General features: G+C 40.9%; 43 protein-coding genes (2 of these 43 only partly in view). 13 read left to right on the forward strand and 30 right to left on the reverse strand.

Features of this window, described 5'->3' with window-relative positions; genetic code table 11:
- On the forward strand, positions 1-466 hold the end of the coding sequence (locus B9Y81_RS14835) for a UDP-glucose dehydrogenase family protein (RefSeq protein ID WP_085537672.1). 875 nt of this gene lie to the left of the window's left edge; only the last 466 of its 1,341 coding nucleotides appear in the window; its start codon lies beyond the left edge, outside the window; the stop codon is at positions 464-466.
- A gap of 180 nt (positions 467-646) precedes the next feature.
- Here B9Y81_RS14835 and B9Y81_RS14840 read toward each other — a convergent pair whose 3' ends face one another.
- From B9Y81_RS14840 to B9Y81_RS14900, 13 genes are all read right to left on the reverse strand, one after another.
- Positions 647-826, reverse strand: a complete 180-nt coding sequence (locus tag B9Y81_RS14840) for a hypothetical protein (RefSeq protein ID WP_085537673.1) — start codon at positions 824-826, stop codon at positions 647-649.
- A gap of 63 nt (positions 827-889) precedes the next feature.
- The gene (gene feoB / locus B9Y81_RS14845; protein ID WP_085537674.1) at positions 890-3,382 is read right to left on the reverse strand and encodes a ferrous iron transport protein B; all 2,493 of its coding nucleotides are present in this window, start codon (positions 3,380-3,382) and stop codon (positions 890-892) included.
- A gap of 186 nt (positions 3,383-3,568) precedes the next feature.
- Complete coding sequence (locus B9Y81_RS14850) at positions 3,569-4,015, reverse strand: HyaD/HybD family hydrogenase maturation endopeptidase (protein WP_085537675.1); 447 nt, start codon at positions 4,013-4,015, stop codon at positions 3,569-3,571.
- Positions 4,003-4,770, reverse strand: a complete 768-nt coding sequence (gene cybH, locus B9Y81_RS14855) for a Ni/Fe-hydrogenase, b-type cytochrome subunit (RefSeq protein ID WP_085537676.1) — start codon at positions 4,768-4,770, stop codon at positions 4,003-4,005. The genes B9Y81_RS14850 and cybH overlap by 13 nt, the downstream gene beginning before the upstream one ends.
- 11 nt (positions 4,771-4,781) lie before the next feature.
- The gene (locus B9Y81_RS14860; protein WP_085537677.1) at positions 4,782-6,500 is read right to left on the reverse strand and encodes a nickel-dependent hydrogenase large subunit; all 1,719 of its coding nucleotides are present in this window, start codon (positions 6,498-6,500) and stop codon (positions 4,782-4,784) included.
- 17 nt (positions 6,501-6,517) lie between these two features.
- Positions 6,518-7,618, reverse strand: coding sequence for a hydrogenase small subunit (locus B9Y81_RS14865; protein WP_085537678.1), 1,101 nt, complete (start codon positions 7,616-7,618; stop codon positions 6,518-6,520).
- 42 nt (positions 7,619-7,660) lie between these two features.
- Entirely contained in the window at positions 7,661-8,698 is a 1,038-nt protein-coding gene (hypE, locus tag B9Y81_RS14870; RefSeq protein ID WP_085537679.1) for a hydrogenase expression/formation protein HypE, read from the reverse strand.
- Entirely contained in the window at positions 8,689-9,804 is a 1,116-nt protein-coding gene (gene hypD, locus B9Y81_RS14875; RefSeq protein ID WP_085537680.1) for a hydrogenase formation protein HypD, read from the reverse strand. The genes hypE and hypD overlap by 10 nt, the downstream gene beginning before the upstream one ends.
- Before the next feature lie 19 nt (positions 9,805-9,823).
- A complete protein-coding gene (locus B9Y81_RS14880; RefSeq protein ID WP_085537681.1) occupies positions 9,824-10,054 on the reverse strand; it encodes a HypC/HybG/HupF family hydrogenase formation chaperone in 231 nt (76 codons plus the stop codon).
- A gap of 159 nt (positions 10,055-10,213) precedes the next feature.
- A complete protein-coding gene (locus tag B9Y81_RS14885; protein WP_317043274.1) occupies positions 10,214-11,620 on the reverse strand; it encodes an efflux transporter outer membrane subunit in 1,407 nt (468 codons plus the stop codon).
- Entirely contained in the window at positions 11,617-14,793 is a 3,177-nt protein-coding gene (locus tag B9Y81_RS14890) for an efflux RND transporter permease subunit (protein ID WP_085537683.1), read from the reverse strand. Before B9Y81_RS14890 ends, B9Y81_RS14885 begins: the two co-directional genes overlap by 4 nt.
- Before the next feature lie 27 nt (positions 14,794-14,820).
- Entirely contained in the window at positions 14,821-15,918 is a 1,098-nt protein-coding gene (locus B9Y81_RS14895) for an efflux RND transporter periplasmic adaptor subunit (protein ID WP_085537684.1), read from the reverse strand.
- 354 nt (positions 15,919-16,272) lie between these two features.
- On the reverse strand, positions 16,273-16,899 hold the full coding sequence (locus tag B9Y81_RS14900; protein ID WP_085537685.1) for an HU family DNA-binding protein: 627 nt from the start codon (positions 16,897-16,899) through the stop codon (positions 16,273-16,275).
- A gap of 419 nt (positions 16,900-17,318) precedes the next feature.
- Between B9Y81_RS14900 and B9Y81_RS14905 the strand changes: the two genes are divergently transcribed.
- From B9Y81_RS14905 to B9Y81_RS14950, 10 genes are all read left to right on the forward strand, one after another.
- Positions 17,319-17,804 (forward strand): hypothetical protein, encoded by a 486-nt coding sequence (locus tag B9Y81_RS14905; RefSeq protein WP_085537686.1) that lies wholly within the window; start codon positions 17,319-17,321, stop codon positions 17,802-17,804.
- 11 nt (positions 17,805-17,815) lie between these two features.
- Positions 17,816-20,101 carry a TonB-dependent receptor plug domain-containing protein gene (locus tag B9Y81_RS14910; protein WP_085537687.1) on the forward strand — a complete coding sequence of 762 codons (2,286 nt, stop codon included), beginning with the start codon at positions 17,816-17,818 and terminating at the stop codon, positions 20,099-20,101.
- 104 nt (positions 20,102-20,205) lie between these two features.
- Positions 20,206-21,174, forward strand: a complete 969-nt coding sequence (locus B9Y81_RS14915; RefSeq protein WP_085537688.1) for a DUF4249 domain-containing protein — start codon at positions 20,206-20,208, stop codon at positions 21,172-21,174.
- Between the two features lie 258 nt (positions 21,175-21,432).
- Positions 21,433-23,682, forward strand: a complete 2,250-nt coding sequence (gene hypF, locus B9Y81_RS14920) for a carbamoyltransferase HypF (RefSeq protein WP_085537689.1) — start codon at positions 21,433-21,435, stop codon at positions 23,680-23,682.
- 5 nt (positions 23,683-23,687) lie between these two features.
- The gene (hypA, locus tag B9Y81_RS14925; RefSeq protein ID WP_085537690.1) at positions 23,688-24,029 is read left to right on the forward strand and encodes a hydrogenase maturation nickel metallochaperone HypA; all 342 of its coding nucleotides are present in this window, start codon (positions 23,688-23,690) and stop codon (positions 24,027-24,029) included.
- Positions 24,030-24,040: 11 nt separating this feature from the next.
- Positions 24,041-24,787, forward strand: coding sequence for a hydrogenase nickel incorporation protein HypB (hypB, locus tag B9Y81_RS14930; protein WP_085537691.1), 747 nt, complete (start codon positions 24,041-24,043; stop codon positions 24,785-24,787).
- A gap of 10 nt (positions 24,788-24,797) precedes the next feature.
- Positions 24,798-25,304, forward strand: coding sequence for an ECF transporter S component (locus B9Y81_RS14935; RefSeq protein ID WP_085537692.1), 507 nt, complete (start codon positions 24,798-24,800; stop codon positions 25,302-25,304).
- Positions 25,276-25,830 carry a formylmethanofuran dehydrogenase subunit E family protein gene (locus B9Y81_RS14940; protein WP_085537693.1) on the forward strand — a complete coding sequence of 185 codons (555 nt, stop codon included), beginning with the start codon at positions 25,276-25,278 and terminating at the stop codon, positions 25,828-25,830. Before B9Y81_RS14935 ends, B9Y81_RS14940 begins: the two co-directional genes overlap by 29 nt.
- An 8-nt stretch (positions 25,831-25,838) precedes the next feature.
- Positions 25,839-27,029 (forward strand): THUMP-like domain-containing protein, encoded by a 1,191-nt coding sequence (locus B9Y81_RS14945; protein ID WP_085537694.1) that lies wholly within the window; start codon positions 25,839-25,841, stop codon positions 27,027-27,029.
- A 67-nt stretch (positions 27,030-27,096) separates the two neighbouring features.
- On the forward strand, positions 27,097-28,452 hold the full coding sequence (locus B9Y81_RS14950; protein ID WP_245832461.1) for a Gfo/Idh/MocA family oxidoreductase: 1,356 nt from the start codon (positions 27,097-27,099) through the stop codon (positions 28,450-28,452).
- A gap of 25 nt (positions 28,453-28,477) precedes the next feature.
- Here B9Y81_RS14950 and B9Y81_RS14955 read toward each other — a convergent pair whose 3' ends face one another.
- The 14 genes from B9Y81_RS14955 to B9Y81_RS15020 form a co-directional block, all read right to left on the reverse strand.
- Complete coding sequence (locus B9Y81_RS14955) at positions 28,478-29,527, reverse strand: lactonase family protein (RefSeq protein WP_085537695.1); 1,050 nt, start codon at positions 29,525-29,527, stop codon at positions 28,478-28,480.
- A 244-nt stretch (positions 29,528-29,771) separates the two neighbouring features.
- A complete protein-coding gene (locus B9Y81_RS14960; protein ID WP_085537696.1) occupies positions 29,772-30,515 on the reverse strand; it encodes an RraA family protein in 744 nt (247 codons plus the stop codon).
- A gap of 11 nt (positions 30,516-30,526) precedes the next feature.
- A complete protein-coding gene (locus tag B9Y81_RS14965; RefSeq protein WP_085537697.1) occupies positions 30,527-31,300 on the reverse strand; it encodes an SDR family NAD(P)-dependent oxidoreductase in 774 nt (257 codons plus the stop codon).
- A gap of 22 nt (positions 31,301-31,322) precedes the next feature.
- Entirely contained in the window at positions 31,323-32,075 is a 753-nt protein-coding gene (locus tag B9Y81_RS14970; protein ID WP_085537698.1) for an IclR family transcriptional regulator, read from the reverse strand.
- A gap of 55 nt (positions 32,076-32,130) precedes the next feature.
- Positions 32,131-33,321: an enolase C-terminal domain-like protein gene (locus B9Y81_RS14975; protein WP_085537699.1), complete on the reverse strand. Its 1,191-nt coding sequence runs from the start codon at positions 33,319-33,321 to the stop codon at positions 32,131-32,133.
- 6 nt (positions 33,322-33,327) lie between these two features.
- Positions 33,328-34,878, reverse strand: a complete 1,551-nt coding sequence (locus tag B9Y81_RS14980) for an endo-1,4-beta-xylanase (RefSeq protein WP_085537700.1) — start codon at positions 34,876-34,878, stop codon at positions 33,328-33,330.
- Between the two features lie 4 nt (positions 34,879-34,882).
- The gene (locus tag B9Y81_RS14985) at positions 34,883-36,286 is read right to left on the reverse strand and encodes an endo-1,4-beta-xylanase (protein WP_085537701.1); all 1,404 of its coding nucleotides are present in this window, start codon (positions 36,284-36,286) and stop codon (positions 34,883-34,885) included.
- Between the two features lie 19 nt (positions 36,287-36,305).
- Positions 36,306-37,550, reverse strand: a complete 1,245-nt coding sequence (locus B9Y81_RS14990; RefSeq protein WP_085537702.1) for an MFS transporter — start codon at positions 37,548-37,550, stop codon at positions 36,306-36,308.
- Positions 37,537-40,362: a glycoside hydrolase family 2 protein gene (locus tag B9Y81_RS14995; RefSeq protein ID WP_085537703.1), complete on the reverse strand. Its 2,826-nt coding sequence runs from the start codon at positions 40,360-40,362 to the stop codon at positions 37,537-37,539. The genes B9Y81_RS14990 and B9Y81_RS14995 overlap by 14 nt, the downstream gene beginning before the upstream one ends.
- 35 nt (positions 40,363-40,397) lie before the next feature.
- Positions 40,398-41,828, reverse strand: a complete 1,431-nt coding sequence (locus tag B9Y81_RS15000) for a glycoside hydrolase 5 family protein (protein WP_085537704.1) — start codon at positions 41,826-41,828, stop codon at positions 40,398-40,400.
- Positions 41,829-41,894: 66 nt separating this feature from the next.
- Positions 41,895-43,364: a RagB/SusD family nutrient uptake outer membrane protein gene (locus B9Y81_RS15005; RefSeq protein WP_085537705.1), complete on the reverse strand. Its 1,470-nt coding sequence runs from the start codon at positions 43,362-43,364 to the stop codon at positions 41,895-41,897.
- Positions 43,365-43,437: 73 nt separating this feature from the next.
- Positions 43,438-46,386: a SusC/RagA family TonB-linked outer membrane protein gene (locus B9Y81_RS15010; RefSeq protein WP_217809500.1), complete on the reverse strand. Its 2,949-nt coding sequence runs from the start codon at positions 46,384-46,386 to the stop codon at positions 43,438-43,440.
- Positions 46,387-46,775: 389 nt separating this feature from the next.
- Complete coding sequence (locus tag B9Y81_RS15015; protein ID WP_085537706.1) at positions 46,776-49,766, reverse strand: AAA family ATPase; 2,991 nt, start codon at positions 49,764-49,766, stop codon at positions 46,776-46,778.
- Positions 49,763-51,007: an exonuclease SbcCD subunit D gene (locus B9Y81_RS15020; protein ID WP_085537809.1), complete on the reverse strand. Its 1,245-nt coding sequence runs from the start codon at positions 51,005-51,007 to the stop codon at positions 49,763-49,765. The genes B9Y81_RS15015 and B9Y81_RS15020 overlap by 4 nt, the downstream gene beginning before the upstream one ends.
- A 406-nt stretch (positions 51,008-51,413) precedes the next feature.
- Here B9Y81_RS15020 and B9Y81_RS15025 point away from each other — a divergent pair, with 406 nt between their 5' ends.
- Positions 51,414-52,847, forward strand: coding sequence for a purple acid phosphatase family protein (locus tag B9Y81_RS15025; RefSeq protein ID WP_085537707.1), 1,434 nt, complete (start codon positions 51,414-51,416; stop codon positions 52,845-52,847).
- 31 nt (positions 52,848-52,878) lie between these two features.
- Positions 52,879-54,819, forward strand: coding sequence for an LTA synthase family protein (locus tag B9Y81_RS15030; RefSeq protein WP_085537708.1), 1,941 nt, complete (start codon positions 52,879-52,881; stop codon positions 54,817-54,819).
- A 1-nt stretch (position 54,820) separates the two neighbouring features.
- Here B9Y81_RS15030 and dinB read toward each other — a convergent pair whose 3' ends face one another.
- The 3 genes from dinB to B9Y81_RS15045 all read right to left on the reverse strand — a co-directional run.
- Positions 54,821-55,891, reverse strand: coding sequence for a DNA polymerase IV (gene dinB / locus B9Y81_RS15035; RefSeq protein WP_095996290.1), 1,071 nt, complete (start codon positions 55,889-55,891; stop codon positions 54,821-54,823).
- Between the two features lie 15 nt (positions 55,892-55,906).
- Positions 55,907-57,565, reverse strand: a complete 1,659-nt coding sequence (locus B9Y81_RS15040) for an AMP-binding protein (RefSeq protein WP_085537710.1) — start codon at positions 57,563-57,565, stop codon at positions 55,907-55,909.
- Between the two features lie 72 nt (positions 57,566-57,637).
- Positions 57,638-57,671 carry the end of a glycoside hydrolase family 43 protein gene (locus B9Y81_RS15045; RefSeq protein ID WP_139822933.1) on the reverse strand. It continues 1,022 nt past the right edge of the window, so the window shows 34 of its 1,056 coding nt (coding positions 1,023-1,056); its start codon lies beyond the right edge, outside the window; it ends in the stop codon at positions 57,638-57,640.

Here is a 57,671-nt window from a genome sequence, read left to right on the forward strand (position 1 = left end):
AGATGTGAACGACCGTCAGAAAACCGTTTTGTTCCGAAAGTTGAACGATTTTTACGGTGGTGAGCTGAAGGGTAAGTGCATTGCCCTATGGGGGTTGTCGTTTAAACCTGAAACGGATGATATACGCGAAGCTCCTTCGTTGGTCTTGATCGATTTGTTGTTGAAGGCCGGTTGCCGTGTTAAGGCGTATGATCCGGTGTCGATAGATGAGGCTCGCCGAAGATTGGGCGATGCTGTTGAACTCTGTAAAGATATTTATGAAACCGTGTTGGATTCGGACGCATTACTTGTTGTAACCGAATGGAAAGAATTTCGTTTGCCCTCCTGGGATACCATCAAAAAACTGATGCTAACGCCCTTGATTTTAGATGGGCGAAATATCTATGATATTGAGGAGTTGGAACAGAAAGGATTTACTTATTCTTGTATCGGTCGAAAAATAGCTGAAAAAGAACATCCTTTATAAATAAAAACATATCCTTTATTTTTCGAAAAATAAAGGATATATTTTGAAAAATAACCTTTATGTTTTTTGCCTTTCTAAGGCCTTGATTATCAGCGCCTACGGAAGGCATGTTTTTTGCTCAAATTCCGGGATTCGGCATGTTGAGGCTTGTTGTGCTGTAAGTCCTTAAAACACAACAAGTCAACTGCCGCAACAGCTTTTCTTTTGCTTTTTCAGCTCGTGATGCAATGAACAACCTGTACATCCACCGCAAGGGCTGGATGCTGTGCTTTTGGGGGCAACGATAAAGCTGTAAACTTTCCAACCCACATAAAGTAAGGTGGTGATTCCGGTGCATGCGACTGCTATTTCTTGCCACATAATTTCTTTTTTTGTTTAAGCATTCCGGTGATTGAAACCGGGCTTGTGAATGTTTTAATTGTGTTAACCTCCAATTATTCCGTTAATTACAGCACCTGTCTGGTAAACGATAAACGAAATAAGCCAGGCTAACGAACAGGAGTATAGTATGAGAAATCCTCCCCATTTCCACGAACCGGATTCGCGGATAACCGCGGCAACGGTAGCGATACAGGGAAAGTAGATCAGTACAAATAGCATGAGAGAAAAAGCGACTAAGGGGCTGAAAACTAATTCGCCATTCTCGTCGCGGTCTTGTTTGAGTCTTTCCGGCAATGCCTGACTTTCTTCCGATTCTCCGGTGTAGAGCACACTCAGGGTGCTGACAACCACTTCTTTGGCAGCCATACCGGTTAAAATACTTACGCTTATTTTCCAGTCGAACCCAAGGGGTGCAAGTACGGGTTGTACGGCTTGACCGAGTGTTCCTATATAAGAGTTTCGCTGTAAGTCCATTGCTTTCAGGTGTTCTAATTCCAGTATCTGCTCGCTTTTTTCATCTTCATCAAGCAGGGTGTTTTCCACCTGAGCTATTTGTTGGTCGATCATATCCGAACCGACAGAATGGCGAGGGTAATAACTCAGAAACCAGATTATGATAGACGCGACTAAGATAATCCCGCCCATTTTGCGGAGATATTGATGGGCTTTCTCCCACATGTGTATGATGATAGACTTTGCCGTCGGCATACGGTAGGGGGGTAGTTCCATTACAAACGGAATATCTTCGTCGCTGAAGAGGTATTTCTTAAAAATTCGTGCCATGACCACTGCCAGCAATATGCCTACCGAGTAGATGATGAGCATCATCAAACTGGCATTTTCGGGAAAGAATGCGCCAATCAGCAATACATATACCGGCAAGCGCGCGCTGCAACTCATCAACGGATTGATGAGCATGGTTATCATTCTGCTGCTGCGGCTTTCGATGGTACGTGTGGCCATGATTGCGGGAACTGTGCAGCCGAAACCCATCACTAACGGTATGAACGACTTGCCGTGCAGTCCCATTTTGTGCATGATCTTGTCCATGATGAAGGCTGCTCGGGCCATATAACCGGAGTCTTCCATGAAGGAGATAAACAGGTAAAGGATCAATATGTTGGGCAGGAAAACAATAACACCACCTACTCCGGCAATGATTCCATCCACCAATAAATCTTTAAACGGACCGTCTGCCATGTATCCGCTGATTAAATCTCCCAGAAAAGCAACACCACTCTCAATCCATCCCATCGGATAATCTCCCAGACGGAAGGTGGTTTCAAACATCACCCACATGAATGCGATAAATATAGGAAAGCCCCAAACTTTATGTGTTACCAGTAAGTCTATAAATTGAGTAGGCGAGGCGTTCTTCAGCTTGCTTGGCTCGAAAGTTTCCTGCAAGGCTCCGGCAATAAAGCCGTAGCGGGCGTTGGTAAACGAGGTTTCACTATCTTCCAGAAGCAGGTTTTTGATATGTGCCGTGTTTTTATCTCGTTCGGCTAATATTTTTGCGTGATTGCCACTGGGAAGTGCGCGGATAAGGTCTTCCACCTCCTTATCGCCTTCGAGCAGCTTTATAGACAGAAAGCGTTTGGATACCCCCCGGGAGATGTATTCATTCCCCTTTAACTGGTTGCGCACGTTGAGGATGGCTTTTTCCAGCGTTTCTCCGTAGTTGATGTGGATATGACGCAAAACGGGATCTTTTTCTTCGTATACCTGAATAACCCGTTTGAACAGTTGTTCTATTCCCTCGCCGGTTTTGCTAACAGTTGGTACTATCGGTATACCGGTCATACGGGAGAGGGCTTCGTAGTCGAACTTGTCTCCGCTCTTTATCAGCTCATCATACATGTTCAAAGCCATCACGGAGCGTACGTCCATATCGATCAATTGACTTGTTAGATACAGGTTTCGCTCTAAGTTGTTGGCGTCTACAACGTTGACAACTACGTCGGGATGTTCTTCGTTCAGGTGTTTTCTTACATAGAGTTCTTCCGGCGAATAACACGAAAGCGAATAAGTGCCCGGCAGGTCGGTAATTCGGAATGTGTAGCCGTCTTGTCGAAACACGGCCTCTTTGGCATCCACCGTAACGCCGCTGTAGTTCCCTACACGTTCGTGCGCGCCGGACGCGAAATTAAAAAGTGATGTTTTTCCGCAATTCGGATTGCCAACAAGTGCGACGTTGATTGTTTTCCCTTTTTTAATAGCCAGTTCGTACAGAAAGTTTTCCTGACTTTCCGAGATGATGGGTTCGCTTTCATTGTTGGCGGCTTCCTGAAGCAGGGATTCTTGATATGTAGCTTCGCTGACTACTTCGATGAGCGCGGCTTCGCTTCTTCGTAATGAAACGTTATATCCCATTACTTTGTAGTGAATAGGATCTTTCAGAGGTGCGTTTTTGATAACTTCAACCGACTTACCCCGGATAAAGCCCATCTCAATAATGCGTTTTCTAAAAGCACCCTTCCCTAATACCTTTACAATTACGCCATTCTCACCTGTCTGTAATTCCGATAGTCTCATGCCTGCTTAAATATGAACTAACAAAATTACCCTGAAAAGCGCGCTTACCCAATACCTACTAATAGGTATTTACGGGGTGGAATACCTATGTTTGCAGGCTTATAGGCTGATTTTGTTGCGCTAATATATTTTTGTGCGGAAAGTAGGAGTCTTCTTGTGCGATTTCTTTTTGTTTTGAACCGGTATTTAGCAGACTGTATTTTTTACAAGTTCCACAACCTGGGGTATCACCGCCTCTACCTGCGGTGAAAGTTTCATTCCAACAGAACTGATGTCGACTACCGAAATGACGATTAACAGAATCTCCGGCAGTTTGCCGGCAGTGAGTTGCATAACCTCAACCATGTCTTTCAGTCCTATTTCGTGTGCGCTCATCAGTGGCGGAAAATCAGACGCGTATTGCGGCTTGATCATTCGTATGGTGCCCGGAGTATTCGCATCCAGCGTGGCGTCTATCATAATAATCCGGTCGTATTTTTCCAGCCAGCTTATCAAGTGAAACCCACCTGTCCCACCATCCATAAGATGGACGTGAGACGGTAGTGTTTCTTTCTCTAATGCTTGTATAACGTGGATTCCCACTCCTTCATCCCGTAAGAGTAGATTGCCGACACCAAGGATCAAGGTCTCCATATTTTTCTTCTTTTTTCTCTTCTTCTCCTGGCTCTTTTCTGCTTTTCCATTTCTTCGTCTTTCAGTTCCAGTTGCTCTACAATATCTTCTTTTACAAACTTCCATCCGCCGATCATGGCCGATGTTTCTCCGCGCCGCTCGATATAATCATGATACAAAACAAGGTACACGTGTACCAACATGAAGAGAATAAAGACCCAGGTGATGCAATGATGTATGTCTCGGACAATGAATTCTCCCCCCAACAGCGGGATAATCCAGGTGAAGAGTTGTGGAAAGGCAGCCTGGCTCATTTTCGCATATAAGGCAAAGCCAGTTATAACTTGAAGACCGGAAATCAGGAACAGCACAAAGTAAGTAGTAGCAGCCACCGCATTGTGACCAATACTTTCTACCGGCTTGGTTTTGAGCATTAAGATATCTACCTTAATAACCTCGAACAGTTCCTGCCATTGTTCCTTTTTGAGCAAAACGAAATTGTTCCATTTGGCAAAACGATTGCCTGCAAAGCTCCAGTAAAGGCGAAAGATCAGGTTCACGAAGAACACAAATCCGGCAATGAAATGAATCAGGCGGATGTATCCGAATCCAAAACTATGCGTAGCCTCCGTAGCATCAATAATTGCTAACGGATCTGCTATCATAAATCCGGTAGAAATAAGCACAACGATGCACAGTGCGTTAAGCCAATGGAATATACGTACAGGTATTTCCCATACGTACACTTCTTTCAGATTTTCTTTACGTACTCTCATACTCCTAACAGTTAGAATGTATCTAATGCATGAACGTATTTTCCGCTTTCGTCATACAGGTGTACGGCACAAGCCAGACAAGGATCGAATGAATGTATCGTGCGTAATATCTCCAACGGAATGTTCGCGTCGTGAACAGGTGTGCCTATCAATGCCGATTCGTAAGCAGACAGTACGCCTTTTTCATCACGCGGCGAGGCGTTCCATGTTGTAGGTACTACCATTTGGTAATTTTTGATTCTGCTTTTTTCAATAACTGCAAAATGAGCCAAAGCACCGCGAGGAGCTTCTGTTAAACCAACTCCCTGACATTTGTCCGGCCATTGGGTTTCTTTCCACTTTTCCGGTTCGAACATACGGGAGTCTCCTTGCAGATTGTCCATTAGTCTGTCGAAGAACTCCAATGCCCAATCCGCGCATAGTTTAGATTCCAATCCGCGGGCCGCAGTTCTTCCTAAGGTGGAAAACAAGGCGTCTGCCGGCAAATTGAGCTCTTTCAATACGCTGTCAATTAAATCTTTCTGAGGTTGTTTTCCTGCCGCGTATGCAACAAGCATTCGGGCCAGTGGTCCTACTTCCATAGGCTGCTCTTTCCAGCGTGGGGTCTTGATCCAACTGTACTTGTCATTGATATCTAAAAAGTCATACGGAGGTTTCGGACCGGTGTAGTTCAGTTCCGTTTCTCCCTCAAAAGGATGGAGGCCTTCGCTGTTTCCTTTGCTGTACTTGTACCAGGAGTGATAGATATACTCTTTTATTTCTTCCGGAGAATTAGCGTCAACAGGATGTACTTTCGATAAATCCCTGTCAAGAATAATGCCCCGTGGCATTTTATACGTTTCCGTTTCACCATAGTTTCCTATAGGAAAATCTCCGAAAGCAAGGTAATTGCTTACCCCTCCGCCTATCTTCGCCCAATCGTCTTTGTATACGTCTGCTATCATTAGCAGATCGGGAACATAAACCTGATCGATGAATGTCTTGGCTTCAATCAGTTTCTTTTTTACGAAAGCGAGTCTTTCCGCATTGATGGCGTTCGGCTCTTCAAGGTTGATACTGCAAGGCATACCACCCACCACATAGTTGGGATGCGGGTTTTTACCACCGAAAACGGCATGCACTTTCACGATTTCTTTCTGCCATTCTAACGCTTCCAGATAATGCGCTACGGCGATGAGGTTTTGCTCAGGAGTTAGCTTGTAAGCCGGATGTCCCCAATAGCCATTCGCAAATATGCCGAGTTGTCCGCTGTCAACAAACTTTCCCACCCTGTCTTGTATCGCTTTAAAATAGCCGGTCGAACTTTTAGGCCAGTCTGATAGTTTAGCCGCCGCAACAGACGCTGCTGCCGGATCTGCTTTAAGAGCCGATACAACATCTACCCAGTCGAAAGCATGAAGATGGTAGAAGTGAACAACGTGGTCATGCATAAATAATACATTGGCCATGATGTTTCTTACCATTTCTGCATTGGGAGGAACGACGGTATCTATGGCATCCTCTACCGCCCGGACCGAACAAAGGGAATGCGTAGAGGTGCAAACTCCGCAAATACGGCCCACAAAGGCCCATACATCCCGGGGATCACGGTCACGAACGATTGTTTCTATTCCTCTGACCATTGTTCCGGAGCTGAACGCATCTTTAATAATGCCGTTTTCAATTTCCGCTTCAATTCTTAAATGCCCTTCAATACGTGTGATCGGGTCAACTACAATTCTTTTTGTCATGGTTTAGATTTTTAGCATTAATGATCCGTTCCTTCCTCTTCGGAACTTTCGTTATTTATTAATCTTCTCTTTCGGATATTCGTTGCCACGGCATGAGCCGCCAAAGCACCGGTGGTTGCTACTCCTAAAGCCAATCCGATTTCATCGGCAGTTGCTTCCACACCGAAGGCATTAATGGTTGCTTGTCGTTTGTAGAAAGGAGTTCTGTCCCAGAATCCGTCTTCGCTGCAACCAATGCATGGGTGTCCGCTTTGAATGGGAAAGCTGGTGCCTTCATTCCATTTGATAATACCACAGGCGTTGTATGTGCTGGGACCTTTACAGCCCATTTTGTATAAGCAATAACCACGTTTCGCATTCTCGTCATCGAAGCTTTCCACAAAAAGTCCTGCGTCGAAATTAGCGCGGCGATAGCAGGTGTCATGTACCCGCCGGGAGTAAAATACCTTCGGCCGTCCCAAACGATCCAATTGAGGTATTCTGTTAAAGGTAAGCAGGTGGACAATAATCCCGGCCATCACTTCGGCAATCGGCGGACAGCCTTGTACGTTCATTACCGTTTTTCCCTTGATCACCCGATGCACTGGTGTGGCCTTTGTCGGGTTCGGATAAGCCGCCTGTACGCAACCCGATGAAGCGCAATTACCCCATGCGACAATGGCTTTAGCTCCTTCTGCAGCTTCCTCCAGTATTTGTTTGGCACTACGCCCACCAATACAACAATAAGCCTCATTTTCCAACGGAATGGAACCTTCTATCATCAGGATATACTCCCCTTTGTATTGCTGCATGGTGTCGTGCATACTTTTTTCTGCCTGAAAACCGGCCGGAGCCATCAGTGTTTCCGTATAATCTAATGAGATCTGGTCAAAAATCAAGTCCGCCAGAATAGGGTGTGAGGTGCGAATAAATGATTCGCTGCAACAGGTACATTCTTGTAGATGAAGCCAGATGATAGGCAAACGGGACTTCTTCTCTAAAGCCTTCACCACTTGTGCTACTCCCGACGCTTCTAATCCTAACAAAGCTCCCATTGTGGTGCAGAATTTAAGGAAATCACGTCTTGAGACACCTTTGCTGATACAGTCGTCATAAACTGTTTTTTTCTTTGTCCCCATATTTTATACTTTTAAGTAAATAATAGTATTAACTATTTTATTCTAACAAATCCTCGGTAGCTGATCCCCGTTTAGCATGGTAACGATCCGCCGTCCTCCGAAAAGCGTTTTCAGTTTAACAGAAGCTCTTTCCGACGACTTAACCGTGCCAATAATTACAGCTTGTTTCCCCTCCGGAAAACTACGCATGATTTTTAAAGCCTCTTCCGATACTTCGGAAGGTAAGATCACTAAAACGACTCCTTCGTTGGCGATGTAAAGCGGATCAAGCCCCAGCAGTTCCGATGCCGAACGTACCACTTCAGGCACGGGCAGTAATGCTTCTTCTATCTCAATCTCTACATGCGAAGTTTGCGCTATTTCGTTTAATGTACTGCTTACTCCGCCTCTTGTCGGATCTCGAAGCACATGGATGTCTTTTATTTGCCCGCAAAGTTCGTTAAGCATTCCGTTCAATGCAGCCGTGTCGCTTTGCAATGAGGTTTCGAAGCCCAAACTCTCGCGTGTAGATAGAATGGTAATCCCGTGTACACCAATCGGACCACTACAGATAACCACATCGCCGGCACAAGCCTTTGCGGGTGAAATATTAATATCATCATCCAAAACACCGACACCGCTGGTGTTGATAAATATTTTATCACATTTACCCCGTTCTACAACTTTCGTATCGCCGGTAACGATAAATACACCGGCTTTATCAGCAGCTTTTCGCATTGAATTCACAATCACTTTTAAGTCGGCGATCGCAAATCCTTCTTCCAGAATAAATCCGACTGTTAAATATAATGGTTTTGCACCGCAACAAGCCAGATCATTTACCGTTCCGTTTATTGCCAGATCGCCGATGTTTCCGCCCGGGAAGAAAACCGGATCGACAACATACGAATCGGTTGTGATAGCCATACGTTTTTTATCAACAGCAAATACCCCACCGTCATGATCCTGCTCTAAAATCGGATTTCGGAATGCCGGATAAAAGACTTCATCAATCAATTTCCGGGTAAGTCTGCCTCCACTTCCATGCCCCAATAAGATGTATTCTGCCTCAGTTACAGGTAGCGGACAATTTAACTCCATGCTTGTTCTTTAAAATTAGTATAACTATAATAAGCAGCGCAAACGCCTTCTGTCGACACCATTGGTGCTCCGATGGGATATTCCGGAGTGCACTTTACACCAAAGAACGGACAATCCGCCACTTGTTTATTCCCTCTCATGATATCACCCGCTATACAACGGGTTTGTGTTATTGTTTCTATATCTTGCGTATGGATAGAAGCACCAAACTTTTCCAACGCGTCAAAATCTTTAAAGGCATCAGCTAATTTCAGACCGCTTTTATCAATCTTACCAATGCCTCTCCACGCTTGGTCAGCAGGTACGAGCATCTCTTTCATCAGCTCCTGCATTTTTAAATTGCCGGCTTCAGTGACAATACGTTGGTAAGCGTTCTCTACTTTTCCTGTTTTATTTTCCAATTGCACTATACATTGGTAAATACCATACAACAAATCTACCGGCTCAAAACCTGTAACCACAATAGGCTTTCTGAATTTTTCCGCCAGCGGATGGTATTCGTGGTATCCCATTACCGCGCAAACATGTCCGGCAGCCAGAAACCCATCTACTTTGCAATCTTTTTCCGCCAGAATGGCATCTATTGCGGCAGGAACGGTGAAAAGAGATGTGATGACGGAAAAATTAGTCAGTTTCCTTCTTTTCGCTTCTTTTATGGCGGTGAGATGAAGCGGTACGGTAGTTTCAAACCCTACAGCTAAAAAAACAACTTCCCGTTCCGGGTTTTTCTCCGCCAGATCAATCGCGTCTAAAGTAGAGTAAAGCACCCTTACATCGGCTCCTTTGGCTTTTGCATGCAACAAATCGAATTGACTTCCCGGAACCCGCATCATATCCCCGAACGAGGTCATGATTACATAGGGTTTAAGGGCTATCTCAATCGCCTTGTCAATTACGGTTATAGGCGTTACACAGACCGGACACCCCGGACCATGTAGCAATGTAATCTTGTCAGGAAGCATTTCATCAATACCATACCGGACTATGGAATGGGTTTGTCCGCCACATATTTCCATAATATTCCAAGGGTTAAGCACAACTTTGTCAATAGCTTGTATTAACCGCTTAACCTGTTCACTGTTCCGATATTCGTATAGATGCTTCATCCTTGAAGAAATTAAACGATTAGTTAAACTTGGCCAATTTCTCAAAATCAGCCAGTGTTTCTTTTGCGTATTCTTCGTTTACTATCGATATGGCCATACCGGCATGAGCCAGGATATAATCCCCTATATTGGCATCAATCCACTGTATGCACACATCTTTTATCATTCCTCCGAAATCTACCTTTGCCATCTTCAGGTCGGGAACAGAGTTGTCTATACGTAAGATTTTCCCTGGTATAGCTAAGCACATAATTTTTTTGTTTTTGTAATTAGTAGATCAGCATGAACCGCCCCAAATGTATTGTTTTTTATAAAACCATAGCCCATTTTGCCCTAAAATAAAAAAAGAAAGTGCTTAAAATCACTATAAATGATTTTAAGCACTTCCAAATACAGACGTTATTCTGTCTTATTCTCCGCCGCCGCCTAATGCCCGGTAGAGATTTACACTATATTGAAGTTGTTCCAGTTTATCGTTTACCTGACTTAGTTGAGCTGATAAAAGACTTTGTTCAGCATTTAATACCTCTATGTAGTTTGCTTCAGCTGCTTTAAGTAATTCTTTTGTATAGTCGACCGAGTTTTGAGAAGCTTCAACTTGTTTAGCCCTGATTTCATTCTTTTTTAGTGATGATTCAAGGGAAAACAAAATGTCTGACACTTCTTTACCGGCAGAAAGAACCGTCTTTTCAAATGTCAACAGCGCTTCTTTTTGTTGCGCTTTAGCAATCTGGTAATTGGCGATTAACTGCTTTCTGGCAAAAAGAGGTTGAGCTAAACCGCCCACTATACTGGCAAAGATATTTTCCGGTTTGAAAAAGTTAGACAGTGTAGCCGCGTTATATCCAATCATCGACGAGTTTAACGTAATAGACGGATAGAAGCTGGCCTGAGCGGCATTTGTCAATTCAAACGCAGATCGAAATGAAAGCTCAGCTTGCTGCACATCGGGGCGTTTGGCCAACATTTGCACAGGCAAACCATACTGCAAACCGGAAATTACTTCCTGCTGCTGAATAGGAGAACGTAGCACAACGCCGGACTTTCTTCCAATCAGAAAACAGATGGTGTTTTCTAATTCTCTAATCTGGCTTTCCAGATTAGGAACAGTAACTTGCGTGCTGTATAAAAAAGCCTTGCTTTGTTCTATCGCAGCCCCATTCTGCATGCCGGCTTCTTTTAAAGCCTCGATTGTTTCTACACTTTCTTTCAGCAGTTCGATCGTTTCATTCGTTACCTTCAATTGCTCATCTAAAGCAAGTAGCGTATAATAAGATGTCGCAATATTAGCGATTAATGAAGTTTGAACCAGATTCTTGTACGCATGGCTGCTCAGGAACTGAGCGTATTTAGCCCTGTGTTGCCGGTTTATTTTACCCCAGATATCTGCTTCCCACGAAACAGCCACACCTAATCTGTAGTCAGTCGCATCATAACCTAACACATCCTTGCCGTTAACACCGTTGCTGAATCTGTTGTGAGAAACTTGACCGACAAGTGCCAGATCAGGGAAATAAGCCGCTCTGGCCATTCCTAAGCTAGCTTCGGCTTGTTTTATGCGCGAATGCGCTATCTGCAAATCGAAATTATGTTTAAGCCCCTCGTCGATTAACGCAATCAATAGTTGATCATTGAAAAACGCCCTCCACGGATAGTTGGCAATGGTGGTGGTATCAGTCGAATTATTATCCCGGTAAAGATGCTCAAGGTCTATCTCCGGACTTTTATATTTATTCAAAACCTGACAGGAGGATAACCCGATTGAAAGGAAAACACTCAACAGTACTACACCTTTTATATATTTATACTTCATCATTTATTTTTATCGTGTTGATGTTTAATAAATTCATCATTAGTGTTGATTAATCCCGAATCACTGAATTTATCTTGTATCGTTTGGAAGATGATATAAAGTGAAGGGATCACCAATATCCCGATCAGTGTTCCGATCAACATACCTCCGATGGCACTGATACCGATAGACCTATTGCCTACTGCTCCCGCTCCTGAAGCTAACGCCAAAGGAAGAAGTCCGAAAATGAAAGCAAACGAAGTCATCAGGATAGGACGCAAACGAGCCACTGCCCCGTTTACCGCAGCCTCAATAACACTCATGCCTTGCTGTCGTCGCTGAATTGCGTATTCCACAATCAAAATGGCATTCTTGGCGAGCAGCCCGATCAACATGATTAAGGATATCTGCACATAGATGTTGTTCGTTATACCTTGTGACGAACCAAATATATAGAGGAAGATAAACACACCGGCCAACCCGATAGGAAGCGAAAATATAACGGATAGGGGGAGTATATAACTTTCGTACAGCGCGGCCAGCAAGAGGTACACAAAGATAAGACAAAGCGCAAAGATCAAAAGCGTCTGACTACCACTTGTTACTTCTTCTCTCGTCATACCGGAATATTCATAACCGTAGCCGGAGGGAAGGGTCTGGGTCAATTCTTCCTCAATAATCTTAATAACGTCTCCTGTGCTATATCCGGCTGTCGTGTTCGGAATAATAGTCAAACTCATTGACGAATACATATTGAAACGAGCCAAGCTCTGAGGTCCCATCACATCGCTAATCGTGATAAACTCGGTTACAGGAGCCATTTCGCCGGAAGAAGTACGGATATACAGACCCTCTAAATCGTCCATCATCTTTCTGTACTCCGGAGATGCCTGTACCATCACCCTGAATTGTTTTCCGTAAATATTGAAGTTGGAAATATACATACTTCCTATATACGCTTGCAATGTCGACATAACCTCTCCTAAAGTAAGTCCGGATTCCTTTATTTTTGCAATATCCGCTTCGATTAATTTCTGCGGAAATTTGGGGTCGAACGTCGTCATAGCCATCAACACTTCTTCCCTGCTGTTTAATTCACGGATAAAGTTCTGCGCCACACCATAAAATTGATTAATGTCTCCTCCCATTTTATCCTGCAACTGTAGTTCCACACCACTACTAACACCAAAACCCTGAAGCGTGGGAGCACCCATGAACAGGAATGTGGCGTCGGTAATCGACCTTGTTCTTTGCGTCATCATGCCGGCAATCTGGTCCGAAGTGATGCTGCGTTCGCTCCAAGGCTCCATTTTCATCATTACCGTTGCGTACGAACTACCCACACCGCTCATGAAGTTAACACCGGTGATATTCAGTACGTGAGCCACATTTGGCATCTCGTTTGCTATATCGATCACCTCTTTCACAAGAGAGTCCGTACGTTCAAGAGAGGCGCCCGGAGCTAACGTGATCATTCCTATTACACCGCCGCTATCCTCTTGAGGAACAAATCCGGAAGGTGTGGTTTTCATCAATAACGCAAAGATGAAAACCGCCAGAGCTATCATGGCTGTCGTTATCCACCTGTGTTTTTTCTTACCTAAAAAGAGAAGCGATTTCCTGTATTTTTGCGTGCCCAGATCAAACCAGAGGTTGAATGTAAAGTAGAAACGCTGAAGGAAGTTCTTCTTTTTGTGTTCTTCATCGTGCGATTTCAGGAAGAGCGCGCAAAGAGCCGGACTAAGTGTTAACGCATTAACCGCCGAAAGCAGGATGGAGATAGCCAATGTCAAACCGAATTGTCTGTAAAACACGCCGCTGGTTCCTCCGATAAAACTTACCGGAATAAAAACGGCTGCCATTACGAGTGTGATCGACACGATAGCCGGAGCAATCTCCTTCAAGGCGTTAATTGTTGCCTCCTTGGCATCTTTTACCCCATTGTCCATTTGGGCATGAACGGCCTCGACGACGACTATGGCATCATCCACCACAATCCCAATTGCTAATACCAAGGCGAAAAGAGTCAGCAGGTTAATGGAGAAACCCATTAGTTGAAGGAAGAAGAATGTACCCACAATAGCTACGGGCACGGCAATTCCGGGAATAATCGTTGACCGCCAATCCTGCAGGAAGACGAATACAACTAAAAACACCAGAATAAATGCTTCAATCAATGTTGTTACCACCTTACTGATTGACGCATTTAAAAACTCACTGGAGTCTGAAACATATGTGTATTTTAGTCCGGGAGGAAAATCGGCAGAAGCATCAGTCATTACTTTCTTCACATTCTCGATTACTTCCTGTGCATTTGAACCGGCGGTCTGGCTAATAGCCATAGCAACCGATTCGTTTCCATCCAGCCCTGAAACCACCGTGTAGTTTAGAGCACCTAATTCAACATCCGCTACATCTTTAACGCGCAGAATCTGTCCGTTTTCCGATCTGATGATAACGTTTTCAAACTCTTCCGCGCTTTTCAGGCGCCCCGTATATTTTAAGGTGTATTGAAAAGACTGCTCACTGTTTTGTCCCAATTCACCGGGAGCAGCTTCAATGTTCTGGTCTTTCAATGCCGCGATTACTTCAGTCGGATTGATTTTGTAAGAGGCCATTACAGCAGGCTTGAACCAAATACGCATAGAGTAGTCTCTTGCCCCGTAAACCATGGCTTCACCCACCCCGTAAACACGTTTTATCTGGGGAAGAATATTAATATTCGCATAGTTCTGTATAAAAGAGCCGTCATAATCCGGGTTTTCCGAAGAGAGCGAAACCATCAGGATCGTACTACTCTGTTGTTTTTTTACCGTTACGCCGGATTGTACCACCTCCGAAGGCAGCAAAGGTTGAGCGCGGGCAGCCATATTCTGTACATTCACCGCCGCGATATCCGGGTCTGTTCCCTGTTGAAAGAACACCCTGATCTGTGCCATACCGTTGTTGCTGGCAGATGAGGTCATGTAAGTCATACCCTCAACGCCGTTTATTTGTTCTTCCAGTGGAATAACAACGCTATTCAGTACCACATCCGCGTTTGCACCCGGGTACATGGCTGATACCTGAACCGTAGGCGGAGCTATGTCCGGATATTGTTCTACCGGCAATGTTGCCAAACCAATTATCCCCAGTACTACAATGATAATCGATATGACTGTGGATAATACCGGTCTTTCTATAAATGTTTTTAACATCGTTGTTTGCTTAAATAAATTAGACGCTTACTTTATTTTCTTACCATTAAATAAGGTGGCTACACCACTTTCTATAATCACATCCCCTTCTGTCAGCCCATTGGTTACAGCATAACTCTTTCCGTCGTTAAGCGTCAAAACGGATACAACTTTCTGTACAACAGAATCTCCTTGTACTATAAATGTCAAAATCTTATCTTGTTGTGCGAATGTAGCAGCCTGAGGAATCACGAACACATCTTCCAATATTCTCGGTATTTCTATTTTGCCGCTTGTTCCGCTCTTTAAAAACGCTTGTTGGTTAGGAAAAACAGCTCTGAAATTGGCCGAACCGGTTGTAACATTTACAACTCCGGAAATGGTTTCTAATTTTCCCTTTTCAGCATAAATGCTTCCATCGGCCAACTGAAGTGTCAGTTCCGGAGCATTTTTAATCTTCTCCGCTTGTGATTCACCTTCCAGAGAACTTAGAAATTCAAGGAGAGCTTTCTCGTTCATGGAGAAATACGCGTATATACTGCTGGTGTTGGCCACGGTTGTAAGTGTGCTTGCGCTATTAACTAAACTACCCAACCGATAAGGAATTGTACCCACGATACCATCAACCGGACTGGTTACGGTAGCCCAGCTTCTGGTTGCCTCCGCATTTGCCAATGTAGCCTTAGCCTGTTCCAATGTAGCTACAGCTGATTGGTAGGTATTTTCATACATTTGCAGTTGCACATTACTCAAAATCCCTTTTTCCGCCAAAGGGCGAATACGCTCAACATCTAATTTGCTGGTATTTAACTGAGCCTGGGCACTGTTTAACGCCGCCTTAGCCGATAAATACATCTGCTCGGAAGAAGGAGAGTTTATTTTGAAAAGAACCTGACCTTTTTTTACCGTAGTTCCCTCGTCAATGTAAACAGCATCAATAAAGCCATCCACACGAGGTTTAATATCAATATCCTCTTTCCCTCTTAGGGTAACAGGATAAGTCGTGTTTAACGTCGCGGTCTGTTTTGAAAGAGTCAATTCAGGATAACTTTGCATCGCGAATCCTTTATGTTCCGCACCTTTTTTACCACATGCGGAAAGGAGGAGCAGCACAAATATTCCGTAATAAAAAAAACCAATCTTCATTGTCTATAATTTATATGTATGTACAAAAACTAATAAAACCACTATTAAGCCTTAATTCTTCTAGATAATTAAAAAACAACAAAATCAGACATCTTGTTCTATCTTCATTTAATCTGTTTAGTTAAGAAAAAAATGCAACAAACATCTGTGTTCTGTTTTTCAGCGTTCTGGCATATTTTACGATTAATTATTTTCTTATTGTAATAATAAGACCGTTTAACCTATTGATAAGGATGAGTTTTGGATAAACAATGTAAAATTACGTATTTTTTGCGTGCTAATACATCTGTTTATTTGTGAAAAACACTTAAAAAGACAGGGGTGGGTTTTCTTTGCTAAGTTTTGCGCACTTTTTTATGGTTCTGTTTTTATTGCTTCCGCTGATAAAACCTCTGCTTTAATGTAAACCCGGTTGCAAGTACTGCCTACAGCTTTTAACGTACGGGTAGTTATTAAATGATGTAAATCCGTATTGGCAATATACCGGGTTACTTTGTTTAACTCCTGGCAGGCTGTTCGTGTTGTATAACCATACTTTTCCACATTTTTTAAAATACGTTTTAACCGTTCTTCCTGCGTATATTGATTTTCAGTTTTTCTGGATTTGTGTGTCAGCTGAAATCCCCTAATCTGTTCTTTCAGTTTAACAGAAGGCCTGAAATGGATGCCGTTAACCTTAACCGATAATAAATTTCCGGCTGTTTCACCTTGTTCCTTCCGGCTTTTCAGTCCTAAAGAAAATATTCCAAGATCGTCTAACTCAATATTATATCCCTGAGCCAGATAATAATTAAAGCAAAAATTGAGCGAATCCAGTGTCGCTTTCACATCTGCGGCAGAAATAGAACTTCGAGCAGAGATCAGCGTACACAATTCTTCTGTTTTAATAGTTCCCGAAGAATTAATCCTTGCCTGATGCGTTTCTTCGTTATTTTCACTTTGCAGGTTAGGCACTTTATGAATACTGTAAGAAATTTTCATAGTTAATTTGGTTTATATATTATTCGTGATAAAAAGAATGCAATATCCGATCAAAACTAATTTTGAAGCGCTTCGGCAAACATTTCAAAGCCCTTCAACAAATATTTCAAAGCGCTTCAGCAAACACTGTCAAGCTCTTCAAATTACTTTTCATTCGCTTACAAATATACTATCACCAATATACCTTATGCAAGTTGTTAGCGTGTTTTTTTTTGAATAAAATTATTCATTGGTTGTTTGTTCCGAACAAAAGAACTCTTAAATATTAGTAAGTAATTTGTATTGAATATAATGAAAAAAAACTATATTTGTCCGTAATTTATTGAAATGCACATAATTTGTCATATTATCCCATATTGCGTGAGAGCAATTTTCATGATATGATTAACGCAACCAGAACACAACTAACTAAAAATTCTATGAAAGAAGTCAAAAAAAACTTGAAAATCTTTTATTCTATTATTTTAATCTCAACCTGTTTGTTTGGGTTTATGTCTTGTAGTGACGATGACGACAATGGTAATACTACTTCCTCTCCAAGTTATCGGGATCGTATTTATTCGGGAGATAATCTTTCCGTTTATATCGGAAACGAAGTGATTAAGGGTGTTACGGCTAATGTGGAATCGGAACAGAAAGATGGTGGTGATTCGGGTATAAAAACGGATGAAAATGGAAATACCGTGTATCATTCCGATTCAATTTACGATATGACTATTACCCTGACCAACTTTCCAACAAATTCCGAGAAAACAACTCTAACAACAATTTTGTTGGAGCATCGTGATTTTTCCGGAACAGTAAAGCTTAATGAAAAAACGTATAAATATGTAGGTGAGTTCACCAATACTCCGTTGGATCCACCGGAAGAGCAGGGGTGCATTATTCGTTTCACTGCTGAATAGATTCTAAATTAATGACTTATTTGATAGCCAAGGTAGAGTGGTTAAGAAGAATCCATTTGTCTTTTATGGTAATTGTATTCTTCTTTTCCGCTGTATTGATCAACGCGCAAACACAGAAAGATACCACAACTATTAAGTTGCAGGAAGTGGTTGTATATGGAGACGAAGCGGGAAAGAATCTGACTGATCCGCTAATGGGACGCGTTTCAATAAAGGATAAGTTGATATTGAACCTTCCGGTTATGTTCGGCGAACCGGATATTGTCAAAACGCTTCAGACTTTGCCGGGAGTATCTCCGGGAGTTGAAGGGTTTACCGGACTCTATGTACATGGAGGAGACAACGATCAGAATCTTTTTCTGTATCAGGGTTTGCCGCTTTATCATGTAAGTCATTTGGGTGGTATTTTCTCCTCTTTTAATGTGTTTACAGTGAGAAGTCTTGATTTTTTTAAATCTTCTTTTCCTGCCCGTTACGGAGGGCGTATCTCAAGTATTACAGACATAGGGATGAACCAACCTGATTTTGAGAAATTTACCGGAAAATTCTCGTTGGGCTTATTAGGCGGAAATGCGTACATCTCTGCTCCTTTAGTGAAAGAAAAGACAGCGTTTTCTGTAGGATTACGCCGATCATGGATTGATGCCATTTCAATCCCTACGTTGGCTATAATGAATCAGGTACAAAAGAAGAAGGGAGAAAAACATATTGCCCAATATGCATTTGTCGACTTTAATATGCGTATTGATCATCACTTCAACCAGAAATCAAAAATGTATTTAGTAGGTTATTACGGATACGATAATCTAAAAATCGGAGAAAGATTATTCGAAAGCAGGGAAGACAAAAATGCAGTGATGAATTCGGGAGATAGTGACGAACCAAGCCGTTTTTTTGATGAGGATATAAACAGACTATCCTGGGGGAACTGGGGCGTTTTAGGAGCTTTTGATTATCGCTTGAATAATGGATTATTACATGCTTCTATTTATCATTCAAACTATTCCTCCTCTTATAAACAAGAAAAAGAATACCAGGCGAACCTTAGTGATCCGTCAACTTACGGCTATAACCGCAGTCATACAAAAAACAAAATTAAGGATGTTGGATTTAAGGTGTCTTACATGGGTGAATTTGGTGAATTCTACCTCTTTGAAAGTGGAGCAGGTTTCATTCATCACGCGTATCTTCCTGAAGGCCTTTTGAATGAATCAAGAGAGGGAGAAGAGTTATTCTCCGATGATAACAATAGTCCGGATGTTTCTGCTAATGAAGGTTATTTCTACATGGACAATACATTTAATATAACTGACCGGGTGGCATTTCAGGCCGGACTTCGCGGGGTTACTTATCATATTCAATCTCATAGCCATAACCGATTAGAACCACGTGCTTCTTTACGGATTAATTTGTCGCCTGATTACAGTATAAAAGCCGGTTATGCCCGCATGTATCAATTTGTGCAGCAGATATCGAGTAATTATATTAATCTTCCGACTGATTTGTGGCAACCCATAACGGCTGAATTAAAACCACTGCAAAGTGATCAGTATTCTCTGGGCCTTTATGGAAATTTACCTCATTCCATGTATTTCTCTGTGGAAGGATGGTATAAAGATATGCAACATCTGTTAGAGTATAGAGAGGGTATTTCTTCTCTTAACCCCAATTTAAACTGGGAGGAAAAATTAACGGCTGGAAAAGGATGGTCGTATGGTATAGACCTAAGTGTTTCTAAAACTGCAGGGAAATTTTCGGGCTCTGTGGGCTATGGATTAATGTGGAACCGGCGGAAGTTTGATGAATTGAATCAAGGCGAGACCTTCCCTGCTAAATTTGATAACCGGCACAAGCTAAATATCAACGCAAATTATAGTTTGAATGAGAAGATTGAATTTAATGCCGGATGGACGTATATGACGGGAAATCGCTTAACCCTTTCGCTGTATAACTACGACATACCGGGAGATCAGTTTCCCGATGCCCCCTCGGTAGGCGCTCCGAATCTTGATGAAATTACCGGAGTAGATTATTACTCGAAAAGAAATAATATCCGGATGCCTGCCTATCATCGCCTTGATCTTGGAATGAGTATTCATAGGCTGTTAAAGAATGGGAAAAAGGGTATTTGGAACGTTAGCCTATATAATGCTTATTGCAGAATGAATCCTATCACAATCAAAAAAGATGATGTGAATAAAATTTGGGAGGCAAAAGGAAATCAATGGAACCGTGTGTTCAAAACGTTTAGTTTTATTCCGGTTATCCCATCCGTATCGTATACTTATATCTTTTAATCTGATAAATATATGAAACGAACAGGTAAAACAATTGTTTACTCCAAAGTGAATAATCCGGTTAATTCCACACCACCTGAACGTATAAAATAAATTATAATCGCATGAAATATGTATACTTCATAATCATAGCTTTACTGCTTAATTCGTGCTATCGCGACATAGACCTGAATAAACATCGTGAAATGGAAGGGGAAAACCTGTTAACGATAAATTCTATTATTAATCCGGATTCAACGGTAGCTGTTGCTGCAACACGGATGTTCTTTTTTTCAGATGTTCACAATGAGCGCGTAGTTGTTTCGGATCTTGATATTGAACTTCATATCAACTCCGAATTTATAGAAAAGATGCGTTTCAATGCTCAGCGTAAACTATATGAATCTGTAAGCCGACCGGCAATAGGAGATGTGGTTTCTCTGCAAACTACATTTAACAATACAAAAGTGCAAACTGCCGATATCATTCCTGAAAGTGTTGCGATAGAATCGATTAACGCTGAACGACAAGGGCCAATGCATATTTATTCCGGCAATGATTACTTACTCACTTACCGAATTACTTTTTCTGATAATCCGGATGAAGAAAACTTTTACTTTCTGCAATATGATGTCGTAGATAAGCGATATGACGTTGATATGGGGGAACGGGATTTTACTTCTGAATTTGTGTTTCAACAACTTGCAAAGCAGGTAAATGGAACATTGCCGGGCTGGGAACCTTACTCGTTTTACGGACTCCCATTCTCTGACCGGGGGATTAACGGAAAGACACACACACTGGTAGTAAAAGAAAAAATTCAGGGAGAGTTTTCAAACTTGACAGCCCAAAAACAAATGAACCGTGAGTTCAAACTATACGCGATCTCTAAATCTTACTATAATTATCTTGTCAGTTTACTTTGTAATCGTTCCGATGATGGAGGTATTCACGGAGGTATGATCGATATAGGAGTTGCAGACCCAATTAAAGTGTATAGCAATATTGATGGAGGTATTGGCATTTTGGGTAGTTATGCGGTTGAACCTAAAGTAATCGACATATTCTCCTTTACCGGTAAGTTTCCCCAATAATTAACATGGAATTCATGTTATAAAAGTCAGCATTAAGCTTTCGTGTTTTTCGTGAATCGTCCTTGTCTAATTCAGTTTTAATTAAATAAATAATTACATTTGTTTCTTATCTTAACTGTTATACAATTTATATAACAGTCATCTTGGCTTAATAGATTTGATTCAGCTGTTTCAAGTTGAAAGGCGTTAACTATATCGCATTTGTGATGATTTTTTTGAAGACGTTTTTTTTAATAAAAAGGTCAAGGTGAATAACAAATGATCGTAGAAATTAGTATACAAGGATTGGTGCAGGGTGTTGGCTTCAGACCATTTATTTTTACATTGGCTAAAAATATGGGTGTGAAGGGGGAGGTGCTGAATTGTGTCAATGGGGTTGTTATACGGGCTGAACTTACGGAACCGCTGCTTGAGCTGTTTATACAAAGAATTCGCCTGGAATGTCCGCCTGTGGCTTTTATTCATCGTGTTGAGGTGAATAAGGGAATAAGCCGGACGGGAGTTTTTACTGATTTCGAAATTGCTAAAAGTATAGCCAACGAAACGCATATTACGCAGGTTGCTCCTGATATCGCCATCTGTGATGCTTGTTTGAACGATCGTAAAACTCAGCCTTTTCGCATGGGGTATCCATTTATTAACTGCACAAATTGTGGTCCTCGCTTTTCTATCGTAAAAAGTCTGCCTTATGACAGAGAACAGACAACCATGTCGGTTTTTACTATGTGTACGACCTGTCGTGAGGAATATATGGACATTGCAAACCGCCGGTTTCATGCGCAGCCTGTAGCTTGCACTCATTGTGGTCCGGTGTATTACGCTACGTATAAAGGAAAATATATCGCTGATTACGAACAGTTACTTGCCGAAACGGTGCATCTGATTGATGCTGGTGAAGTTGTGGCGGTAAAAGGGATAGGGGGGTATCATCTGGTATGTGATGCCTTAAATGAAGATGCAGTCAGGAAGCTTCGTGCCATTAAGCACCGGGACAGCAAACCGTTTGCCGTTATGTTCAACGGTATGCAAACGTTGCGCGAGTTTGTTTGTTGTAATGAAAAAGAAGAAGAGGAACTGACTTCATACAGAAAGCCTATCGTGCTACTTAAGCAGCGCAAGAAATTAGCGGAAGATATAAATCCGGGAATGCATACAATTGGTTCCTTTTTGCCTTATATGGCTGTTCATTACGATTGGTTTGAGCGTGTATCAACGCCTGCTTTGGTTATGACGAGTGGAAATCTGAGCGACTGTCCGATCGCCATATCTCCGGAAGAGGCCAATGAACAATTCGGTGGAAAGGTTGCGCTTATACTTCATCATAACCGAGCGATTTATAATCGGGTGGATGATTCGATCGTACAGGTTATCGGTTCGGATGCCTGTATGATTCGACGATCGCGAGGGTATGTGCCTGAACCACTCTTCGTGGATGAGGATATGGAAGGGATTCTTGCCTTTGGTGCAGAGAAGACAAACGCATTTGCTTTAGGTAAAGACCATACCTGCATCCTGAGTCAATACATTGGCGATCTGAAAAATTGGGAGACTTACTCTTTTTATCAGGAATCCATGTCGCGTTTTCAGTTTTTATTCCGTTTTGAACCGAAAGTCCTGGTTTGCGACCTGCATCCGGATTATTTATCTTCGGGCTATGCCGAAACAATTCATCAGGAAAAGGGAATACCGTTAATGCGGGTGCAACATCATCATGCGCATGCGGTGGCCTGTATGTTGGAGTATAATCTGCATGAGAAAGTGGTTGCTGTAGTTTGGGACGGAGTAGGGCTTGGGGAAGATGGAAATGTGTGGGGAGGTGAGTTTTTTCTGTGTGACAGATCGGGCTATTCACGTCTTTCTCATTTTGAATATATCCCGATGCCCGGAGGTGATTTGGCAGCAAAAGAACCCTGGCGTATGGTTGTGTCCTGTTTTCATCATTTTGGTTTGACTTTGCCTGATTCTTTTGTTGAACGAATAGGGGGAGAGAAAATAAATCAAATAAAAACGATTATTGATAAACGGTTGAACAGTCCGCTAACATCGAGTGCCGGACGATTATTTGATGCTTTTTCCTCGTTGTTGGGGCTTTGCGATGTGGCGACTCATCAGGCTCAGGCAGCTATCCTTTTGGAGCAATCGGCTGCGGAAGGAGTGACGGAATTGTATCCGGTACATTGTTCGGCCACTATTTCCATACGTGAGATGCTAGAACATATTGTTGTTGATATGGAAAAGAAAACCGGCGTAAATGAAATTGCTGTTAAAATTAATAATACATTTGCCGACCTGATTTTTCGGTTGGCAAAGAAACAACTGAAAGAAACAGGTGCAAACAAAGTCGTTTTATCCGGAGGATGTTTCCAAAATAAACGGCTGACAGAACTATTATTGGATTTATTTTCGAGGGAGGGAATTTCTTTGTACATTCCCCACCGCATTCCATGTAATGATGGCGGTTTGGCAGCCGGGCAATTAGCTGTTGCCGCCGCGCGGATGAAAAGTTGAATTGTATGCATGAATTAGCTATTGCGCAAAGTATTGTTCAACTCGCTGAGCAAAACGCGAGAGAGAATCAGGCACAAGAAATTGAGGAGCTTGAACTTGAAATAGGAAGTTTGGCAGGAGTGGAGATCGCATCACTGGAATTCGCCTTGCAGTGTGCCGTAAAAGATACAATGCTGAACAACGCGCGAATTATCCGGCATGATATCCGGGCGGAGGGGCGATGTGGCGATTGCGAAACACGCTTTTTTGTAGATACGTTGTTTTCACCTTGTCCGCGATGCGGATCGTATGCTGTGAATATCTTGCATGGAAAAGAATTAAGAATAAAATCGATTATTGTTAAATAAAGTAGAATAGTATGTGCGGAACTTGCGGATGTAGCAATCATGATCACGGGCATAGCCACGATCATAGTCATGACCACAGTCACAGTCATTCTCATGACCACGGAGATGGTACGAAAATAACCATAGAGCAAGATATTCTTCAGAAAAACAACCTGCTTGCCGAACGTAACAGAGGTTATTTTGAGGCGAAGAATATCTATTGCCTTAACTTAATGAGCTCTCCCGGAGCCGGCAAAACAGCGCTGCTGGAAGAAACGATCAGACGTATAAAAGGAAAGTCTTCTATCTGCGTAATTGAAGGAGATCAGCAAACGAATAACGACGCGGATCGTATAGCTGCCCTCGAAGTGGAAGCGTTTCAGGTAAACACAGGAACGGGCTGTCATTTGGATGCTGCCATGGTGAACCACGCTATAAAGCATTTGAAGCCGGAAGAGGATTCTATTCTTTTTATTGAAAACGTGGGAAATTTAGTTTGTCCTGCTATGTTTGATCTGGGAGAGGCAAAGAAGGTCGTTATTATCAGCCCGACTGAAGGGGATGATAAACCCTTGAAATACCCTTATATGTTTCAGGAGGCTGATGTCTGTATTATTAACAAAATTGACCTTGTTCCGTATCTGAATACGGACGTTAATAAATTGCGTGAGAACGCGCTTAAGGTAAATCATCACCTGGAGCTATTTGACGTATCGGCAACAACAGGTGCCGGAATGGATGCCTGGTGCGAGTGGTTGCTAAAAAAGAACAATCAATAATAAAATAACTATGGAAGCGACAGTTAAACTCTACTCTTTGTCTTATAATCAAGTAAAGACATACGCGTTTGCGGTTTTGTTTGTAATTGGTAATATTGTTTTTCCTCAGTTGTGTCATCTTGTTCCTAACGGAGGATTGACGTTACTCCCTATTTATTTCTTTACACTGATAGCGGCTTACAAATATGGGCTGACTGTAGGTTTACTTACAGCCGTTCTTTCTCCGTTGGCAAATCACCTTTTGTTCGGTATGCCTCCTGCGCCGGTGTTATTGTCCATATTGATCAAGTCGTCTATACTTGCTATTGCAGCGGCTCTGGTTGCTAACCGCTTGGGGAAGGTTTCTTTTTGGGGATTGTTAACGGCTGTGCTGATCTGTCAATTTGCCGGAACAATGTTCGAGTGGGCGATCGTAAAGGATTTCTTTGTAGCAATTCAGGATTTCCGCATTGGAATTCCGGGTATTCTTCTTCAGATATTTGGTGGATATGCTGTCTTGCGTGCAATTACCCATTGACCCGGCACTGTATCAGGACGACGTAAGACCGATTGTTTCAAAAACCATAGAACGTTTCGGACTGGAAGAATGGAAAGCCGGTGTGCTGACTAATTCGTTGCACGGTCATTTAGGTATATACGCCATTATGGGAGTAAAGATGGGATTGGCTGCCATTGAGTATCTTGGGGTTGAACCCGGAGCAGTCAGTATTCGGTCGTACGCAGGCATGAAACCGCCTGTAAGTTGTATGAACGATGGTTTGCAAGTAAGTGCCGAAGCTACTTTCGGGCATGGTCTGATCAGTTCTCCACCAACGGATATGCCGATACCTATGGCCGATTTTACGGCAAATGGTCGTGTGATTCAGATGCGGTTTAAACAAAACGTAGAGTCCATGATCAAAAACGAGATCAGGCAAGCTTTTGATAAATATGCGCATACTCCTCCCTACTGGGAATATGTTCGTAAATTGGCTATTCAATATTGGGCTGAACTGGATAGGAAGGAACTGTTTGATATAGTAGAAATTACTTCCTCGCGTTGATTGAAAGAATGAAACTGACAGAAACATTGATCGCTTTTATCGAAGACAACAGTCAGACGGATACATCCCGTTTACTGTTGAATGCTTCCCGTTATCCGGGGATCAATATCCCCTTTGTGGTTGAGCAGATCAATGCCCGCCGACAGATTAAAGACAAACTTCCCGGATGGTATGCCAACAAAGCATTGGTCTTTCCGTCAAAGATAGCTGCAGAACAATGCTCGTCAGAACAGACAGCCTATTATAAACAACAATTGGTTAAAAACACGGATCATGTATGCGATTTAACCGGTGGATTGGGTATCGACTCCTACTATTATTCGCTTAAAGCAAAGAAAGTCACTTACATAGAACGCTTTGAAAACTATGTTGAGGCTGCCCGTTCGAACTACGAACTACTTCACGCCGGCAATATTACGGTTATGAACGGTAACGGAGAAGAACTAGCGAAAGCAGTGGAAGACGTAAATGTATACTACCTTGATCCTGCCAGACGAGGTGGTGGAAACAAGCGGGTTTTTGCCCTGTCTGACTGCGAACCAAACTTAGTATCCTTGTATCCTGAGTTATTGGAATATGCTCCGAAAGTTATTGCGAAAATCTCCCCAATGGCGGATATTATGCATACCCTTACTTTGTTGCCCGGAACGACTGAGATACATGTTGTTTCGGTGAGAAATGAATGCAAGGAATTGCTTTTTGTGATCGGGCGTGAAAAAGAAAGTCAATCTCCGGTCCGGATTGTCTGTGCTAATTTCCTTACCAATGGAGAAATGGAGCGTTTTGTGTTTTCGCCGGAGGAAGAGCGAAGTGCCACGGCTACCTTTGCCCATACAATAGAACAATACCTTTATGAACCCAATGCCTCACTGCTGAAAGCCGGATCTTTTAAAGTGATAACGACCAGATACCCGATAAAAAAACTACATGTCAATAGCCATCTGTACACTTCGGATGAGCTTATCCCCAATTTCCCGGGACGCGTATTTCATGTCGAAGAAACCATTCCCTTTTCATCCTCACGCTGTAAACATATCGTTAAAACTATTCCTCAAGCCAATATTACTGTTCGCAATTTCCCTTTACGTGTGGAAGACTTGCGTAAAAAGACAAAGATAGAAGAAGGAGGAGAGCTATATCTTTTTGCAACAACACTGTTTGATGATAGTAAAGTGTTAATTAAAACAAGAAAAGTATAGAAAACTGTATACTCTTTTGTATCTTGTGTGCTTATTTTCAACTATATAAACTGTTAATCTAAATATTATGAAAGAAATGGAGCAATTATCCCGCAGGAATTTTTTTAAAAGTTCAATTGCCGCAAGTGCTATGGGAGTAGTTGGAGGAATTCCGCTATTTACATCTTGTTCATCACAAGCTAAAAACTCAAACAAGGAATTGCAACTTCCACAGCTGCTCAACCAGGCTCCTGATGGAAAGATACTTAAAGCCGGTCTAATTGGATGTGGTAGTCGTGGCACAGGTGCTGCCGTTGATTTCCTGAATGCCGGTCCTAATTTGCAAATTGTTGCATTAGGCGATGTTTTCCAGGATAAAATGGATGCATGCAGGGATATTTTAAAAAAACAAAAGAATGTAGAAGTTCCCGATGAGAATTGCTTTATTGGCTTTGATAGTTATGAGAAAGTGATCGACTCCGGAGTCGATGTTGTGCTGTTATGCACTCCTCCACATTTTCGTCCGGCTCATGTAGAAGCTGCCGTGAATGCGAAGAAGCATATTTTTATGGAAAAACCAATTGCTGTAGATCCGACCGGGGTACGCAATGTGTTGGCTTCAGTGAAAAGAGCGAAGTCACTTAATCTTAATGTTGTTAGCGGAACGATTCGCCGTTCTCAAAAAGATTATATGGAAACACGGCGCAGGGTGTTGTCCGGAGAGATTGGAGAGATCGTTGGAGCAAATATTATCAGAAACGGAGGTGCGTTATGGTATCGCAGCAGAAAGCCGGAATGGACTGATATGGAATATATGCTAAGAAATTGGGTGAATTTTTGTTGGCTTTCAGGTGATCATATCGCAGAACAATTTATTCATGAAATAGATGTGATGAATTGGTATCTTGGAGATTATCCGGTGAAGGCAACCGGCTGGGGCGGACGCCAAAGAAGAGTAACAGGAGATCAATACGACTTTTTCAGTGTTGAATATCTCTATGAAAGCGGAATGAGAACGCATTGTGCGGCAAGGCAGATCAGTGGTTGTTCGGATGGTAAGGTTGAGCAGATTAATTGTACTCAAGGATATGCTGATGCCGGTGGAAAACTATATGACCTAAAAGGAAATGTAATCTGGGAATACCCAATGCCGGCAGAAGGCGATACGAATTCGGAATGGCATGTGACTAATCCTTTTGTACAAGAACACATTAATTTTGTTACAGCCATAAGGACAGGAAATACGATTAATGACGGTGAAGATCAGGCCAATTCAACACTTGTAGCTATCATGGGTCGAATTGCTGCCTATACAGGTAAAGATGTGACACGTGATGAAGTGCTAAATGCCGATCTGTACTTGGGTCCTAAAACCTATATAATGGGTCCGGTTGAGGATATCCCCGAAATAATCCCTTTAGCCGGAGTTCAGCATAAAGAGTAAGTCCGGGAATACCCTGAAATAATATTTACTTGGATGTAATGAACTTCAGACAAACAGGTTTCTCAATTGTTGTAATATCCTGCTTTGTGTCTGTCAGCAAGCCTGTATTTGAATCGATATGGAATACCTGTATCAAATTGCTTTGTTGATTCGCAACCAAAAGAAATTTGCCATTGGGTGTGATAATAAAACTACGAGGATGAATACCGGTTTGCTGATACCCGACAGACGAAAGTTCGCCTGTTTGTTCATTGATCTTAAAAATCGCAAGACCATCATTTTTCAGACGATTGGAAGCGTATAGAAACTTGCCGTCAGGAGTAATATGGATATCAGCACTACCTTTGGTTCCTTCATGTTCAACTGTGTCGGAAGCAATGTGTTGAAAATTTGTAAGTTGACCGGCTGTATAAACAAAGCCGGAAACCGTACCGTCCAGCTCGTTGATGCAATAGAAAAACTTTCCATTCGGATGGAACACCATGTGACGCGGTCCGGCTCCTTTCGGAACGGCAAAGAATTCCGGCTCTCCTTTGGTTAGAACTTTACCGGAAGGGTCAGCCATAACATCAAATTTGTATATCCTATCCTTACCTAAGTCGGTTGCAAAAATATAACGTTTATCAGGTGAGGTGATAGCCATGTGAAGGTGAGATTCCGGAAAGAAGTTCAGTAATTGTGATACCGGCTTTAAAGACCCGTCGTTGTCTATAGGAAACACACTGACGCTTCCTCCTGTATAATTCGCGGTCATAGCAAAATTGCGTTCCGTATCCGTCAGAATATAACAAGGTCCCGGACTTTGGGTCTGTTGCTTATTGATCTTCGTCAGCTCTCCTTTCTCTTTATTAAACTCAAAAGCCGCTGCCGAAGAAGTTTCACCACTTTCACTTACCGCGTAAACAAACTTCTCATCTGAAGATATCGCCAGATAAGAAGGATTTGCCAATCCGGGTGTACTGCTTACAAATTCCGTGTTTCCTGTTTCCGTATTCAAATCATAAACGAAAATACCCGCCTTATCCTCCGGGCTATATGTTCCTATCAATAAATAAATCATGATCGCTTCTTTCATATCGTGTTGTTTTATGTTTTATTTTCCTGTGAAAATAAGCATAAAGTCTTTACCGAATATTTTTGTATGATTAAAAATAGAGTTAAAAGTGTCTTTCCCTTAAATAATTTCAAGTTAGATAAACAGATGATAAATCTGTTATTATTTTTCGACAGTTTCTTTTGTCTTTTGAGGTGTTTCAAATGGCAAAAGAAACTGTCAAATTTATTAATGATAAATGATGATCAGAGTTTAATTCCTTTATTTAGAAATATCCTCCTTTTTCTTTTATTTCTTGTATGCTTTGTCCTTCATGAACCCAACTGAAGATTTTTTTTTCGTTTTCTCTTATTTCTTCTGCCCGGATAAGGACATCATACGCCACATCACGTGGAACCACTAAAACACCGTCTATATCACCTATAATAATATCGCCCGGGCGTACAAGTGCTTCTCCGATAAGTATTGGTACTTGATAGTGTGTTATCAGACAGCGCCCAAGGCTGCCATTGGATATACGATATTTGTAAAATAAAGGAAAGTCTGCTGAAATAATCTGATGTGTATCCCGTATACCTCCGTCTATACAGGCAGCTCTTACTTTCTTACCTTTAGCAGTAGCGGTCATTACACCACCCCATAATGTAGCTTTTTCGTCCTTGTTCGTATCCCAGATCACAAAGGAATCTTCCCCCATCTCATCAAGCATCTGTGATCTGAAATCCATTTCTCCGGTGATTAATACATTCGGGCTACTCTTAACTGTAAAAGCAAATCCAGCTACTGTATCGTATTCTCTCAAAGGAAGTATATGGCCGGGAAATGCTTGATTCAAGAAACAAAATTCTCTTAATACATCGTTTACTGCTCCAGTATATAGTTGTTCGAAACGACTTAGTAACTCTTTGTCTGGAATTGGAAATTTTGCTTTTGAAATATACTCCCTGGTTTCAATTAGTTTCTCCAGATTCATCATCCCGATTTCTTTTTTGAATTGATCTACACTCATGATTTTTATTATTAGTTAAACAAACTCATTCCTCCGTCAACGTAAAAATCTCCACCTGTAATGTATCTTCCTGCGTCAGAACTTAGAAGCAATGACAATGCTGCACAATCTATAGGATGTCCGGCATGTCCTAGTGGTATTTTTTGTAATACAGTTTTTCTGTATTCAGGATTTGCTAACGCAGTTTCGTTGCGTGCAGTAGAAATAACTCCCGGAGCCAGATTGTTGACATTTATTCCAAAAGGAGCTAGTTGTACAGCTAAATTTTTTACAAGGTTGACAAGTCCGGATTTGGATGCGGCATAGATACACATATCTTTGTGAGGACTAGTCTGTTGTACTGATCCAATATTTAATATCCTTCCCCATTTCTGTTCTTTCATGTAGGGGACTACTCCTTGAATGAGGTTGAGGGTGGAGCGCAAATTTACGTTTATCTGTGCTGCAAACTCATCACTTGTTACTTCATTCCAGGGTTTACGGAATTGTACAGATGCATTGGCGATAAGTATATCTACTTTGCAGTTATTCGCTGAAATAAATTCATTGAACTTCTCTGTGATATTGTCTTCTATCAGGTCAAGCGGCCATAGCCAACATTGCACACCATATGCCCTGACTAAACGAGCTGTTTCTTCTGCAAGTACAGCGTTGCTTCTGTAGTTTATAATAATATTTGCTCCGTATTCGGCTAAAGCTAGGGCAATAGCTCTTCCGATGCCCTGCCCTCCTCCTGTGACTAAAGCCGTTTTTGAAGATAAGTCGAATAAATTCTTTATACTCATATTTTTTTCTGTTTATTTATTGTTATGATCCGGCGTTATTCAACTGTTCTGATAAAGAATGTGCCGAATCGATCAGCTTTTGGACCACCATTCTTTTTAAATCTCCCACAAACCTGAAGTCAGGAAGATATATTCCTAAGCTGCCTATTACTTGGTTGTCATAAAATATAGGGACTGAAATACCGACAATGTGCGATAAGGCTGTCTGATAAGCAATCCCTTCGTTTTTAATTTTCTCTAGTTCTGAAAAAAAAGATTCTCGTGTCGAAGCTTCTTTCCATATGATAGGAGAAGGAATGCCGAATTTATTTACAATCATCTCCTGATCATTTCTGTTTAGATAGGCTAAGAGTAATCTTCCGGTAGAGGTATCGTAAGCATTCTTCTCTTTATTTGATCTGACTTGAAGCTCGTGATCCGTATATTCCGTATGTAAAATGATACGTTTATGACTATGCTTGTTGTATATCGCGATGATCACGGTCTCATTGAGTAATTCACAGAGCTCTTTCATTATCGGTTTAGCTAATTTAGTCAGACTTGTTCGCGAAGAGAAATTGCCTGTCAAATAATAAGCCATACTACCCAGACGATACCCTTTCTTATAACCCATCTGCTCGATGTAGTTTCGTGCTACTAATGTTTTCAAGATATTGGCGCATGTAGCGTGGTTTAACTTTGTTGCATCAGCTATTTCTGTTAGTGAATGGACTTGTTCCGGATGTTTTGAGCAATATTCCAAAATATCAAAAGCTCTGTGTATTACTTGTATCATAATTATGGATGTAAGAATTGTTCTTTAAAAGTAATAAGAATATTTATTTTGAAAATCATATTCCTCCTACTATTGGATACCAGTCTTCATTATACGGGTCTTGATGGAACTTGGCATAATAATCACCTTTCTCTTCGTAATAACGCTCGTATTTAGCCATTTTATCTTCATCAAGTTCGACTCCTAATCCTGGACCTTCAGGAACTTTAATTCCGCCGTTTTCATATTTCAGTTTCCCACCTACAATTATATCGTCTTCCAGATAATGATAATGGGCATCTCCAGGCATAGTCATTGCCGGGATTGTAGATGCTGTATGCAACATGGCTGCCAGTTCAACTCCAAATTCAGCTCCTGAGTGCATCGCTACACCAAGATTGAATGTGCGACATACTGCAGTTAGATCTTTCACTCCCTTCGGACCTTCCCAATAATGCAGGTCCGTGAGAATAATGTCAATCGCATCCTGACGGATAGATGGTCCTAGATCATCAAATTTATTCGGATACATATTAGTTGCTAAAGGAATTCTGATTTGTTGACGTACAGCTCTCATGCCTTCTATTCCCCATGAGGGATCTTCGAAATATTGAAGTTCGAGTTCTTCCATTCTCTGTCCGGCTTTTACAGCGGTAGCAACGCTCCATACGCCGTTGGGATCAATACGCAATCCAAAGTCATCCCCAAGGCGTTCTCTGCATAATTGTAATACACGTATCTCTTCCATCGGATCCATAACACCCGCTTTCAGTTTCATCGCCTGAACTCCTAAAGTATCGTTTAGTTCTACACAAAGATCAGCCATGTCTTCTGCGCATTTATCATGTCCCCCACCGGGGCGATCATATCTCCAAAACAGATAGGCTATCATAGGAATAGAGTCACGCAATTTACCGCCCAACAATTGATGCATCGGTACGTTACAAGCCTTACCCTGTATATCCAGACACGCGATTTCAATTGCTCCATAAAGGCGTGAGTTTGATAGATAATAAATACTCCTTAATACTTTCAACTTAATAGCTTCCAGATCGAACGGATTCATGCCGATAAGTCGTGGTTTCAACTTCAATAACGCACCACGTTGATCTCCTCCACCAACTTCACCAAGTCCTACAATCCCTTCATCAGTGATCAGCTCCAGAATCGTCCTCATCAAATAACCCGGATGTACTCCCGTGTTATGCCGTAACATACAATTCATAGGAATTGCTACAGTACGGACTTTCATGTCAATAATTTTCATTTTTTCTTATTTTAAATAATACTCTTTAATCTGTGTGTTTCCTGTCTTATCCTTCCATGTTATACGATAGTTACCCTTAAATCCACGGAATTGAATCTCACCATCCTTATTTGGTTTAGTAGTGAGGGTTGTTTTCCACTCGTTGTTGATCAGATTATTAAGGGCATAATAAGCTGGTTTTGCAACCATTTCCCGAGTGAATATACCAGAGATAGAAGGTTCGCCAGGGGCTCCACAATCATCTACAACATTCCACCAGGTGATACCCATCATATATTCTAAACTGAACCATAGACGGTATAGATTCTGTGTTATAATAGCTTGAATTTGTCTTCCTTTTTCATCGTTTCCCGGTGCTGTGATTGTTATCTCACTTAAATGAATAGGAAGTTTCGCTTCACTCAAACGTTTATCCCATCCCCAGATATGGTCAGGAGTTTGTATCTCTTTCCCTGCGGCAATGTCAAGGCATTGCTGTGGATTGAATAGGTGCATTTGTGAACCCATAATATCGACCTTGCAATTTCTATCTAGTAAGTCTTTTGTTTGATCGGTATAACTTTGACTCAGATTGTAGTCATTAATGTTTAAAAGAACATTTTCAGGAAAAGCCTTGGTTGCTACCTTAAAGGCTTCATAAGTATAGTCGCCTGGCATAATTCCATAGATGCTCTTTGCAATTGTACTTCCGGGTATCAATAAACCTCTCTGATGATCTGTCGCACTTTCGTTAACAACATCCCAGCTATGAATGCGATCTCCGTAATAGTTTGCTATATCAACGATCCGTTTTTCAAACCGGGATTTCAGTGTCGTTGTGAAATAGGGGAACATCTCTTCTAATTGAACGGCAGTCATCTGATTATATTCTTCTGAATATTTCTCGCTATCTAAATAGTTTTCTACATTTCCGTATTCAAGAATCAACTTATTCATCTTAGCTTTTTCTTCATCAGTCATTAAGTTTTGTATCAACCAGTTTGGATTGTGCCATTTTCTGTTACCCCAGATCAACGGATGTCCATGCATACGAATATTTTTACTTTCGCAAAATTCCACAACAGGATCCGTTGCCGGACGACGCCAATGCGGCTCTTTTTTAGGTTCCGCTACATTATTCCAATATGCTTCCGTATCCCAATATTCTTCTTTAAAGCGTGGACGATTGGTCTGCATTTCAAATACCCTCCAATAGAAAGCTATAGTTGCAGAATTAAATAGAGTGCCATATAGCTCTTTATACTTTTCGTTATATTCCGTTTTGCCTAACTGATTGAAGTTGAAAATATGTGCGCCGAAGATAAATTCATGTGAAATCTGTTCGATCTTAACTTCTGAGTCAGTAGCAAAATCGGTTAATGAAATTTTTCCATCTGCTTTCCTGTTTTTCTCAATATCCTTATCAATCTGTGCCTGTACCTGAGGATTCCAAATCTTCCAGTAGGCACTACTCATCGTTTTGTCTTTGTCTTCTTTCTCGCTTTTGGGGAATGAATGTTGTGCTTGCAATGCCCCAGAAAACAACAACGCGATTAGTATACTTAGTGTGTTTCTCATGATGTTAATTGTTTAAATAGTATTCTTTTGTTTGTGTTTTTCCTTCTTTATCCTTCCATGTAATTCGATAATTACCCTTGAAACCACGGAACTTTATCTTACCTGTTTTATCACTTTTAACCGTAATGTTTGTTTTCCATTCATTATTAACGAGATTGTTTAATGCATAGAATGACGGTTTAGGTTGCATTTGTCTGTTAAATAAGCCAGATGTTGTAGGTTCACCTTCTGCTCCACAATCATCAACTACATTCCACCAAGTGATCCGGAATATACTTGGCCATGAAAACCAGAGACGATATATGTTTTGCGCCATTATTGCCTGAATCTTTTCAGCCTTTTCGTCTTTACCCGGAGCAGGTATGGTTATTTCACTTAAATGGATAGGGCGTTTAAATTTATCAAGTTTTTCTAAATAACTAATCACACTTTTGGGTTGCCATGAGGTGCCATTTGCAATTACATTTTCTCCTTCAGCTATACGTAGACATTCTTCATTTGAAAAAATATGCATCTGTAAACCGATTACATCTATCTTGGCTCCTCTGTCGATTAAATCTTTGATGAATGGCGGATAGACTTCTCTCCATGAGTCATTTATGTTGAATGTAACTGTAGAAGGGAATTTTTTTTCAGCGGTTTTGAACGATTTGTAAGTGTAATCTTCCGGAATTACTCCATAGCGAGGTTTACCAAGTGTTGGATCTACGCTTTCATTAACAATATCCCAACTAGGAATTCGATCTTTATAATAGGTTGTTATTTCGTTAATTCTTTTTTCGAATAAGCATTCCATCTCATCAACTTTGTCTGGATCTTTGGATACCCACTCAGGATGATTCCATTTTGTGTTTCCCCAAATTAGAGGGTGTCCATGCATTTCTATTCCTTTTGCTTCACAGAATTCAATGATTTTCTCTGGTGCTGGTCGTCTCCAGTGGAATTCTTTCCATGGCTCAGTTAACTGATTCCAGTAAGACGGCGCATCGATGTCTTTTGTTTTATAGCGTGGCTTGCCAGCCTCAGGTTCAAATGTTTTCCAATAAAAGGCGATTGTTGCTGAATTAAACAATGTCCCGTATAGGTCTTTATATTTCTTATTTAAATCATCTGCGCCCAATTGATCGAAGTTGAAAATATGTGATCCAAATAAAAAGTCATGCGATGTTTGTTCAATTTTGACATTTGCACCGGGTGAAAGATCTTTCAACAGAATTTCTCCATCGGCTTTTCTATGTTTTTCAATATTCTCATCGATCTGTAATTGTAGTTGGGGATTCCATAATTCCCAATAAGTACTCCCCATAATTTGGTCTTTGTCTTCTTTTGCGCTTTTGGGAAAGGTTTGTTGTGCTTCTGCAGCTACACAGAAAAGAACGCTAAAGAAGATAATTGTAAAAGTCTTCATGATAGTGATATTTGTGTATTTAATTATTTACTTTTTCATCATAATAGTTCTCATTGAAGAAGAACTTTAGCCCAAGGAACACTAATATTGCCCCTAGAAGATAGGCTCCTGCTAATAAAATAAAACCTACCTCTAGCCCTGCAATAGTTTTGATCTGTCCTAGTATTACTGGTGCTAATGCTCCGATAATAAAGGCGAAAGCAAGCATAATGCCCATAGAAGATGCCCGGTATCGCGGCTCTATCACATCAAATAATGCGGCAAATAAGTTAGAGTCGTAAATCCCTCTGAATATGCCAAATAACCCCATTGCGATATAACACCATAGTTTGTCATCAGTAAAGCCCATCCAATAAATAAACGGAGCTCCTAGTAATAAACCGAGTATTTCTATCTCCATACGTATCTGTTTACGCTTAAGAGCTAATTTATCAGAGATTCGCGCGCCAACCATCACGCCGAAAAATGCAAATAAGAAATGATATAATGTAGAATGTAATCCAGCTGAGGAAAGAGACATATTAAATTTTTCATGTAAAAAAGTAGGCATCCATGTTAAATAGCCGACATTGACAAAACACATACATCCAAAAGCTAGACTTAGAAAGTAGACTGTTTTTCTGGAAAATATAGCTTTAATGATTTCTGTAAAACGAGGATTCTTATCATGTGTATTTGTTTCTTTTTTAGGCATAGGTGTATCTTTAATACCCCACAGGGCAACAAATGCCCAAATAACCCCGATAAGGCCGAACGACAAAAAAGCCATCCTCCAACCATAATTCTCCCCGATATATCCGGCAATAAAACCACTGGCAACAATACCGGTATAAAGAGAAGTTTGATGTATAGACATGGCCATAGCACGAGTTTTTTGATGAAACTGACCTATTAGTGATGTCGCAGCAGGATAATAAAAGGCCTCTCCACCACCTGTAGCTATACTTCGGAAAACGACTAATAAAATGATCCCGTTTGCAAATCCGGTAAACAATGTGCCTACACTAAAAATCAGTAAACTGAAAAAAATAATCCATTTTCGTCGGAACAGGTCTCCCGCAAAACCAGCGATAGGAACCATAATACCATAGAATAAAGTAAAAAGAGTAGCAACCAGACCTATCTGAACATCAGATATCAGAAGATCCTCTTTAATTAATGGAATAACAACATTAAATATCTGTCGATCTCCCTGATTCAGGAAATAGGCAACCCAAAGGATGATAACCAATCTCCATTTGTAGTCTAATTTAAATATCTTCATTATGAATATTGATTTTTATAATTGTTGTTTTTGTATTCCAAGATGTAACTGTCAGGTTAAAGGACTTGCTAGGCTTACTTTCTCTTAATTTTATATCCATTGTTATTTTTTGCGACTGCCCAGGTTCAAGCCAGAAAAAATTATCAGTTGCAAAGAATATTCTTTTCACTCCTTCCAGTTCAATCTGCGTCATGAAAGACGGGATTTTTCCCGTATTCTCTATTTTAAATGACAATATACCTTGTTGATTTGTAAACGATTCTAGTTTTACGTTTGAAACTTTGATTGATGTTTTTGATTGAGCTACTGAAGGCTTAATCCAAGGTCCAAATTCTAAGGTAGGCCAAGGCATAGGTTCATTGCTGAACTTCTGATAGAAAGCCGTATCTTCCATTTGTTTTATTGTCCTTGGCCAATAATCAGACTGAGATATCTTTTGGCCAGATTCATCATATAAAGTCGCAATAGCGAAGAAATACTTTTCTTTATAATTATCTGGAATATGGAAAGAGCCTAGCTCTGTGCCGGAAACAGATGTTCCTGCACTAACATGAATGGGGCTCTCATGTTTCCAGAGTTCTTTAAACTTATCGTCCAAAATTTTCACTTTGATTTTCCCCGTAAACCCTCGTTGATTTACTCCATTTAAGACTTTAGCTTCTACTGGAAAAACTTCACCCGGAGCCCATAATAAACGTTTTATATCAATCATAACACGGATGGGATTGTAGGTTCGTTTTAGAAAATAATATGTTGCAGAAGGATGACCAAACCCATCAACTAGATTAATTGCCGCTACTACCGGCCAGGGACGTTTGTAGACCCAAGGCATTAGACCGGATGTTACCGGATAATTACTTTGGAATCCTTCAGACATTACTTGATAAAATTCTCCTGCGCCAATTTGAGTAGCTTCGGCAATTGCTTCGATTGTCGGTTTTGACATATCATCAATATGAGATGCACGACTTAACATACGAGGGACACGTTCCGGATTGTATTCCGCAAAATGAAGAACAAATTCCGGATGATTTGTAACGAACTCTTTCTCATACATGCCACTTAGATTATTTAGTTCGTCAGGATTGACCACTTCACGGATGTTTTTTGCATCAGTAATACAATGGACTCCAGTTTCTGCAACGTAAGGAATTAAATCAAATCCTTTATACCAAGCAGGGTCAAAGTCCGGATAAGAATGGAATGATCCTGCGTCAGGAGAGGTACGGAGGAAACAGCGAGTGGGGTCAAAGATGTTTATGTTACGTTCTAAAATCCCAAGAGTTGCAGCATTGCCATATGAATAAGGATTGAACTCATTTCCTCCACACCAAACTGCTAAAGAGGTTCGATTGCGAAGCCGGAAAATATTCTGGCAAACCTGTGCTTCCCAGACATCTTGCGGCCAATCTGGAGTGTCGAAATTGGCGATGTTGAAGTCCTGCCAAACAAGAATACCATATTTGTCGCAGGCATCGTAAAATTCTTTACTCTCTAATAACGCACTACCCCAGATGCGAAACATTTGAATACCAGCATTTTTAGCCATACGAATAGCCCAATCGTATTTATCGGCAGTTAAATCATATAGTGCGTCAACTGGCATCCAGTTGATACCCTTAACGAAGAATTTTTTGCCATTCGCAACAAACTGCCAACTTTGCCATCTGTCTCCGGTGCGTACACCTGCTGTTCGTTCTTGCTCAATTATCCGGATTCCAAAGTTCAACTCTATTTTATCGACAGGTTGATTGTTAACCTTAAGCGTAATTCGTGTCTGATAAAGTTTTTGTTCTCCCAGTCCATTGGGATACCAAAGTTTAGGATTATCTAAAATGAACTCTTCTTCCATAAAGCAACGTCCTTCTATGACATAGGGAGAGAATTCTTTTACATAAGCTACTTTATTGTTATCGATAAATTCAACAGAAACAGAAAGATTATCTTTTACTTTTATATTTTGAGGAGCTTGTTTAGGAAAGCTAAAGTTTGATATCTGTGTGCTATGCCATGGATGTAGTTGATAATCTCGTGAGTTTGTTCCGGAGAATATCTCCATGGTAAATCCTATTGTTGCTTTTCCATTATCAATTGTTTTTGTAAACAAGAAAGGTCGTTCGATATGATAAACAGGAAGAATTTCAATTCGCACATTACGCCATAGCCCCAAGTTAAAGTATGGCTCCATAGCACTACCTCCGGTAAGGAACCAACCTTTTACAACAGTGCCAGGTTTATGAGGATTAAAATCCTGTTTTTGAAAATTTGCGGAGATTACTTCAACTATCAGTGAATTGCTTACTCCATATTGGACGTCATTACTGATATCAAGGACAGGCCCACCGAAAATACCGGAGTGATTTCCTAAAAGCTTACCATTTAACCAGACTTTTGCATAATAATCAATACCGTCAAAATTCAACATAATATTATTTCCTTTTGCTTGAGAAGGAAGTGTGAAATCTTTTTTATAGTACCAGATTTTTTGCTCTAACATTTCATGTTCCAATGCATTCAGATTTTTATATGGATCGCCTAATTTCCCAGCTTTGAAATGAGCCATTTGTACAGACGTAGGATATTCGACGTTGATCCATTCAATATTACTTAGCTCTGAAAGCGAGATTATTGGATTTTCTTTAGAGCCAAGTTGCCAGTCGGCAGAGATATCAATATGTTGATTCCCTGATCTGGGAAAAACATAATAGGGGAATTCTAATCCTGCAGTTTTCTCCTGAGCTGTAATGTTTGAGGGAGAAAAAAGGGAATATCCGATAAAATATAGTAATAATATGATTGATGTTTGTTTCATGATCTTTTGAATATTGAGAATCTGGTTTAATACCCTTATTTATCAATTCGAACAACTACAGAACGTTTAAAATCAAAGTTGATTAATCCGTTCTCTGGAATTTGATCTGACCAGTTGTTTGCCCATGGATTATATAGTCGTATAGAAGAATAAGAATCCAGTCCGATTCGACTTAAAGACAATATTAACTTTCTGTTTTCGGGAGCTTTTTGTTCTACTAATTCTGTACTCCAATCAGAAAGGGCATCTCTGCACCAGAGTAGAGTATTGGATTGCCCATTCAAACCATAAATTCGTATATTATCTATTTGTAAGTAAAAAGGGTGATAATTTTCTCTCACTGGGTCAGTGTTCTTTATTGCTTCTGTAAATCGCCCAAAATGCCACCAGAGATTATTTTTTTCAATATAATAATCCCAATGCCAGCTTTGTCCTGGCCCGGCAGCTCCTGAGAAGTAAGGGGCAAAAAGGAGATCATGAAGTAAAATTCCATCCGTGTCTCTCTCATAAAGTTTGGACGGTCCTGCGTGATTTGCTTCTACTGCTCCAACTTCTGATAATAGCACAGGTTTGTCTGCAACAATGCTTCGGATTTCTGTAACTGCGTTTGATGCTAATGTATCCATGGCGACACGACAAATATCCCATGAAGCTCCAGGATCTAAATAGCGATGTACTTGCGCTATTTCGTTAGTTGGGATTGTCATAAAAGAGCGATAGGTGTCGATTCCCTTTAGATTATCGAAGCTACCTAAACTCTGCATAACTAAATGATTTGGAAAGACGGACTTGACACATGGAAGCATATCTGTCGTCCAATCTAATATACACTGTGTGTTGCCTGAAATATTTACTGTATTAATCTCATTCCATAATTCCCATCCGAAAACTATAGGATTATTGGTATAACGTTTGGCAAAGAAGTTAACTTTATTAATAAATAACTGTCTTCCTTTGTCACTATTGAAATATTCCTCCATGCATCGGAGCGATCCTTTATTTTCTGTTGAATAGATCGGTTTGTCAAAAGGTACAGACGTAGAGAAAGGGGCTGGTTGATTAGTTAGTTGCCTGAAGTTCTCAAAGCAAAACTTAACTCTAATACCATATTTCTCTGCATGTGTTAATAACTTATCTATTCTTTGTGCTATTCTTTCATCATACTCTTGTTCGGCGGTATGTTCAACTTCAAAGAAAGGAGCACTTAACCATATTCTTGTATAGTTGCCTCCGTTCTCCGAAAGAATTCGGAAACGTTGTTCGTATAGTGCTAAAATTTTTTCTTCATCTGTTTCAAAACGCTCCCAACAGATATTTAGTCCTATCGGGATGTATGCCCTGCCATCCTGATATTCGAAGTATCTTGAGTTAGAGGAACTTACTCTTATAAAGCCTCCTTTTTTTGTTTCTGAACAGGAAAACAAAAAGAAGAGAGAAAATAAGGGTAATACAAAGAATTCTTTCATGGTATAGTTAATCTTTATTAGAATTGGCAGTTGTTAAATAATCAACTGCCAATTCTTAATTATTTATTAATATCCCGGATTCTGATCTTTTATCGGATCTAATCCTTTATTATAATCAAACTCAGTAGTTGGTATTGGAAATAGAAAATGTTTATCGGCAATATCTATTCCTTTTGTTTTTTTAATAACCTCTTTCGCAATACCTAACCGTACAAGAAACTGCCAACGTTTCCCCTCATTGTAATTTTCATAAGCCTGTTCTTGAACCAATAAGTTCAAAAATTTTTCTTTGGTATTGTAATGTTCTAACTTGAAATCGACAGGGGAAACTGTCGTTGGTGAATATCCATAAGCTCTTCTATGAACCATATTTAGCTTTTCCATCGCTTCTTCAGTGGGTGAACCTGCTGTTTGTGTCGCGGCTTCTGCATATAAAAGCAATATATCAGCGTAACGAATTAAGGGATTAGAGACATTTGCTGCACCAGCTCCTGTAGCCTCTGAATCATAAAATTTAGTCGATAGATATGTATTGTCCCCCAAACCAAAATCATAATGTAGTAGATTGTATTCTTTTCTGAGATCTTTAACATCCCATTCCGAAATGAGTTTGTTGGATGTTGTTGTATATAAACCATACCAACCTCCCCCACCATGCATTTTCTTTCCGTCTATTGTAGCTCCTGGATGAGCGCACATCATAGGAAACTCCCAGCCCATATTATTTGTCCGTGAAGATTTAAAGTAAAATATCTCCTCTGTAGTATTTATTACATCAGGACCAAATATTTTTGCGAAATCTCTGGATGTCGTTACGGTTACTAAAGAATAAGTTCCACTATTAATAACTTCTTCTGTTAGTCGTTCTGTTTCAGAATAATTCCCTATGTAAGCATGGAATTCGGCTAATAAACATTTCGCCGCGTTTTTTCCAGGTGTTCCAATCAATCTAGGAACATCCGGGGCATTAGCTATGGCATATTCCAGATCAGTTTTAATAAGATTATGCACCTCCTCCGCAGAACTTTTACCCAAGTCCCATTCGGACATGTTTTCCTCTGTTCGTAAAGGAATATCATTCCAGAATTGAACCAAATTATAATAGCTTAAGGCACGCAAAAACTTTAATTCCCCAATATAGCTTGACTTTTGTGTGTCACTCAGTCCGGTTGCTCCCGATAAGCGCGAAATAGGAATATTGCAATCGCGGATAGCCCTGTAAAAGGTAGTCCAGATACCATCAGTTCTTCCCCTGTTTGTTGGATTTAATCCGGCATATTTGCTACCATCTTCCCAACTTCCTCTCCCATATTGATAGTCGGAAAAACATTCCATTAATGAATGAATATCTCTTCCGAATCCTCCTGTTTCTCTTAACCTGCTAATAGGAGCCATTACAGCTGCATCTGCTTCTGCAACAGTGTTATAAAAGGTTTCAGCAGCAATCGCTTTAGGTTTTTCTTCTAGCCAATCTTGACATGCTGTAAACAGCAGTATCCCGGTTGTTAATGTGATTATAGATGTTATTTTGTTCATAATTTATCTAATTGTTAAAATGATACTTTAGCACCAAAAGAAATTGTTTTGTTGTTCGGATATGTTAAATAATCTAGCCCGAGATTAACCGAATTACCTCCTCCCCATGAATTAACTTCAGGATCCATGCCGGAATAGTCAATATGTTTTGTGCACTTACGTAGATTTGAACCTGTTTCAGGTAGCGATTTAACCCCCATTTTTGGACAGGCAAATTATAGGCAAATGCTATGTTTTTTAATCGTAGATAAGAACCATCTTCAATAAATCGATCAGAATGTACCAGATTTTGATTTGCTGTAAGTTTAGGATATTTGGCTACTGTGTTTTGCTCTGCGGAATTGGAAGAGGACCAATGGCTATATAGAACATCTCTTTTAAGATTTAATCCCATTCCGTAGTCATAATTCGAAATTTCTCCAACATTGTAAATATCATTTCCTTGACTTCCCTGTAGAAAGAAAGAGAATTCAAAATTTTTGTATTGGATCAATGAATTTATGCCATAAGTGAAATCAGGATGGGGATTACCTAAAATTGATCGGTCTTCGTTTGTTAAATTCCCATCCTGATCAAAGTCTATATATTTTAGTTGTCCATTTTCATCATATCCATCATTGGTGTAAACATAAAAAACACCTAAAGGTTCCCCTTCTCTGATAAGGTTGATGGTTCCAGATACATATTGCAGATTTATATTACTTCCGAAAATATCACTTCCTTCATACAGTTTTTCCACTCTATTTTTGTTTACGGCAAAATTAACGGATGCATTCCATAGGAACTCTTTAGAGCGAATCAGATCTGCATCTACCTGTAATTCAAATCCCCGATTACTCATTTCCCCAATATTTTGGATTGTATTACTATAACCGGTTGAAGGAGGTAAAGAAACGGAGTTTAATAAATTTGTTGTATTTTTATAATAATAATCAGCAGTAACACGTAAACGTTGATTCAGTAGACTTAAATCAAGCCCTAAATTCCATTGAGTTGTTGTTTCCCATTTTAAGTTGGCCGGGAATGTTGTACTTGCTGCATAGTACGTATAAAGATCTCCACTAGCAGGAGCTTTTCCCTGACTAAGCATATTCATCGTAGTGTATGGTGAAATAGCTGTTGAACCGGTACTTCCCCAGCCAAGCCGAAGTTTTAAATCTGAGAGAAATGAAACCTCCTTTAGAAATTCTTCATCTGATATACGCCAAGCTAGAGCAGCTGACGGGAAATAACCCCATTTATCGCCTTTGCTATAGCGGGAAGATCCGTCAGCTCGGATGCTTGCTGTCGCTAAGTATTTGCCTTTATATGAATAATTAGCACGCCCTAAATAAGACATTAAGGTCCAATTAGTGAATGATGTGGAAGGAGTACCAAAACTTGATGCCCCCCCTAATTGATGAGATTCTGGAGCATCACTTAAAAAACCGGTACCGCTTGCGCCTAATGAAGTTCCGGTATACTCCTGATAAGAAAAACCACCCATAAAGTTTAAACGGTGACTTTTTGCTACTGTAAGATCATAGTTAACAATGTTTTCATTTATAATTGTTGTTTGCTGATTGCTTGATACTGATGTGTTAGAAGCATTATATAGATATTTTGAAGTTATATAATTATCTGTGCGATAGTTAAGTGATTCAATTCCTAAGGACGATTTTAATGATAATCCTTTCACTGGTTTCCATGTGATAGCTGTATTCACATTCGAAAGATCGGCTTTCGTTTTATCGCTGACCTCATTAATTCTGTTAATTGGGTTACGAATATTGTTTGACATGAAAGGGTAGGCTAAGCGAAGATCTTGATAAGAACCATCATCGTTATATGGTGTTAATGTTGGAGGGCTTGCTATAGCTGCTCCTACGATGGAACCACCTCTATTGTCTCCACCTGAATCTTTTATATGTTTATCTGTTCTTGTATAAGATGCGATTAAGGATAAATCAAGAAAGTTGCTGATTGCATGGTCAATGCTAGAGCGAATATTATATTTATTATATAAGCTTGTAGGAATGAGTCCGTCTTTCAACATTAAGGAACCACTTGCAAATATTTTTGTTTTTTCATTTCCACCTGTAATAGAAATGTTATGATTCTGAATTGGTGCATTTTTAAACACTAGCGATTGCCAATCTGTTCCTTTGCCGAACGAAGCGACTTGATCATTTGTGAAATATTCTTTTCCCGTGGCTATTAATCGTTGCTCATTATATAATTTTGCATATTCTGTAGCGTCCATCATATCCACTTTTTTAATTTGCGACTGTATGCCGTATTCAAAATTGTAATCAACAGATGTTGCTCCTGTTCTTCCTTTTTTTGTAGTAATAAGAATCACACCGTTTGCACCTCTGGAACCGTAAATAGCTGTTGCAGAGGCATCTTTTAATACTTCAATAGATTCTATATCATGGTTGTTTATAGAAGATGCGTTAGCTGGTATACCGTCGATTACATATAATGGAGTGTTATCTCCTCGGATAGAATTGGTGCCTCTAATACGGATGCTGAAATTTCCTTCTGGAGATCCAGTGTTAGATGTTATGCTAACCCCAGGTACACGTCCTTGTAAAGCTTGTATTGGGTTTGCTACAGTAAATGCTGTTACGTCTTTAGATTTTACAGAACTAAGCGACCCAGTCAAGTCACTTTTTCGCATCGTTCCATATCCAACTACTACAACTTCATCCAGAACCTCAATGTCGGGAGACAAAGAGATGGTGACATTGGTTGCTCCGTTAAGCGGAAAATCCAGCGAGTTATAACCAATGAAACGACATACCAAAATAGCGTTTGGATCACTTACTTCTAATGAAAATTTTCCATCAAAGTCAGCAGCTGTACCTATTGAGGTTCCTTTGATAACGACTGATGCTCCGATAAGAGGTTCGTTTGTTTGCTTATCAAGTAAAGTTCCTGTGATTGTCTTGTTTTGGGCAATGGAAGGAAGTGCACCAAAGACTAACGGAAAGAGCAAACACAAAATGAAATGATTTTTCCTGATTAACCATTCTCTCATAATAGTCATGTTTTAATTTTACAATGTGAAATTAGATTTACTATTGCAAAATAAGAAATGGTTTTTATAAAACCAAACAATTCAGAACAAATATTTTTTTTCCTCTTTAAGAAAAGGACGATATGGCTATTATATGAACGTTATTTTGACAACTAATTTTATTAGAAAACATAAAGGATATTATCTAATTACTGTTGATTATAGTACTTAAATCTGTAAAATAGCAACCTATTGTATTTTTGAGATATCAAAATGGGCTGATATTCAGCATGTCAATTTGTGTCAGGCTTGTTTTGTGGGAAAAGACTTTGTTATTTACAAAAAAGAAGGAAACGGCATGTTAAAAATGCGACTCTTGAATTTTATAATAATAGAATGACTTTTATGTTTTATTTTCCAATAATTTCAATTGCGCTTTTTCCGCTTCCTTGGCGGTTGACTTTAATTTGAACGGGGATGCGTTCGGTCATTTCCTGGACGTGGGATATTACGCCTATTTTTCGGCCTTGTGTGCGAAGGTTTTCGAGGGCGTCCATAGCTATGCGCAGCGTTTCGGAGTCTAATGAGCCGAAGCCTTCGTCGATGAAGAGACTTTCTACTTTCATGCGATTTGACGATAGGGAAGAGAGTCCGAGTGCTAAGGCTAAGGATACGAGGAACGATTCCCCTCCGGAAAGACTGTGTACGGTACGGATCTGGTCGCACATTTCCCGGTCGATGACTTGTAATGCAAGTGTTTCGGGAACGCGTTCGAGGCGGTAGCGGTTTGTTAGTGATTGCAACTGCACGTTGGCATAGTTCAGAAGTAAGTCTAAGGTGTATGATTGCGCGATTCTGCGGAACTTACCTCCGTCTGCCGATCCGGCCAGTTCGTTTAGTTTAGCCCATTGTTCGCTGGTCTGTTGTTTTTGCTCCGCTTCTTCTTTTAGTCCGGCTACTTGCTTTTTGTTGGCCTCTTGTGTTTGCAGGCGGAAATCGATGCCGGACTTAAGTTCTAACGCTTTCGACCAGCGTTCTTCCGGAAGTATACCCTCCGAAGTTTCGTGATACTTCTCTAACCATTCCGCTAAGGCTGTTCGCGCTGTTGTAAGCGTGGTGCTTAATGAAGTCAGGTCTTTGGCGATCTGCTCTTTCTGTCCGCGCGCCTGTTCGGCTATTCCGGCCTGTTCTGTCAGCGTACGTTGGAGTTGTTCTACTTCTTTCTTCTTTTGTTCGATTAGTTTATGCTGATCGGCTTCTACCGTGTCTGCCTCTTTTCCACCGAGAAGCAGGCTTCTTTTTTGTTTTAAATCCTGAAAAACAGTATGCTGCTTATGGTATTCTTCTTTTACGATCGTTAGTTCGTGCTGTAATGTAATGGCAAAGTCGTTGTATGACTTTTGTTCGGATTTCAATCCGCTCAACAGTTGCTCCAATTCTTGCGTTCTCTTTTCTTTTGATTGCCATTCAGCGGCAAAGGTGGTCAATCTCTGACGAAAACTGATTGGGTTTTCTTGCCATTTTTCTTGCCAGAAATCATTTCCAAAGAGGTCATTAGTGGCAGATAACACTCGCTCTAATTCGATCAGTTGATCCTTTTTTCCTTCCTGAATCTGTTGGATACGGCTATGGAGCAGCTTGATCGTGTTGTTCTGTTCATCACGGGATTTTTCGGCATCTGTTAGTGCTTTATTTGCCGTAACTATCTGTTCCCGTAGCTTGTCTACTTGTTTACGCTTATCAACCGTCTCTTTCAACAGCTTGTCTAAAGCGTTTGTTTGCTGCGTTAACTTGATGATTTCGGTCTGGATCTGCTGCATTCTCTCATGTACCTCTTTCGAAGCATAAGGGTGCTCGGTGCTTCCGCAAACGGGGCAAGGGGTGTTTTCGGTAAGTTTTGTCCGCAATTCTTTGGCGGAACTACCGGCCGAACTGAACATAAGCTGTTCCTGAAGGAATTGCTCACGTTGTGTCAGGATCGTGTTTTTTTGTTGCTCAATGCCGGTGGTATCCACCTTGCTTAACGCCTCTTCAGTTTGACCGCATTGCGCAGATAACGTTTTCAGTTCTTCTTCTTTTTGAACGAATAGCTGATTGGCTATTGCTGTTTGTTTGGTTCGTTTTTCTACCTCTTCCAACAAGTTTGTTTCTTCCTGTCTGACTTTTTCCAACGTAGAACGTGTTCGTTCTGCGGCATCCAAGTGGAGGAGGAGAGAAGGCAATTGCCGGGCTGTTTTTTCTTTGTCTTTATAGTTGACGAACCACTTTTCTATAGCGGCTTTTTCCGCTTCACTTGTTTGCAGTGAAGCGGCAATGTTTGCAGTTCGCTTAAGCGTTTCCTTGTTTTTTGTTTCTGCTTCGGTCAGGCGCTTTCTGTTGTCAGCCAATAATCGTTCAGCGTTAATCAGTTCCGTGTCTAATTTTCGGGCATCACGAAGCTGCGGTTGCAAATCCTTTAACGCTTGCTCTAAGGCAACCGATTCTTTTGCTTTGGTTTCCAAAGCCATTTCTGCCTGACCTCTGAGCTGCAACGATCGGATTAATTTTTCTTCGGCTTCCTTTTGTTCGCTTTCTTTCTTACGAAGTAATGAGGTTGTTGTGTTTACAGCTTCATTCAGCGTGTTCCAATCTTTCTTTGCCTGTTCCAGCTCTTTAAGTAGCATTTCTGTTTCCTTACGTTGCTGCTTCAGGAATTTTTCTTCTTCTTTCGGGAGAAGTTCTATTCTTGAAATTTGCGTTTGTATTAGTTCAAAAGCCGCACGCGCTTCGGCGTTCTTTTCATAGATCCGTTTGGATATTTGCGAATATAATTCCGTTCCCGTCAGTTTTTCGAGCAGGGCGGCCTTTTCGCCTTGTTCTGCTTTAAGAAAGGTGGAGAAGTCGTTTTGCGCCAATAAAACCGAACGGGTAAATTGTTCGAATGTAAGGCCAATCAGCTCTACGATTCGTTGTTGAAGGTCGGAGCGCGTACCTTGTTCCTCGCGCTCTTTATCTATGTTGAAGAGGGTAAGGCGCGGATTTTGCAAACGCCCGCTTTCTTTTTCACGGGCACGACTTACCGACCAACGCGCACGGTAACGATGTCCGTTCAGGGCGATAAAGTCTGTTTCCGCATAGCCCGTTGCCGTTCCTCTTCTGAGCAGGAACCTCGGGTCACTTTGTACCAACGCATCTTCGCTGATATCTTTTAAACGTACATTCAGTTCCTTGGCCTGATCGGTTCGGGGGGTACGGGCAAATAAAGCCAGACACATGGTGTCGAGTAAAGACGACTTTCCTGCTCCGGTAGGTCCCGAAATTGCGAAAATATTGGCGGAGGCCAAAGGATCGGACGTAAAATCGACTTCAAATTCCCCTTCTAACGACGCGATATTTTTTCCTCTGATAGCGACTATTTTCATTGCTGCACCTCCCGTACTACATTATTAAATAAATCTTTTATTTCTTCCGGTAATTCATTTCCAAACTTTGCGGTGAACGCATGCTCCAGCATGGTTACCGGCGAAATATTTTGTAGGTCACTGAATGTAAGTGGCGAGAAAGTATCATTCACCTCGTTTTTGGGATAAGAAGTAACAATGGAGGTAAGTCGTACGGCTTTGTTCTTAATTGCTTCCTCTACCCGGTGGCGAAATCCCGGATCGGGGGCTGTAAGTAGTACCCTTACTTCCAGATACGGACAGGATTGTACGTTATCGTCTGTTTTATCCGGAAGAGTCGATAAGGAGGAAAGAACCTCCTCCGGAGTTTGCGGTGTTGTGGGTATTCGCAATAACTCCACACACGTGGGGATTGAAACAGGACAAATGCTAACCGCTTTCCCCTTTTCTATTTGAATGGAAACAACCTGGTGGTTGTATTTTGTTTCGGAAAAAGACATGGGCAAAGGACTACCGGAATAGCGAACGCTATCTCGTGCTCCGACACGTTGTGCTTTGTGAATATGCCCCAACGCTGTATAAGCTAAGCTTTCGTCGAAAGTTTCCGGCGGGATAGATTCCAAACCTCCTATAATAATCCGTTCGCTCCGGTCGTTTTCAGACAATTCCGCGCTGCCTGCGTATAAATGCCCCATGGCTATGAGTGCATGTTCCGGCATCAGTTGCTGTTTCGCATAATTGGTAAGTTTTTGATACAAACGTTGCACACCTGCCATAAAGCTGTTCTCCTCTGCTTCTTCGGCCGGAGGATAATCTCCCTGTCTAAGATACGGCACACAAAGGCAGAGCGCTTCTTGTTTCCCTTCCCTATTATATAGCGGACACAGCAAAGAATCATAATCGATCTCGCCCGTTTTTGTCCGTTTTACCATACCCACAATCGTTGTGTTCAACTCTTCCAGCAAAGGCAACGGTGCCTCTAACCGGGCTGCCGAATCGTGATTGCCGCCGATGATTACAATCTGCAGGTGCGGGCATCCGGCTTTTGCCTCCCTCAGAAACCGATAGAAACGATGTTGGGCGAAAGCGGAAGGATTAGCTACGTCAAAAATATCTCCCGCAATCAGCAGGATATCAGTTTGTTGCTCTTTAAGCGTGTTGGCCAGCCAGATGAGAAAGGCGTCGTGTTCTGCTTCCCGGTCGTAACCGAAAAAAGTTTGTCCTAAATGCCAATCAGCTGTATGTATTATTTTGAGGGACATATTGTCTTGATCAGGTGAAATACAAAAATAGGAAGATTCATTGGAACTATAGGAATTTCCGGTTGACGAATATGTAGCTTCAAGCAAATTAACAATTCAAATTTTACGCTGAAATGGAGGTTGTTTTTTACCATACTATATGTTTGAAAATATATCCTTTATTTTTCTGAAGATATCCTTTATTTTTTCAAAAATAACCTTTATGTTTTTCGGCACACACAATGTGTTGATTATCAGTGATGTATAGGGCCGTCAAAAAACGAGAAGAAAAGTGCCGATTTTAACTTAAAAAAGGTGTAAAATTATTGTTGCCAACCGAATTTCCCGGTTGATCCCTGTTATTCATGATAAAGATTATATCTTTGTGCCATATTAAAACTATATTGTTCCGTTTCGAAACTATCAGATGAAAGCAGCAGGAAACCAAAAACTACAATTAAAAGCCGCCAAGAGCAAGGTAGGCTGTTTATCTTTATCTATAATTACATTTGTTGTTTTATTGTTGGCGTTTTGTGTACTTCTTTTTTTTCGATATAACACCTGGTTTGGGAATATTGAAGAAGCACCATATACTACACCTCCGTTTATTGACCGGATAACGCTTACTCCGGGTGAAAACTTTATGAGTGAACGAACCGTCAGCTGGCGTTTTGATACCATACCACATGAATCACGTGTAGAGTATTTTCGTGTTGACACGTTAAACACGGATACTCTTTTGCTCAATAGTGCTGTTATCCATGAAAAAATAAAGAGTCGTGCCGGTGATGCTTATTATTATCATGCCCGTTTGCCTAAACTGGAAGAAGGAGCAGCGTACAAATACCGGATCGTATCGGATAAAGAAACGACGAAGTGGATAGATTTTAAAATGCCCTCGTCTCCGGATACATTGCGCTTTATCTATATGGGAGATGTTCAGGATAAACAAGGGTTTGTAAGCGACTCGCTGTTTGATCTGTTGCGGAAGAAAGAAGTAAATTATGATTTTATTGCATTTGGAGGAGATCAGATTGAACGACCGATGGATAGCTACTGGACTATATGGTACGAATCTCTCCGGGAATGGGCAGGGCAGGTGCCTTTTGTTACGGTTCCCGGCAATCATGAGTATTTAAAAGGTATTACCTACCGTTTGGATTCCCGTTGGATTGCGCAGCACAACTATCCGGAAAACGGTCCCGAAGGTTTCAAGGGAAAATCTTATTACATAGACTTCCCACTTATGCGTATGATTATTTTGGACAGCAATACAATTCATTGGCCGCATGCCATATTGAAACACTATAATTGGTTGGAGAAAACACTGAAAGATGCCCGTCAACCTTGGGTAGTCGTGATGTTTCATCATGGTGTTTATACGGTGCGCGACGGAAGGATGCACCCTTTTATGCGTTATCTTTTTCTCCCATTATTGGAGAAATATAAAACAGATCTGGTATTGCAGGGGCATGATCATGCCTATTCGCGAATTACTACTAAAATAAGCGGAGATACAATTACGCCGGTTTACGTGATCAGTAATGCGTCTCCCAAATTTTATCGGAATGGATTTAACCCCATACATGATCGACTGGGTTCGGGCATCTCGCTGTATCAAAAAATTCAGCTGACACAAGATGAGTTAACCTATAAATCGCTCTTCTTTGACGGAGAAGTTTACGACGATTTAATGATTAAACGAACGCGCGAAGGCGAGAAAAAAATAATAGATAACGCGCGTAACCAGGCTGAGGTGTTTAATTTTGACGGCTTTGGAGATAACCCAAAAGGGATAAAGAAAAAAGACGCGTATCTGCAGGCAGTGAAGGAGCGAAAGGCTAATCGTCCGGAAAATTAAACTACTTTTGCAGTCAGTTAAATAATTATTTATGAGGAATAAGTATAGATGGACCTATAATACGGGTTTAGCCGCCCTTTTCAATTTGTTTTTATCGGTGATGAGTTTTATGCTCTGCCGTTTGATTTTTGTTTTGGTTAACTATCGTTATTTTACCGATCTTACTATTGACCGGTTGTTGACGATGTTTAAAGGAGGATTGACCTTTGATATTTCGGCCGTTCTATACACCAATATTCTTTATATCGTTTTCATGCTGTTTCCTGTTCATTATAAAGAGAACAAACTATATCAGCTGTTTACAAAAGGACTGTTCTTGTTTGTAAACACGGTCGCTATAGTGGTTAATCTGATGGATACAGTCTTCTTCCAGTATACCAACCGGCGTACCACTGCTTCTATATTTTCGGAATTTCAGTCGGAAGGAAATATTTTAAGTATCATAGGGATAGAAGCCGCGCGGCATTGGTATTTAGTGATAGGGGCTATCGTGTTGATCTATCTGCTATACCGGTGTTACAAAACTCCGGTTACAGCGATCCAAATCCCTAATAAATGGGCCTATTACCTTGTTCAGGTTTGTGTTTTATGTGTGTCGGGCTATCTGATTGTTTGCGGAATGCGCGGAGGAATCGGACAAAGTGTTCGCCCGATTACAATAAGCAATGCCAATAAATATGTAGAAGCACCTATAGAAACGGCGATTGTGTTAAACACGCCGTTTTCCCTATACCGAACTTTTGGAAAGAAACCGTTTAATGTTCCTGCCTATTGGGCGGACAGAGAGGCAATGGAAAACACGTATTCTCCACTGCATCAACCCGGAAAGAATAAGGATTTTACGCCGTTAAATGTGGTTGTAATTATTCTGGAAGGGTTTGGAAAGGAGAATTCCGGCTTCTTAAATCCTCATTTGGAGAACGGTCTCTATAAAGGATACACCCCGTTTCTTGATTCTTTGTTAAAGGAAGGACTTACCTATAAATACTCTTTTGCAAATGGGCGTAAAAGCATAGACGCGATGCCTTCTGTGTTGTCGAGTATCCCCATGTTTGTAGAGCCTTTTATCCTTACTCCGGCCTCGTTGAACGAACTGTCCGGAATTGCGGGCGAGCTAAAGAAAAAGGATTATTACACTGCTTTTTTTCATGGTGCGCCAAATGGATCCATGGGATTTGATTCTTATGCGAAGACTTCCGGTTTTGTCGATTATTTCGGCATGGATGAATATGGAAACAGAAATGATGATGATGGCAATTGGGGTATTTGGGATGAGCCGTTTCTGCAATTCTTTGCTAAAAAACTGAATACATTCCGGCAACCGTTTATGAGTTCGGTCTTTACTTTATCTTCTCATCATCCATATATTCTTCCTCCGGGTTATGAGGGGAAATTTCCTAAAGGAAAAATTCCTATACATCAATGTATAGGTTATACCGATTATGCTTTGCAACGGTTTTTTGAAGCGATTTCAGGCGAAGAATGGTTTAAAAATACCCTTTTTGTTATTACGGCGGATCATACCAATGCTAACGACCATGCGGAATATCAAACATCGCAAGGCCTTTTCTCAATACCGGTCTTGTTTTACAGGCCAAACGGCGAACTGAAAGGTTATGATCAGGAACGTATCGCTTCACAAAACGATATAATGCCAACCGTGTTGGAATACTTAGGTTATGACAACCCTTACATCGCTTTCGGAACGGATTTGCTGCAAGTTGAACCGGAGGAGACATTTGCCGTAAATTACTTTAATGGAATTTATCAATTCTTTAAAGGAGATTATCTATTGCAGTTTGACGGAGAATCAGCAGTGGCGCTCTATCGCTTCAAAACAGACATTATGCTGACCGATAATCTGTTGGCCGTTACGGATGAGGATACATTAGCACCTCTTTTGTCGCAGCTAAAATCAATTATCCAGCAATATATGGAGCGGATGACTGAAAACCGGATGATTGTAAAATAAGTTAGTATTTAAACGGTATTTTCAGCTGGATATATTTACTATCCTCCGTAGTTGCGTTGCTGATTGTGAGTCCCAGTAATCTGACTTTCTTTTCATTCAGATCAATAAGTTGTAATAAGTCCTCCGAGATACCGATCAACGTGTCTATCGTTTTGATTTGATAAGGAACCGTAGTGCTACGGGTGATTTGTTGAAAATCCGCGTACTTTATTTTAAGCGTGACGGTTTTGCCGTAAAATTCACTTTCTAAAATACGTTCCCAGAGAGTCTCCCGTATTTCGTTAAGTTCTCTCCTAAGGCTGTGTATATCTCCAATATCCTCCAAGAAAGTATTTTCAGCCCCTAATGATTTGCGTATCCTCTCCGGTTCCACTTCGCGGTTATCTATACCTCTCGCGTATAGGTAATAACTCAGACCTGCTTTACCGAAGGCTGCTACTAAATCTTCTTCTGAATGTTGTTTTAAATCAGCACCCGTATAGATACCCATTTCGTGCATTTTAGTTGCGGTAACTTTTCCTATTCCGAAAAAACGTTCAATTCGAAGTTCTTCAACAAATTTTTCGGCATCCTCCGGTTTTATCGTGAACATGCCATTGGGCTTATTATAGTCTGACGCTATTTTAGCCAGAAACTTATTAAATGAAATACCGGCAGAAGCGGTCAGGTTTGTTTCTTCCTTTATGCGTTGTCTGATTTCACGGGCAATCAGCGTGGCAGAAGGGATGTTTTTCTTGTTGATCGTTACATCTAAAAATGCCTCATCAAGAGATAGTGGTTCGACAAGGTCTGTGTAATCGGTAAACAGTTGATGGATTACGTCGGAGACTTCGTGGTAAACATCAAATCGAGCGGGAACAAAAATCAGGTTGGGGCATTTTCGAAGAGCTACAACAGACGGCATGGCCGAACGCACCCCGAACTTTCGGGCTTCATAGCTTGCGGCAGCTACCACACCTCGCTGACCGGAATATCCAACCGCAACAGGTTTCCCTCTTAACGCCGGATTGTCTCTTTGCTCTATGGATGCATAAAAAGCATCCATATCGATGTGTATTATCTTTCGTGTCAAGGTTGTTTTGCCGTATCAGGCTTCGGGCGCCTGATACAGATAGCGTTTAATACTTCTTTTCGGTGTCTTTTCGAATTCATGTTGCTGGATATCGAATCCGGAAATCTTTGAATAAGCCGGAATCTGTTTGTTCAGTTTATTGATATTTTCCTGTATCAGTGAATTAATTGAGGCACGATCAATATGATTTTTATCTATAGCTTCCCAATCCGGGTAGATCAGTGCGAGAAGTTTTCCCTGGCTTGAAACGATCAATGACTCGGCTACGAAGTCCATGTTGTTCAGTTTGTCTTCGATCTCCTCCGGATAGATGTTTTGTCCGTTACTACTTAGTATCATCGTTTTGCTGCGTCCACGGATATACAAGAAACCATCATTGTCAATGATTCCCAGATCGCCTGTACGCATCCAACCGTCTGCTTGCATAACAGCTGCTGTAGCGTCTTCATTCTTATAATAGCCAAGCATGAGATTTGTGCCTTTCACTAAAATTTCACCTACGCCTTTTTCATTGGGCGAATCGATTTTCATTTCCATCCGGTCAACTATCCGTCCAACAGATCCTTGCTTGAATGTGTCCCATTGTTCGTAAGCAATCAAAGGACCGCATTCGGTCATGCCGTAACCAACCGTGTATTTGAAATTTATTTGACGGAGGAATGTTTCCACCTCCTTGTTTATCGCCGCGCCACCAATCACAAGCTCTCCTAAATTACCGCCAAATGCCTGATACAGTTTGTCGGCTATTTTTTTCTTTATGATTTTGTTAAACAGCGGTGCTTTCCATAAGAAGTTAATAACAGGCTTCTGAAGCTCAGGAAATACCCGGCTTCTGATAATCTTTTCAATAACAAGAGGAACTGCCAGTATCAAGGTGGGACGTATTGTCGCGAATGCCTCTCCGATTATCTTCGGACTCGGAGTACGGGCAAGAAAATGAACATGACAGCCCTTATTGACCGAATTTAATATATCAAATGCCAATCCGTACATGTGTGCTATCGGCAGCATACAAACAATATTATCACCCGGAGAAATAAAAGGAAGTTTGTCGTAAGCGAATTGTGTGTTACTCCACAAACTGCGATAGGGGATCATCACCCCTTTTGAATTGCTTGTTGTTCCCGACGTATAGTTTAAAACGGCAAGTTCTTCAGGTTCTTCGATGTGGTATTTGATATTTTCAACCGAAAACGAATCTGGGAATTTATTTTGAAAATAACTGTCGATGTTTTCCTTTACTTCCTTCACTTCGGGGGTTGCAGAGGCGATAATGGAAAAATCATCCAGTAGCATAAACAGTTTTACACCCGGCATTTGTGCTTGGTCTAAATGCTCCCAGTTGCTTCCGGCTACCAATAACGCCTTTGCTTCCGAATGGTTAACGATATTGTGTATGTTTTCCGGAGTGAAATCATGCAATATAGGAACAGCTACGGCACCATAAGCCAGCACGCCAAAGAAACTGATAGCCCAATGAGAGGAATTACGCCCTACTAAGCCTACCTTATCCCCTTTTTTTATTCCGGCATGCTCTAAGAGAATGTGTAACTTTTCAATTTGAATAGCCACCTCCGCAAAGGAGTATGTGCTGCCATTAAGATCTGAAAAGGCAGGTAAATCCTTGTGATTTTTAAAACTATTCTCTATAAGTGCTAAAAAACGATTGTCCATGATTGTCTGTATTTATACAGCTGTTAAACTGTTAGTTATAAGAGCAAAGATAATAAAAAAGTGTATCGCCTTCTATTTATTCTCTATCTCTATTTCTCCTGAAGGA

It is taken from the genome of Massilibacteroides vaginae, from assembly GCF_900178525.1.
In the GTDB taxonomy this organism is placed as follows: domain Bacteria; phylum Bacteroidota; class Bacteroidia; order Bacteroidales; family Tannerellaceae; genus Massilibacteroides; species Massilibacteroides vaginae.

Bases quoted from the DNA above. Each gene is read 5' to 3' on its own strand.
- B9Y81_RS14840 (WP_085537673.1), bottom strand. From the start codon at position 826: ATGTGGCAAGAAATAGCAGTCGCATGCACCGGAATCACCACCTTACTT.
- feoB (WP_085537674.1), bottom strand. From the start codon at position 3,382: ATGAGACTATCGGAATTACAGACAGGTGAGAATGGCGTAATTGTAAAG.
- B9Y81_RS14850 (WP_085537675.1), bottom strand. From the start codon at position 4,015: ATGGAGACCTTGATCCTTGGTGTCGGCAATCTACTCTTACGGGATGAA.
- cybH (WP_085537676.1), bottom strand. From the start codon at position 4,770: ATGAGAGTACGTAAAGAAAATCTGAAAGAAGTGTACGTATGGGAAATA.
- B9Y81_RS14860 (WP_085537677.1), bottom strand. From the start codon at position 6,500: ATGACAAAAAGAATTGTAGTTGACCCGATCACACGTATTGAAGGGCAT.
- B9Y81_RS14865 (WP_085537678.1), bottom strand. From the start codon at position 7,618: ATGGGGACAAAGAAAAAAACAGTTTATGACGACTGTATCAGCAAAGGT.
- hypE (WP_085537679.1), bottom strand. From the start codon at position 8,698: ATGGAGTTAAATTGTCCGCTACCTGTAACTGAGGCAGAATACATCTTA.
- hypD (WP_085537680.1), bottom strand. From the start codon at position 9,804: ATGAAGCATCTATACGAATATCGGAACAGTGAACAGGTTAAGCGGTTA.
- B9Y81_RS14880 (WP_085537681.1), bottom strand. From the start codon at position 10,054: ATGTGCTTAGCTATACCAGGGAAAATCTTACGTATAGACAACTCTGTT.
- B9Y81_RS14885 (WP_317043274.1), bottom strand. From the start codon at position 11,620: ATGATGAAGTATAAATATATAAAAGGTGTAGTACTGTTGAGTGTTTTC.
- B9Y81_RS14890 (WP_085537683.1), bottom strand. From the start codon at position 14,793: ATGTTAAAAACATTTATAGAAAGACCGGTATTATCCACAGTCATATCG.
- B9Y81_RS14895 (WP_085537684.1), bottom strand. From the start codon at position 15,918: ATGAAGATTGGTTTTTTTTATTACGGAATATTTGTGCTGCTCCTCCTT.
- B9Y81_RS14900 (WP_085537685.1), bottom strand. From the start codon at position 16,899: ATGAAAATTTCTTACAGTATTCATAAAGTGCCTAACCTGCAAAGTGAA.
- B9Y81_RS14905 (WP_085537686.1), top strand. From the start codon at position 17,319: ATGAAAGAAGTCAAAAAAAACTTGAAAATCTTTTATTCTATTATTTTA.
- B9Y81_RS14910 (WP_085537687.1), top strand. From the start codon at position 17,816: ATGACTTATTTGATAGCCAAGGTAGAGTGGTTAAGAAGAATCCATTTG.
- B9Y81_RS14915 (WP_085537688.1), top strand. From the start codon at position 20,206: ATGAAATATGTATACTTCATAATCATAGCTTTACTGCTTAATTCGTGC.
- hypF (WP_085537689.1), top strand. From the start codon at position 21,433: ATGATCGTAGAAATTAGTATACAAGGATTGGTGCAGGGTGTTGGCTTC.
- hypA (WP_085537690.1), top strand. From the start codon at position 23,688: ATGCATGAATTAGCTATTGCGCAAAGTATTGTTCAACTCGCTGAGCAA.
- hypB (WP_085537691.1), top strand. From the start codon at position 24,041: ATGTGCGGAACTTGCGGATGTAGCAATCATGATCACGGGCATAGCCAC.
- B9Y81_RS14935 (WP_085537692.1), top strand. From the start codon at position 24,798: ATGGAAGCGACAGTTAAACTCTACTCTTTGTCTTATAATCAAGTAAAG.
- B9Y81_RS14940 (WP_085537693.1), top strand. From the start codon at position 25,276: ATGCTGTCTTGCGTGCAATTACCCATTGACCCGGCACTGTATCAGGAC.
- B9Y81_RS14945 (WP_085537694.1), top strand. From the start codon at position 25,839: ATGAAACTGACAGAAACATTGATCGCTTTTATCGAAGACAACAGTCAG.
- B9Y81_RS14950 (WP_245832461.1), top strand. From the start codon at position 27,097: ATGAAAGAAATGGAGCAATTATCCCGCAGGAATTTTTTTAAAAGTTCA.
- B9Y81_RS14955 (WP_085537695.1), bottom strand. From the start codon at position 29,527: ATGAAAGAAGCGATCATGATTTATTTATTGATAGGAACATATAGCCCG.
- B9Y81_RS14960 (WP_085537696.1), bottom strand. From the start codon at position 30,515: ATGAGTGTAGATCAATTCAAAAAAGAAATCGGGATGATGAATCTGGAG.
- B9Y81_RS14965 (WP_085537697.1), bottom strand. From the start codon at position 31,300: ATGAGTATAAAGAATTTATTCGACTTATCTTCAAAAACGGCTTTAGTC.
- B9Y81_RS14970 (WP_085537698.1), bottom strand. From the start codon at position 32,075: ATGATACAAGTAATACACAGAGCTTTTGATATTTTGGAATATTGCTCA.
- B9Y81_RS14975 (WP_085537699.1), bottom strand. From the start codon at position 33,321: ATGAAAATTATTGACATGAAAGTCCGTACTGTAGCAATTCCTATGAAT.
- B9Y81_RS14980 (WP_085537700.1), bottom strand. From the start codon at position 34,878: ATGAGAAACACACTAAGTATACTAATCGCGTTGTTGTTTTCTGGGGCA.
- B9Y81_RS14985 (WP_085537701.1), bottom strand. From the start codon at position 36,286: ATGAAGACTTTTACAATTATCTTCTTTAGCGTTCTTTTCTGTGTAGCT.
- B9Y81_RS14990 (WP_085537702.1), bottom strand. From the start codon at position 37,550: ATGAAGATATTTAAATTAGACTACAAATGGAGATTGGTTATCATCCTT.
- B9Y81_RS14995 (WP_085537703.1), bottom strand. From the start codon at position 40,362: ATGAAACAAACATCAATCATATTATTACTATATTTTATCGGATATTCC.
- B9Y81_RS15000 (WP_085537704.1), bottom strand. From the start codon at position 41,828: ATGAAAGAATTCTTTGTATTACCCTTATTTTCTCTCTTCTTTTTGTTT.
- B9Y81_RS15005 (WP_085537705.1), bottom strand. From the start codon at position 43,364: ATGAACAAAATAACATCTATAATCACATTAACAACCGGGATACTGCTG.
- B9Y81_RS15010 (WP_217809500.1), bottom strand. From the start codon at position 46,386: ATGAGAGAATGGTTAATCAGGAAAAATCATTTCATTTTGTGTTTGCTC.
- B9Y81_RS15015 (WP_085537706.1), bottom strand. From the start codon at position 49,766: ATGAAAATAGTCGCTATCAGAGGAAAAAATATCGCGTCGTTAGAAGGG.
- B9Y81_RS15020 (WP_085537809.1), bottom strand. From the start codon at position 51,007: ATGTCCCTCAAAATAATACATACAGCTGATTGGCATTTAGGACAAACT.
- B9Y81_RS15025 (WP_085537707.1), top strand. From the start codon at position 51,414: ATGAAAGCAGCAGGAAACCAAAAACTACAATTAAAAGCCGCCAAGAGC.
- B9Y81_RS15030 (WP_085537708.1), top strand. From the start codon at position 52,879: ATGAGGAATAAGTATAGATGGACCTATAATACGGGTTTAGCCGCCCTT.
- B9Y81_RS15040 (WP_085537710.1), bottom strand. From the start codon at position 57,565: ATGGACAATCGTTTTTTAGCACTTATAGAGAATAGTTTTAAAAATCAC.